Source organism: Luteibacter sp. (assembly GCF_035539195.1).
Lineage (GTDB): Bacteria > Pseudomonadota > Gammaproteobacteria > Xanthomonadales > Rhodanobacteraceae > Luteibacter.
Genome location: NZ_DATLIW010000038.1, coordinates 115,344 through 171,638 on the forward strand (window position 1 = coordinate 115,344; position 56,295 = coordinate 171,638).

54 protein-coding genes and 2 pseudogenes (1 of these 56 cut by a window edge) are annotated in these 56,295 nt (G+C 65.1%); 22 read left to right on the forward strand and 34 right to left on the reverse strand.

Annotated elements, in window-relative coordinates:
* The 4 genes and pseudogenes from VM621_RS15985 to VM621_RS16000 all read left to right on the forward strand — a co-directional run.
* Positions 1–3,724 carry the 3' portion of a hypothetical protein gene (locus tag VM621_RS15985; RefSeq protein ID WP_325469957.1) on the forward strand. 1,562 nt of this gene lie to the left of the window's left edge, so 3,724 of the gene's 5,286 nt are visible here — the last part of the coding sequence; the start codon falls outside the window, past its left edge; it ends in the stop codon at positions 3,722–3,724.
* Between the two features lie 2 nt (positions 3,725–3,726).
* A complete protein-coding gene (locus tag VM621_RS15990) occupies positions 3,727–4,731 on the forward strand; it encodes an RHS repeat-associated core domain-containing protein (RefSeq protein ID WP_325469958.1) in 1,005 nt (334 codons plus the stop codon).
* 20 nt (positions 4,732–4,751) lie between these two features.
* Entirely contained in the window at positions 4,752–5,231 is a 480-nt protein-coding gene (locus VM621_RS15995) for a hypothetical protein (protein WP_325469959.1), read from the forward strand.
* A gap of 315 nt (positions 5,232–5,546) precedes the next feature.
* Positions 5,547–6,836, forward strand: a pseudogene (locus VM621_RS16000) (dicarboxylate/amino acid:cation symporter); the annotation flags it as partial.
* A gap of 15 nt (positions 6,837–6,851) precedes the next feature.
* Here the strand turns inward: VM621_RS16000 and VM621_RS16005 are convergent.
* Positions 6,852–7,592 (reverse strand): SDR family oxidoreductase, encoded by a 741-nt coding sequence (locus tag VM621_RS16005; RefSeq protein WP_325469960.1) that lies wholly within the window; start codon positions 7,590–7,592, stop codon positions 6,852–6,854.
* A 112-nt stretch (positions 7,593–7,704) separates the two neighbouring features.
* Between VM621_RS16005 and VM621_RS16010 the strand changes: the two genes are divergently transcribed.
* On the forward strand, positions 7,705–8,616 hold the full coding sequence (locus tag VM621_RS16010) for a LysR family transcriptional regulator (protein WP_325469961.1): 912 nt from the start codon (positions 7,705–7,707) through the stop codon (positions 8,614–8,616).
* A gap of 22 nt (positions 8,617–8,638) precedes the next feature.
* Here the strand turns inward: VM621_RS16010 and VM621_RS16015 are convergent, their stop codons facing one another.
* The 3 genes and pseudogenes from VM621_RS16015 to VM621_RS16025 form a co-directional block, all read right to left on the reverse strand.
* On the reverse strand, positions 8,639–9,052 hold the full coding sequence (locus tag VM621_RS16015; protein ID WP_325469962.1) for a DUF4156 domain-containing protein: 414 nt from the start codon (positions 9,050–9,052) through the stop codon (positions 8,639–8,641).
* A 187-nt stretch (positions 9,053–9,239) separates the two neighbouring features.
* Positions 9,240–12,080: pseudogene (locus VM621_RS16020) on the reverse strand (M16 family metallopeptidase); the annotation flags it as partial.
* Positions 12,081–12,321: 241 nt separating this feature from the next.
* Positions 12,322–12,477, reverse strand: a complete 156-nt coding sequence (locus VM621_RS16025; RefSeq protein WP_325469963.1) for a hypothetical protein — start codon at positions 12,475–12,477, stop codon at positions 12,322–12,324.
* Between VM621_RS16025 and VM621_RS16030 the strand changes: the two genes are divergently transcribed.
* The 7 genes from VM621_RS16030 (at position 12,476) to VM621_RS16060 (ending at position 17,347) form a co-directional block, all read left to right on the forward strand.
* Positions 12,476–12,670 carry a hypothetical protein gene (locus tag VM621_RS16030; protein ID WP_325469964.1) on the forward strand — a complete coding sequence of 65 codons (195 nt, stop codon included), beginning with the start codon at positions 12,476–12,478 and terminating at the stop codon, positions 12,668–12,670. The genes VM621_RS16025 and VM621_RS16030 overlap by 2 nt on opposite strands.
* Before the next feature lie 7 nt (positions 12,671–12,677).
* Entirely contained in the window at positions 12,678–13,142 is a 465-nt protein-coding gene (locus VM621_RS16035) for a tRNA (cytidine(34)-2'-O)-methyltransferase (RefSeq protein WP_325469965.1), read from the forward strand.
* Between the two features lie 47 nt (positions 13,143–13,189).
* On the forward strand, positions 13,190–13,858 hold the full coding sequence (locus VM621_RS16040; protein ID WP_325469966.1) for a ubiquinone biosynthesis accessory factor UbiJ: 669 nt from the start codon (positions 13,190–13,192) through the stop codon (positions 13,856–13,858).
* A complete protein-coding gene (gene ubiB, locus VM621_RS16045) occupies positions 13,855–15,504 on the forward strand; it encodes a ubiquinone biosynthesis regulatory protein kinase UbiB (protein WP_325469967.1) in 1,650 nt (549 codons plus the stop codon). Before VM621_RS16040 ends, ubiB begins: the two co-directional genes overlap by 4 nt.
* A 4-nt stretch (positions 15,505–15,508) precedes the next feature.
* Positions 15,509–16,240, forward strand: a complete 732-nt coding sequence (locus VM621_RS16050; RefSeq protein ID WP_325469968.1) for a pseudouridine synthase — start codon at positions 15,509–15,511, stop codon at positions 16,238–16,240.
* A gap of 100 nt (positions 16,241–16,340) precedes the next feature.
* Positions 16,341–16,763, forward strand: coding sequence for an alternative ribosome rescue aminoacyl-tRNA hydrolase ArfB (arfB, locus tag VM621_RS16055; protein WP_325469969.1), 423 nt, complete (start codon positions 16,341–16,343; stop codon positions 16,761–16,763).
* Positions 16,760–17,347: a 1-acyl-sn-glycerol-3-phosphate acyltransferase gene (locus VM621_RS16060; protein ID WP_325469970.1), complete on the forward strand. Its 588-nt coding sequence runs from the start codon at positions 16,760–16,762 to the stop codon at positions 17,345–17,347. The genes arfB and VM621_RS16060 overlap by 4 nt, the downstream gene beginning before the upstream one ends.
* Before the next feature lie 13 nt (positions 17,348–17,360).
* Here the strand turns inward: VM621_RS16060 and VM621_RS16065 are convergent, their stop codons facing one another.
* Positions 17,361–17,765 carry a hypothetical protein gene (locus VM621_RS16065; protein WP_325469971.1) on the reverse strand — a complete coding sequence of 135 codons (405 nt, stop codon included), beginning with the start codon at positions 17,763–17,765 and terminating at the stop codon, positions 17,361–17,363.
* Positions 17,766–18,005: 240 nt separating this feature from the next.
* On the opposite strand from VM621_RS16065, the gene VM621_RS16070 reads away from it, so the two are divergent.
* Complete coding sequence (locus tag VM621_RS16070; protein ID WP_325469972.1) at positions 18,006–18,461, forward strand: hypothetical protein; 456 nt, start codon at positions 18,006–18,008, stop codon at positions 18,459–18,461.
* Here the strand turns inward: VM621_RS16070 and VM621_RS16075 are convergent, their stop codons facing one another.
* A complete protein-coding gene (locus tag VM621_RS16075; RefSeq protein ID WP_325469973.1) occupies positions 18,462–19,436 on the reverse strand; it encodes a LysR family transcriptional regulator in 975 nt (324 codons plus the stop codon).
* 194 nt (positions 19,437–19,630) lie between these two features.
* On the opposite strand from VM621_RS16075, the gene aceB reads away from it, so the two are divergent.
* Both aceB and aceA read left to right on the forward strand, forming a co-directional pair.
* On the forward strand, positions 19,631–21,229 hold the full coding sequence (aceB, locus tag VM621_RS16080; RefSeq protein WP_325469974.1) for a malate synthase A: 1,599 nt from the start codon (positions 19,631–19,633) through the stop codon (positions 21,227–21,229).
* A gap of 22 nt (positions 21,230–21,251) precedes the next feature.
* Positions 21,252–22,541, forward strand: coding sequence for an isocitrate lyase (aceA, locus tag VM621_RS16085; RefSeq protein WP_325469975.1), 1,290 nt, complete (start codon positions 21,252–21,254; stop codon positions 22,539–22,541).
* 62 nt (positions 22,542–22,603) lie between these two features.
* Here the strand turns inward: aceA and VM621_RS16090 are convergent, their stop codons facing one another.
* From VM621_RS16090 to VM621_RS16110, 5 genes are all read right to left on the reverse strand, one after another.
* Positions 22,604–24,757 carry a TonB-dependent siderophore receptor gene (locus VM621_RS16090; protein WP_325469976.1) on the reverse strand — a complete coding sequence of 718 codons (2,154 nt, stop codon included), beginning with the start codon at positions 24,755–24,757 and terminating at the stop codon, positions 22,604–22,606.
* Between the two features lie 153 nt (positions 24,758–24,910).
* A complete protein-coding gene (locus VM621_RS16095) occupies positions 24,911–26,698 on the reverse strand; it encodes a sodium:proton antiporter (protein WP_325469977.1) in 1,788 nt (595 codons plus the stop codon).
* A 280-nt stretch (positions 26,699–26,978) separates the two neighbouring features.
* Positions 26,979–27,281: an antibiotic biosynthesis monooxygenase gene (locus tag VM621_RS16100; RefSeq protein WP_325469978.1), complete on the reverse strand. Its 303-nt coding sequence runs from the start codon at positions 27,279–27,281 to the stop codon at positions 26,979–26,981.
* A gap of 278 nt (positions 27,282–27,559) precedes the next feature.
* Positions 27,560–29,062: a YifB family Mg chelatase-like AAA ATPase gene (locus VM621_RS16105; protein ID WP_325469979.1), complete on the reverse strand. Its 1,503-nt coding sequence runs from the start codon at positions 29,060–29,062 to the stop codon at positions 27,560–27,562.
* A gap of 173 nt (positions 29,063–29,235) precedes the next feature.
* Positions 29,236–29,490, reverse strand: coding sequence for an accessory factor UbiK family protein (locus VM621_RS16110; RefSeq protein ID WP_325470122.1), 255 nt, complete (start codon positions 29,488–29,490; stop codon positions 29,236–29,238).
* A gap of 177 nt (positions 29,491–29,667) precedes the next feature.
* Between VM621_RS16110 and glnK the strand changes: the two genes are divergently transcribed.
* Entirely contained in the window at positions 29,668–30,006 is a 339-nt protein-coding gene (gene glnK, locus VM621_RS16115; RefSeq protein ID WP_046981907.1) for a P-II family nitrogen regulator, read from the forward strand.
* Positions 30,007–30,031: 25 nt separating this feature from the next.
* On the opposite strand, the gene VM621_RS16120 is transcribed toward glnK, so the two are convergent.
* Entirely contained in the window at positions 30,032–30,562 is a 531-nt protein-coding gene (locus tag VM621_RS16120) for a DUF1453 domain-containing protein (RefSeq protein ID WP_325469980.1), read from the reverse strand.
* A gap of 189 nt (positions 30,563–30,751) precedes the next feature.
* Entirely contained in the window at positions 30,752–31,486 is a 735-nt protein-coding gene (gpmA, locus tag VM621_RS16125) for a 2,3-diphosphoglycerate-dependent phosphoglycerate mutase (RefSeq protein WP_325469981.1), read from the reverse strand.
* Positions 31,487–31,640: 154 nt separating this feature from the next.
* Between gpmA and VM621_RS16130 the strand changes: the two genes are divergently transcribed.
* Positions 31,641–32,291: a hypothetical protein gene (locus VM621_RS16130; RefSeq protein ID WP_325469982.1), complete on the forward strand. Its 651-nt coding sequence runs from the start codon at positions 31,641–31,643 to the stop codon at positions 32,289–32,291.
* Between the two features lie 91 nt (positions 32,292–32,382).
* Here the strand turns inward: VM621_RS16130 and hemF are convergent, their stop codons facing one another.
* Together hemF and VM621_RS16140 are read right to left on the reverse strand one after the other, a co-directional pair.
* Positions 32,383–33,285, reverse strand: coding sequence for an oxygen-dependent coproporphyrinogen oxidase (gene hemF, locus VM621_RS16135; RefSeq protein WP_325469983.1), 903 nt, complete (start codon positions 33,283–33,285; stop codon positions 32,383–32,385).
* Between the two features lie 90 nt (positions 33,286–33,375).
* Positions 33,376–34,080, reverse strand: a complete 705-nt coding sequence (locus tag VM621_RS16140; protein ID WP_325469984.1) for a YdcF family protein — start codon at positions 34,078–34,080, stop codon at positions 33,376–33,378.
* 120 nt (positions 34,081–34,200) lie between these two features.
* On the opposite strand from VM621_RS16140, the gene VM621_RS16145 reads away from it, so the two are divergent.
* The 4 genes from VM621_RS16145 to VM621_RS16160 are packed head-to-tail and all read left to right on the forward strand — an operon-like array spanning position 34,201 to position 38,587.
* A complete protein-coding gene (locus VM621_RS16145) occupies positions 34,201–35,403 on the forward strand; it encodes a beta-ketoacyl-[acyl-carrier-protein] synthase family protein (RefSeq protein WP_325469985.1) in 1,203 nt (400 codons plus the stop codon).
* Positions 35,400–36,200, forward strand: coding sequence for a beta-ketoacyl synthase chain length factor (locus VM621_RS16150; RefSeq protein ID WP_325469986.1), 801 nt, complete (start codon positions 35,400–35,402; stop codon positions 36,198–36,200). Before VM621_RS16145 ends, VM621_RS16150 begins: the two co-directional genes overlap by 4 nt.
* On the forward strand, positions 36,197–36,973 hold the full coding sequence (locus tag VM621_RS16155) for a glycosyltransferase family 2 protein (RefSeq protein WP_325469987.1): 777 nt from the start codon (positions 36,197–36,199) through the stop codon (positions 36,971–36,973). Before VM621_RS16150 ends, VM621_RS16155 begins: the two co-directional genes overlap by 4 nt.
* A gap of 15 nt (positions 36,974–36,988) precedes the next feature.
* Complete coding sequence (locus tag VM621_RS16160) at positions 36,989–38,587, forward strand: NAD(P)/FAD-dependent oxidoreductase (protein ID WP_325469988.1); 1,599 nt, start codon at positions 36,989–36,991, stop codon at positions 38,585–38,587.
* Positions 38,588–38,777: 190 nt separating this feature from the next.
* Here the strand turns inward: VM621_RS16160 and VM621_RS16165 are convergent, their stop codons facing one another.
* The 6 genes from VM621_RS16165 to VM621_RS16190 all read right to left on the reverse strand — a co-directional run bounded on the left by VM621_RS16165 (position 38,778) and on the right by VM621_RS16190 (position 43,704).
* Positions 38,778–39,224, reverse strand: coding sequence for a phosphotransferase (locus tag VM621_RS16165; RefSeq protein WP_325469989.1), 447 nt, complete (start codon positions 39,222–39,224; stop codon positions 38,778–38,780).
* Positions 39,208–41,460, reverse strand: a complete 2,253-nt coding sequence (locus VM621_RS16170) for an MMPL family transporter (RefSeq protein WP_325470123.1) — start codon at positions 41,458–41,460, stop codon at positions 39,208–39,210. The genes VM621_RS16165 and VM621_RS16170 overlap by 17 nt, the downstream gene beginning before the upstream one ends.
* A gap of 59 nt (positions 41,461–41,519) precedes the next feature.
* Complete coding sequence (locus VM621_RS16175; protein WP_414674554.1) at positions 41,520–42,170, reverse strand: LolA-related protein; 651 nt, start codon at positions 42,168–42,170, stop codon at positions 41,520–41,522.
* Positions 42,088–43,041, reverse strand: coding sequence for an acyltransferase (locus VM621_RS16180; protein WP_325469991.1), 954 nt, complete (start codon positions 43,039–43,041; stop codon positions 42,088–42,090). Before VM621_RS16180 ends, VM621_RS16175 begins: the two co-directional genes overlap by 83 nt.
* Positions 43,038–43,352 (reverse strand): hydroxymyristoyl-ACP dehydratase, encoded by a 315-nt coding sequence (locus tag VM621_RS16185; protein ID WP_325469992.1) that lies wholly within the window; start codon positions 43,350–43,352, stop codon positions 43,038–43,040. Before VM621_RS16185 ends, VM621_RS16180 begins: the two co-directional genes overlap by 4 nt.
* A 79-nt stretch (positions 43,353–43,431) precedes the next feature.
* Positions 43,432–43,704: a phosphopantetheine-binding protein gene (locus VM621_RS16190; RefSeq protein WP_325469993.1), complete on the reverse strand. Its 273-nt coding sequence runs from the start codon at positions 43,702–43,704 to the stop codon at positions 43,432–43,434.
* A 180-nt stretch (positions 43,705–43,884) separates the two neighbouring features.
* Between VM621_RS16190 and VM621_RS16195 the strand changes: the two genes are divergently transcribed.
* Positions 43,885–44,871, forward strand: a complete 987-nt coding sequence (locus VM621_RS16195; protein ID WP_325469994.1) for a pteridine-dependent deoxygenase — start codon at positions 43,885–43,887, stop codon at positions 44,869–44,871.
* Between the two features lie 12 nt (positions 44,872–44,883).
* Here the strand turns inward: VM621_RS16195 and glmU are convergent, their stop codons facing one another.
* The 13 genes from glmU to queD all read right to left on the reverse strand — a co-directional run bounded on the left by glmU (position 44,884) and on the right by queD (position 56,200).
* Positions 44,884–46,266: a bifunctional UDP-N-acetylglucosamine diphosphorylase/glucosamine-1-phosphate N-acetyltransferase GlmU gene (gene glmU / locus VM621_RS16200; RefSeq protein ID WP_325469995.1), complete on the reverse strand. Its 1,383-nt coding sequence runs from the start codon at positions 46,264–46,266 to the stop codon at positions 44,884–44,886.
* A 67-nt stretch (positions 46,267–46,333) separates the two neighbouring features.
* Entirely contained in the window at positions 46,334–47,410 is a 1,077-nt protein-coding gene (locus VM621_RS16205) for a DUF748 domain-containing protein (RefSeq protein ID WP_325469996.1), read from the reverse strand.
* A 641-nt stretch (positions 47,411–48,051) separates the two neighbouring features.
* A complete protein-coding gene (locus VM621_RS16210) occupies positions 48,052–48,477 on the reverse strand; it encodes a F0F1 ATP synthase subunit epsilon (protein WP_325469997.1) in 426 nt (141 codons plus the stop codon).
* Positions 48,478–48,517: 40 nt separating this feature from the next.
* Positions 48,518–49,930: a F0F1 ATP synthase subunit beta gene (gene atpD / locus VM621_RS16215; protein WP_325469998.1), complete on the reverse strand. Its 1,413-nt coding sequence runs from the start codon at positions 49,928–49,930 to the stop codon at positions 48,518–48,520.
* A gap of 76 nt (positions 49,931–50,006) precedes the next feature.
* Positions 50,007–50,915 (reverse strand): F0F1 ATP synthase subunit gamma, encoded by a 909-nt coding sequence (gene atpG, locus VM621_RS16220; RefSeq protein ID WP_325469999.1) that lies wholly within the window; start codon positions 50,913–50,915, stop codon positions 50,007–50,009.
* Between the two features lie 76 nt (positions 50,916–50,991).
* Positions 50,992–52,542 carry a F0F1 ATP synthase subunit alpha gene (gene atpA, locus VM621_RS16225; RefSeq protein WP_325470000.1) on the reverse strand — a complete coding sequence of 517 codons (1,551 nt, stop codon included), beginning with the start codon at positions 52,540–52,542 and terminating at the stop codon, positions 50,992–50,994.
* A gap of 20 nt (positions 52,543–52,562) precedes the next feature.
* Entirely contained in the window at positions 52,563–53,096 is a 534-nt protein-coding gene (locus tag VM621_RS16230) for a F0F1 ATP synthase subunit delta (RefSeq protein ID WP_325470001.1), read from the reverse strand.
* A 2-nt stretch (positions 53,097–53,098) separates the two neighbouring features.
* Positions 53,099–53,569: a F0F1 ATP synthase subunit B gene (locus VM621_RS16235; protein WP_325470002.1), complete on the reverse strand. Its 471-nt coding sequence runs from the start codon at positions 53,567–53,569 to the stop codon at positions 53,099–53,101.
* Between the two features lie 81 nt (positions 53,570–53,650).
* Positions 53,651–53,938, reverse strand: coding sequence for a F0F1 ATP synthase subunit C (atpE, locus tag VM621_RS16240; RefSeq protein WP_325470003.1), 288 nt, complete (start codon positions 53,936–53,938; stop codon positions 53,651–53,653).
* Between the two features lie 83 nt (positions 53,939–54,021).
* Positions 54,022–54,861 (reverse strand): F0F1 ATP synthase subunit A, encoded by an 840-nt coding sequence (gene atpB, locus VM621_RS16245; RefSeq protein ID WP_325470004.1) that lies wholly within the window; start codon positions 54,859–54,861, stop codon positions 54,022–54,024.
* Positions 54,862–54,864: 3 nt separating this feature from the next.
* Entirely contained in the window at positions 54,865–55,230 is a 366-nt protein-coding gene (locus VM621_RS16250) for an ATP synthase subunit I (RefSeq protein WP_325470005.1), read from the reverse strand.
* A 169-nt stretch (positions 55,231–55,399) separates the two neighbouring features.
* Complete coding sequence (locus VM621_RS16255; protein ID WP_325470006.1) at positions 55,400–55,726, reverse strand: phasin family protein; 327 nt, start codon at positions 55,724–55,726, stop codon at positions 55,400–55,402.
* Between the two features lie 111 nt (positions 55,727–55,837).
* Positions 55,838–56,200: a 6-carboxytetrahydropterin synthase QueD gene (queD, locus tag VM621_RS16260; RefSeq protein WP_325470007.1), complete on the reverse strand. Its 363-nt coding sequence runs from the start codon at positions 56,198–56,200 to the stop codon at positions 55,838–55,840.
* Positions 56,201–56,295: the final 95 nt, after the last annotated feature.

A 56,295-nucleotide genomic window follows, 5' to 3' on the forward strand; every position in this document is an offset into this window, starting at 1 on the left:
GCAAGGCCCGTGGCCGGCGAGGTACGGCAGCACGTTCAACTTCAACGGTAACCAGGATCGCGCGCAGAGCGAGATCCCGATGACCGCAAAGCACGTTTACCAGGATGGCGATACCTATAACTGGCAGGCGCTGGACTTCGACGTGTTTGCCCGTCCCAACTCGGTGCGTCGTTCCAGCAGTGCCGGTTACTCGGTCGACGAGAGGACGACTTACCAGGACGACTTCGCGCATTGGGTGATCGGCCTTCCGCTGCAAACCGACAACCTGAGCACCGGCGAGACGGTAAGTCGCAACGTTTACGATCCGAACAGCCTGACGTTGTCCGAGCGCTACCACTTCGGTCGCAAGGTCATGGGCTACACCTTCAATGCCCAGGGTCAGCTGGCCAGCTTCACCGACGGCAACAGCCACACTACATCGCTGGGCAACTACAAGCGTGGCATTCCCCAGTACGTCGGCTATCCTGATGGTACGTCGCAGTCCCTCGTGGTGGATGACTTCGGCCAGATTGCCTCGATCACCAACCAGGCGGGTGCCACGACCTCGTACGGCTACACGGAAATCGGCCGCATCGGCAGCATTACGTATCCGACCGGGGACTCGACGGCGTGGAACAGCACGGTGTTCGGCTATGCCTTGATCGGCGCGAATGAGCGAGGCATTTCCGGTGCCCACTGGCGTCGCTCGACGGCCCGGGGCAACAAGGTGGAGATGACCTATTTCGACGCCATGCTTCGCCCGATCATCCAGGACACCTACCGCTACGACGGCGGCCTGTATACCAGCTCGCGTACGGACTACGACTGGAAGGGTCGCAAGACGTTCCAGTCCTATCCGTACGACGGGGCGCCCGATCTCAATGGAATGGGCTATGGCGTCCTCAACGGCTACGATGCGCTAGGCCGGCAAACCCAGCTGTTCCAGCATTCCGAGCTCGGCGACCTGCTGACGAGGACGGAGTATCTCTCCGGCGCGACCAAGCGGGTGACCGACCCGAAGGGCGTTGCCACGACTACCGCGTTTCAGGTGTTCGACCAACCCTCGTACGACAACGCGGTGTTGGTCCAGGCGCCCGAGGGCGTCGTGCAGACGATCGCGCGCGATATCTACGGCAACCCGTTGTCGATCACGCAGGCCGGTGGTGGGCTGTCGCTTACCAAGACCATGTCGTACGACAACGAGCATCGTCTATGCCGGACCTGGGAGCCCGAATCCGGTAGCGAGATCATGGCGTACGACGGCGCAGACAACCTGGCCTGGAGCGTCGCGGGCGCCTCCTTCAATGGTGGAGGTTGCGGTCAGGACCAGGTGGCCGAGAACAGCAAGACGTCTCGCGGCTACGATGCAATGAACCGCGTGACGGCGGTGGTGTACCCCACGGGAACGCAGCCGAGCACCTTCACCTATGACCCGCTGGGCAATCCCGCAACGGCCACCTCGGGCATGGTCAGCTGGACATACGGTCGCAACAAGCTGGGCCTGATGACAACGGAGACGCTCGGCATCGACGGCTGGAGCTGGTCGCTCGGCTACGACTATGACGGCAATGGTGCGTTGAGCCAGGTGCACTACCCGGATGGCGAGATCGTGCCGTACAACCCGGATGCCTTGGGGCGCCCGACGACGGTCGGCGGTTACGTGGGCGGGATTGCTTACTTTGCTGACAACGACGTGAAGTCGTATGCGCTCGGTAGCGGCGCGCTCTATTCGGCCGAGAAGAATGCGCGCAACCTGATTCTCAACTTCACCTTCGGCAAGAACGGTGTGCCCGGCGTGAGCGAGGACTTTGCTTACGATGCGAATGGCAACGTGAGCGGGATCACCGACCAGTCCGGCAGCCAGCAGCGCAACAAGGTGATGAGTTACGACGGGCTCAATCGCCTGGTTTCGGCGCGAGCGGACAACCTGTGGGGCACGGAGAGCTACACCTACGACACGCTCAACAATCTCCGCTCGATGACCAGCGGTGGCGTCACCCGTTCATACAACTATGACGGTGCCAATCTTCTGGCTTCGATCACCAATGGAGCCACCCCGCTTCATACGTTCGCATACGACCCGCGTGGCAACACCATCGGTAAGGACGGCCAGACGCTCAACTTCGATGTGGCCAACCGGTTGACCTCGATGCCCGGCAAAGGTGACTACACCTACGACGCCGCGGGTCGCCGGGTGAAGAAGGTGACTCCATCAGCCACGACGTACTACGCCTATAACAGTGCGGGTCAGTTGATGTGGGAGTATGACAATGCGACCACGAACGGCACGGACTACATCTACCTCGGTAAGAAGCTTGTAGCCGATAGCAAGGGCGCGACGTCGATAATCGTTGGCAATATCGATGGGGTCAACCTCGGTACCGACGCGACGCTGGTAGGCTGGGCATGCTCGACGGGCTTAGCTACGCCTCTCACCGTGCATCTCTATGCCGGTGGTCCGGCAGGCACCGGCACGATCATAGGCGTCTACCAGGCCAACCTGGCCAGCGAGCCAGCAATCGCGGCCGCATGCCACGCCACGGGTACGGCGTACCGCTTCAGCATTCCGCTGACCGAAGCGAACCGCGTTCAGTTCTCGCGTCAGCCGCTTTATGTCCACGGCATCTCGCCGGTGGGCAACGCGAACCTGACCATCAACGGTTCCGGTGTATACAAGATGCCGCCATCCGCTCTCGTGCCGCCGAATCCGGCATCCGTGAGCGCTTCGGCGTCGGCGGATCTCTCGGTGATTACCGTGTCGTTCGCTCCGTCGGACACGGCGACCAGCTATACGCTCGAGCGCTCGTTCAATGGGCAGGCCTGGGCGACGATCTGGACGGGTACCGCTACCTCGGTGCCGGTCACCCAGATGATCGACGGCCAGTATGTGTTTCGGATTACGGCCTGCAATGCACATGGCTGCAGCGACCCGGTGTCCTCGAACGGGGTGACCATCGCGCATGTGCCAGCGGCACTGCCGAGCATCAGCGTCCCTCCATCTTCGTCCGGTGCGGTTGCTATCAGCTGGCCGGCGACGGCTTATGCGACGCGCTATGAGCTGGAGCACTCGACCGATGGAAACTGGCCGCAGATCTATAGCGGCGCGGCGACGTCGGTGACCATTAACGAGCCGGTGAGCGGCAACTGGTACTACCGGGTGCGTGCCTGCAACGCGAATGGCTGCGGGGGATACGCCACCAGCACGTATGTGCCTGTGACGCTGCCACCCACCGGTGCGACATCGGTCAACGGTGCCGGTACCAGCAACTCGGGTTCTTATGCCATTGGCTGGAACGGCGTGGCTGCTGCGACCTACTACAACGTCTTCGAAAACGTGAATGCGACGACCTGGGGCCTGATAGCGCAGACCAGTAGCGGCATCTGGAGTCTCAGCGGCAAGGCGGACGGCACGTACTACTACGCCGTGCAGGCATGTAATGCGGGCGGTTGTGGTCCCTGGAGCGGAACGATCGTGGTCTCGGTTGCGCACATACCGGATGTGCCGGTCGCCTATATCAGGCTGAGCAACACAGGTAAGCGGGACAATTACACGATGACGTGGACACCTGTTGCGTACGCCACGTCTTACCAGATCATGCGTATGCCCGGCAGCTCCGTCATATACAACTCCAATGGAAGCTCCTGGCTTCTCGAAGGCGGGACTGAACCCTGGGAACGTCACTTCACGTATCAGATTCGCTCATGCAACGCCGTGGGTTGCTCCGCTTGGTCGAGGTCTATGTGAGCATGAATATCAGACGAACTACCGCTATCGTGCTTGCGATCCTCATCGCGCCGCAGGCCATCGACGCGAAAACGGCCACCTATTACTACACTGATCCGCAGGGCTCGACGCTGGCGACCACGGATGCGCAGGGCAATGTCCTTTCATCGACGGAGTTCCGTCCATTCGGTGCGCCCGCGCTCGGTAGTTCCGGCGATGGCCCTTCATACACGGGTCACGTAAGTGACGCAGATTCGAGCATGATCTACATGCAAGCTCGGTACTACGACCCGGACGTCGCCAGATTCATTAGTCCCGATCCCCTGGATCTGGCTGCGGGGTCGGGATTTACGTTCAATCGGTTCAGCTATGTTTCCAACAATCCGACGTCTCTGGTGGATCCGACAGGGCTCTTCGCTGAAGGGATGAGCGCTGACGAAATTAACTGCGAGGTGTATCACTGCGAACAGTTGGGTGCGGGCGACACCGCGAGGGCGCAGAAAGGTATCCGAGCATCAAACCTTGCCAACTCGGCGCTCCAGTCGGCAGGCGTCGCTGGTACCGGATATGGCAATGTACCGTCTCTCTTGAGCGCATGGTCGGACGTAGTCGTTCCGATTGCCACGCGGCTTCAGGTGGAGGTCGGAGCGGATGTTCTTTTCCGCTCGGGGCTTGGATACCTCACGTCTGCGGCGTATAGCTCGGGCGATAGGAATCAGATCGACTTCTCATTTCTTCGCTATTCGAATCCAGCTGGAAAGCTGGGTGAGATCCACACGCATCCGGACAACAATGGCTTCTCGGGCATGACGGCAATGGGGGCGCCGATGAGAGACGACGCGATCGTGGCCGGAACCAACGGCCACGGCGACCTCCAGCGATACTTTAACCAGCATACCAACGGGTATGTGGCGCTTCCCAACGGTGCTATCTATGGCTGGAACTATGCCTCGGTGAAGAATCGCATCGATCGTTCCGGTGCAGAGACGTTAGGTGATAGTGTCACGACTATCCGGCCCGCCCATTAGCCATGTTTGAGGTGCTTTGAATGAAACGGCTCGTGATCTTGCTACTCGCTATGCTGCCGCTGACAGCAGCCGCGCTTGGTCCGGACAAGGCCTGCTTTCACCGAGGAAGCGATGCCGAAGACACGTGCGCCGTGTCGTTGTCGACACTGATTGCCCGTGGTGAAGAATTTGACGGCAAGATAGTGGCGGTCACGGGGTTTTATGCGTATTCAGATCGCCCCATGCTGTTCGCGTCGCGCGACGCCTTTCTTGTATCGGATGCTGCGGACGCCGTAGGCATCCAGGTGCCGAAGCCAGGTCCGCTGGCTCAGGTACTTTCCTCTGCGGATCATCAGTACGTCCGAATCCTGGGGCGGTATCACGCTACGGCCCTTGACGTTTCAGCTCAAGGTGGCCTACGGACAGGAGGCTATATCACCGAGCTGACGGCGGCGGGTGTCAAGGGGAATGAGCCTTGGGGGTATTCGCTTCCGATGCCATACGACGCTCGTAAGAAGTAGAGCGAAGCCCGCGGCAGAAGCATCGGAGTTTCTCATCTGCTCAGGCCGCATCCCCCGGGTCAGTTTCGCGGGATTGCGATTAACGGATCGACCAACGCCCCTCAAAGAACCGACAGCGACTATCGTTTGGCAGGCGTTGCATGAGCACGGACTCGCTGAGCGCACGCTGCTTTGGAATACAGTGCCGTGGCACCCATCCCGCGAAGGTCCGTTCTCGAACCGCGGTCCGACAGCTCAGGAGATCGCTGTCGGAACACGACTCCTCGCCCAGCTCCTAGCCGCCCTTCCTGTGGGCATTGCGACGTTCGCCGTCGGCCGTTCTACCAGCAGACCTATGTGCAGGTGCTGGTGGCCATCGCCCTGGGCGCACTGCTCGGTCACTTCCTGCCGGCATTCGCCGAATCGCTGAAGCCGCTGGGCGATGCCTTCATCAAGCTGGTGAAGATGATCATCGCGCCGGTGATTTTCCTCACCGTGGTGACCGGCATCGCCGGCATGCCGCACCTCAACGCCGTTGGCCGCGTGGTCCTGAAGGCGATGATCTATTTCCTCGTGTTCTCCACGCTCGCGCTCATCGTCGGGATGGTGGTCGCCAACCTCGTGCAGCCGGGAGCCGGGCTGAACATCGATCCGGCGACGTTGTCCACGAAGGAAATCTCGACCTACACCTCGAAGGCGCACGATATCTCGCTCACCGGCTTCTTGCTGGACATCATTCCCGACACCGTCGTCGGCGCGTTCACTTCCGGCAACATCCTGCAGGTCCTGTTGTTCGCGGTGCTCTTCGGCGTATCCCTGAGCCTTGCCGGCGAACGCGCAAGGCCGGTCGTCGATTTCTTCGAAGCGATGACGGCGCCCGTGTTCAAGCTGGTGCACCTATTGATGAAGGCCGCGCCGATCGGCGCGTTCGGAGCCATCGCCTTCACCATCGGCCGCTACGGCATCGGCTCGCTCACGAACCTGCTCTTCCTCGTTGCGACGTTCTACGGCACCGCGATCCTGTTCGTCGTCGTCGTGCTCGGTAGCGTTGCGCGGATGAACGGCTTCTCCATCTTCCGCCTGCTGCGTTACCTGAAAGCCGAACTCCTGCTGGTGCTGGGCACGTCGTCGTCCGAGGCCGCGCTGCCGTCGTTGATGGAGAAGATGGAGCGCGCCGGCTGCGAAAAATCTGTGGTCGGCCTGGTTGTTCCCACCGGTTATTCGTTCAACCTCGACGGCACCAACATCTACATGACGCTGGCTGCGCTGTTCATCGCGCAGGCGACGAATACGCCATTGACGCTGGGCGAGCAGATCGCGCTGTTGCTGGTCGCGATGGTCAGCTCCAAGGGCGCGGCCGGCGTAACCGGCGCGGGTTTCGTCACCCTCGCGGCCACGCTCTCGGTCGTTCCGTCGCTGCCCGTGGCCGGCATGGCGCTGATCCTTGGCGTCGACCGCTTCATGAGCGAGTGTCGCTCGCTGACCAATTTCGTCGGCAACGCCGTCGCCACGATCGTCGTCGCGCGCTGGGAAGGTGCGCTGGACGCGGACGCCCTCGACGACGCCCTCTCGGCTCGTGCCGCACCGGTCGCACGCACCGGCGCTGCGGCGCTGAAGCAACCGTGACGCTGGGCGCAGGCGTCAGATAATGCCGCCGTTGGCACGGAGCACCTGACCGTTGATCCAGCCGCCATCGGCGCCGGCCAGGAAGGCCACGGCCGCGGCGATGTCGTCCGGCGTGCCCAGGCGCTCCAGCGGCGCCAGTTTCGCGAGGCGGTCGACGAGGTCCGCAGACTTGCCGTCGAGGAAGAGGTCGGTCGCGGTCGGACCCGGGGCGATCGCGTTGACGGTCACCTGGCGCCCCCGCAGCTCACGAGCCAGCACCATGGTCGTCGCTTCGATGGCTGCCTTCGTCGCCGCGTAGGCGGCATAGCCGGGCTGCAGAAGGCCGACGACGCTGGACGAGACGTTGACGATGCGACCGCCCTCGCGAATACGGGTCGCCGCCTCGCGCATCGTGTTGTAGCTGCCCTTCACGTTGACTGCGAACAGACGATCGAAGTCCGCGTCCTTGAAGTCGGCGACATGGGCGAGCGCCATGACGCCGGCATTGTTCACGAGCACGTCGACCCCGCCGTAGAGATCGTGCGCCGTGTCGAACAGGCGACGCACGTCCGCCGACTTCGACACGTCGGCCTGCGCGCTGATCGCGGTACCGCCGGCCGCTTCGATCTCGCCGACCACCTCGTCGGCCGTCTTGGCGCCCCCGGCGTAATTGACGACGACGGTGAGGCCGTCGCGGGCAAGGCGCCTGGCCACGGCGGCGCCGATACCGCGCGAGGCTCCGGTGACGATGGCGACCTTCTGGCTGTTCTGGTTCATGTCGGTTCTCCGCTACCGGCGACATTGCCGGACGGGAGAAGGATGGACGTTGTCGGCGCCCGGATAATCCCGCACGATATGACTTCACTATTCCACCTGTCGGAACAACGCCGTGGACCGGTTCGACACCATGCGTCTCTTCGTCCGCATCGTGGAGCGGCGCAGCTTCACCCTGGCCGCGGCGGATCTGGAGCTGCCCCGGTCGACCGTGACCCAGGCGATCAAGCGCCTGGAAACCCGGCTCGGCGTGCGGCTGCTCCAGCGCACCACCCGCCAGGTCAGTCCCACGCTGGACGGCGAGGCGTACCACCGGCGTTGCGTGGCGATCCTTGCCGAGGTGGAAGATGCCGAAAGCGCCTTCCTCGACGCGCGACCGACCGGACTTCTGCGCGTGGACATGCACGGCACGCTCTCCCGTACCTTCGTGCTGCCTGCCCTGCCCGAGTTCCTCGCGAGCTATCCAGGGCTGCGCATACAGTTGGGCGAAGGCGATCGCTGGGTGGATCTGGTGCGGGAGGGAGTCGATTGCGTGCTCCGCGTCGGCGACCTCGCGGACAGTGGCATGGTGGGCCGGCGCATCGCCATGCTCGAGGAAATCACCTGCGCCAGCCCGGCCTACCTGGAACGCCACGGCACGCCGAAGACACCGGACGACCTCGATGGGCACCTTGCGATCGGGTTTCTCTCGACGGCGACGGGAAGCACGCTGCCGCTGGAATTCGTCCAGGATGGGGAAGTTCGGCTGGTCAGCCTGCCGTCCGTCGTGACGGTGACCGGTGCCGACACGAATATCGATCTCGCCCGAATGGGCCTGGGCCTGATCCAGGTGCCGCGCTATCACCTGGTGGACGACCTCGCCACGGGCCGGCTGGTCTCGGTATTGCCCGATTACCCGCCGACGCCCTCACCGGTATCGTTGCTTTATCCGCACAATCGGCAGCTATCGCCACGCGTCCGCGTCTTCATTGACTGGGTCGCGGCAACCTTCGCCGCGCGGGCGCGCGACGGCGTCACGGCGCTCTGAGCGAAATGACGCCCAGGCGGTGTCAGTTGTTCTTCAGGGGAACCGTTTCAAAACCGGCCTTGGGCGTGCTGTCGCCCTGAGCAGCCGGCGGCGGCGGCGCGCTACGCGCAGGACCGACGTTACGGCTGCCGCACGTGTAAGCACCCCAGGGCTGCGAGCCTTCGCTCGGATCGGCCAGCGGCTTCACCGTGTCGGCACCCATCTTGGCCGCCTCGTTGCGCGCGAGCACTTCCAGTTCGTCGCGAACCTTCAGGTCGTTGCGATCCACCGGGCCGACACGGTTCATGACGGAGACCGTGACCTTGCCCTGCTCCTTGCAACTGGAGACGTCGCCGTTCCAGGCGGTACGAACGTTTCGCGCACCGTCGTCGAGCTTGATGCCCCACGTGCAGGCGGAGAGGGCGAGGGGAACGAGGAGGACGAGAGCCTTGCGCATGTGGAACTCCAGGGGTTCGATCGATGCTTATGCTAGCCGGACTACCGTGAGGGCGCGATCTTCTTCGAGCGCGCCCTCACCTGGGTCACTTGCCGGGAGCGGGAGCGGCGCCATCCTGGGCGGGCTTGGTCGGCTTGGTCGGCTTGGTCGACTTCGTCGCCTTGCCGGGTTTCGCGTGCGGAACATCCTTCGCCGGGTTGCCGTCGGCATCGATCACATGCACCTCGCCAAGGTTCAGGGCGCGCACGGGCGCCTCGATCTTGCGGAGATCGCCGACGATGACCCAGGTCAGCGCATCCGGATGGATCACGGCGGTCAGCGCGTCTTCCGCGGCCTTGCGGTCGACGCCTTCGATGCGGCCCTTGAGCGTCTGCACGTAGTCGTCCGGGCGGTCGTAAATGACGATACCCGTCATCGCACCGAGCACAGCGGAGGTGGTTTCGAAACTGCCCGGCAATGCGCGGATCTTCTGCGCACGGATCTTGGCGATCTCGTCGTCGCTCAGTGGCTTCGGCCCGATCACCGCACGCGCTTCCTTGAGGATTTCCGCAGCGGAATCGGCCGTCTTATCGGTCTGCACCGGCGCATAGAACAACATGGGCCGCTGCCCCTGGGCATCGGACAGCATGCTGCCCGCACCGTAGGCCCAACGCTTTTCCTCGCGCAGGTTCATGTTGAGGCGCGAGGTGAACGTGCCGCCGAAGGCACCGTTGGCGATGCCGAGATCCAGGGCGTTCTTTGCCTTGGTCGACGGCGCGAGCAGTCCGGCCAGGATCAGCGACTGCGACGCGTCGGTGCGGTTGATCAGGAAAACGCGCGGCTTGGGCTGTTCGGCCACCTGGCCGATGTTCTTCTTCGGCACGGCGGACGCAGGCGCGGCCCAGTTGCCAAACGCGGCATCCAGTTGCGGCAGGATCTGCGCCAGCGTGGTGTCGCCCGCGACGAGGATGCGGACATTGTCCGGGCGCAGGAAGTCGTTCTGGAAGGTGGCGAGGTCGGCCGCCGTAAGCGAAGCGATCGCCTTCTCGGTGCCGCTTCCGGTGAACGGAATGCCGTACGCGTGATCCTTGCCGTACAGCAGGGGCGGCAAGCTGCGCAGGGCGAGGCCGGTCGGCTCGGTTTTCTCCTGGGCGATGCCGGCCATCCACTGGCCACGCACCCGCTCGATGTCATCCGACTTGAAAGCGGGGTTGCGGACGATGTCCGCGAACAGGGTCAGCGACGGCGCCAGTTCGGAGTTCAGCGCGTTGAGGCCGACCGAGCAGGTATCGAGCGAGCAGCCCGAGCCGATGATCGCGCCAAGGCGCTCCTTGCGACGGGCGACTTCGACCGAGTCCAGCGTTTTCGTACTTTCGTCGAGCAGTGCCGAGGTGAAGCTGGCGGTGCCCAGCTTGCGACCCTGGTCCGCGGCGTAGCCGGCGTTGAAAAGCAGGCTGATCTGGGTGACCGGCACGGTGTGACGCTCGGCCAGGACGACTTCGATACCGTTCTTCAACGTGCCACGCTGGAGCTTCGGGAAGGACAGGTCGGGGAAGCTGTCGACCGAGGGCACACCCGTGCTGCGATCCACGTCCGACTTGGCCACGGTGTAGGTCTTCGCGGCCGGCAATACGGCGGCCGGACGACCGGCGGCTTCCTTCAATCCAACCACGGCCTTGTCCTCGGCCGTGGGGTCGAAACCCGGTGCGGCCGGGAGCACGGTGAGCGTGTAGTCGCCCTTGGCCAGCCAGGTCTTCGACGACGCGAGCACCGAAGCGATGCTGGCGTTCTGCGCGCGCTCGAGGTCCTTTTTGTAGGCCTCCGGATCGTTGCGATAGACCTGACCCTCGGCGAGGATCACGGCCTTGCCGCCGGTACCGCCGACCTTTTCCAGCCCGCGGACAAAGCCGGCACGATTGCTGACCTTGGCACGTGCCAGCTCGTCTTCCGTCGGGCCGGTCGCCATGTAGTCTTTCCAGACATCGGCGATGGCGGCTTCGACCTTCGCCGGATCGACGCCGTTCTTGACGTCGACGCTGAGCTGGACCTGGCTGGCCAGCGCGAACGGCGCGATACCGAGGCTCACGTCGTCGGCGAGCTTGTCCTGGTAGACGAGGCGCTGGTAGAGACGCGATGTCTTGCCGCCACCGAGTACCGTGGTCGCGAGGTCGAGCTGGATGGCGTCGTCGCTGCCCAGCTGCGGCACGACCCAGGTGCGTACGATGCGCGTCTGCGCGACCTGGTCGTGCTGCGTGCCACGCGTGGAGGTCGCGACAGGCGTGATCCACGGCTGCTGACGCGGCACGGGCGGACCAGCGGGAATATCGCCGAAGTATTTCGCGGCCTTGGCCTTGGCCTGGGCCACCGTGATGTCGCCGGCGAGCACCAGGGTGGTGTTCGCTGCGCCGTAATAGCTGTTGAACCAATGCTTCACGTCGGCGAGCGACGCCGCGTCCAGGTCGTCCATCGAACCGATGGTGTCGTGGTGATACGGATGATTGGCCGGGTACGTGTTGACCAGGATATTTTCGTCGACGCGGCCATAGGGGCGATTTTCGTCCTGACGCTTTTCGTTCTGGACGACGCCACGCTGCGTGTCGAGCTCTTTCTGCCCGATGGCGCCCAGGAGGTGACCCATGCGATCGGATTCCATCCACAGGGCCATGTCCAGCGCCGTGGTCGGCACCGTCTCGAAATAGTTGGTCCGGTCGAACCATGTGGTGCCGTTCATGTCGGTGGCACCGGCCAGTTCGAACGGCTGGAAGTAGGTGCCCTTGCGGTTCTCCGAGCCCGAGAACATGAGGTGCTCGAAGAGATGCGCGAAGCCGGTCTTGCCGGCCGGCTCGTCGGCCGAGCCGACGTGATACCAGATGCTGACGGCGACGACGGGCGCCTTGTGGTCCTCATGGACGACGACGGTCAGGCCATTGGGAAGCTGGAACCGCGTGAAGGGGATGTCCGGAATGGCATCGGCGGACGGGGTGGCCGCTCCGGCGGCTCCGACCAGGGACATCAGCCCCGCAGCGAGCAGGGCGAATCGAAGCTTCATGGCGGCTCTCTGGTTTGGGCCTCGATGGCCCGATCCCACCGAGGCTAGCCCGCGCGGTCCATCGGACGCAATCAGCCGTCATGCAGGGGCCGGACGGTGTCCGCTTACGCGTGGTCACTGTCCGCGGACAGCCACGTACCCGACAGCCACCTGACAAACCTCATGCGAATCAGCTGATTGCATGCCATTAAAAGCTGGCACGGCGTTTGCGTTACTAGTCCTGCCAAGCCGGGAGGCCTTCTTACCCGGCAATCGAATCGGAGAACGCCATGAAGTACGAAATGCTGATGCTGCGCGGCCTGCTCGTGACCTCGATGCTGATCTGCGGCATGACCCTCGGCCAGATGTTCTGACCACCCGCCTCCTGCTTACCCATGAACCACGGAACCCACGCCATGAACCACGAACTCCTGATGCTCCGCAGTCTCCTGGTCGCCTCGCTCGTCGTCTGCGGCCTGATCTTCGGCAACATGCTGACCTATAGCGGTAGCCCCATCCAGCTGGCCGCGGTGGGCACGGCGGCCGGTGCCGTCGTCAATGGCTGCGGCGTACCGCCGGATGGCATCGTCTGCCCGCGCATCGCTTCATAATGGGGGCATGCCCCATGTCATCCTCTTCCGTCCCAAGATACCGCCCAACACGGGCAACGTGATCCGCCTCTGCGCCAATACGGGCGCGACGCTGCATCTGGTGCGACCGCTCGGCTTCGAGCTGGACGACGCCCGTCTCCGCCGCGCCGGCCTGGATTACCACGAGTTCGCCAGCGTCGCCGTCCACGACGACCTGAGCGCCTGCCTTGCCGCGATCGGCCATCCGCGCGTCTTCGCCTTTTCGACCCGAGGCCGGCGTCTGCATACCGAAGTCTCGTTCGCCGAGGGCGATGCGCTCCTTTTCGGCTGCGAGACTGCGGGCCTGCCCGACGATGTCCTCGACGCGATCGCCGAAGACCATCGTGTCCGCCTGCCCATGCGGCCGGGCAACCGCAGCCTGAACTTGTCCAACGCCGTTGCCGTGGCCGTGTTCGAGGTGTGGCGACAATCGGGCTTCGACGGCGCGACGTGAACCGCTCGGATGCCGCCCCGGCCCGGCCGGCGGGCTACAATCGCGGCATGACTTCCGATCGTCCCTCGGCTGACAACGGCCCCAATCGATTCCTGCCCCGCCCGCTTCGCGTCCTTGCCGGACGCGCCATGGAAGCGGCGCTCAACCGTGCCGTCGACCTGGATCCCGACACCCGGTCCCGCCTGGACGTGCTCGATGGCCGCAGTGTGCAGGTGCACCTGAGCGGCCCCGATCTCGCCCTGCGCATCTCGGTGGAGAAGGGGCGGCTTCGCGTCGGCCCGCCGGAAGAGGGCGGCAGCCTGCGCGTCACGGCATCGCCGGCAAGCCTGCTGGCCATGGCCATGCGCCGCGACGACGACGGTGTGGCGCCAGGCAAGGTGGACATCGCCGGCGACGCCGAACTCGCCCGGCGTCTGGAGAAGCTCACGCGCCAATACGCACCGGACGTGGAAGAGGCTTTCGCGAAAACCTTCGGCGACACCATCGGCGTGCCACTGGCCAAGGCGCTGCGCGACGGCCTCGCTCATGCCCGCCAGACGGCGGCGCATCTGACCGAGGACGGCGCCGACTGGCTTCGTGACGAGGGGCGCGTCGCCGTCGCCCCGGGCGAAGCGGATGCCTTCCTGGATGGCGTGGACGAGGTGCGCGAGCGCACCGAGCGCGCGGAAGCCCGGCTGGCCCGGCTGGAGCGCGCGCTGAAGGGGCGTCACGCATGACGCCGCTGCGTCTGTTGCCGCGCCTGATGCGCGTTGCCGCGATCCTGCTCAAGTACGACCTCGACGACCTCGTCGACGGGGCGCACCTGTTCCGGCCCCTGAAGCTCGTCCGTCCGCTGTTTCCCAGCGCACCCGCCGAGGTTCGCGCCCTGCCGCGAGGGGCGCGCCTGCGGCTGGCGTTGACCGACCTCGGACCGATCTTCGTCAAGGCCGGCCAGGTTCTTTCGACGCGGCGCGATCTCGTGCCCGCCGATATCGCCGACGAACTGGCGCTCCTGCAGGACCAGGTACCGCCCTTCCCCGGCACCGAGGCCCGCGCGATCGTCGAGCGCGAGCTGAAGGCATCGGTGACGACGCTGTATGCGAGCTTCGACGAGACCGCCCTGGCCTCGGCTTCGATCGCCCAGGTGCATGCGGCGACCCTGCACGACGGACGCGCTGTCGTGGTCAAGGTGCTGCGCCCCGGCATCGACAAGCGGATCGCCCGGGACATCGACCTCCTGCATACATTGGGCGAACTCGCCCAGCGCTGGCATCCGAACGCCGACAAGATTCGTCCGCTCGAGGTGGTGGCCGAGGTCGAGAAAATGCTCTCGAACGAACTCGACCTGCAGCGCGAAGGCGCCAGTGCGAGCCTGCTCCGTCGCAACTTCGCCAGCGGCGTCGACCTCTACGTGCCGGAGGTGTACTGGGACCTGAGCACCGAAGGCGTGCTCACGCTCGAACGGGTGTACGGCGTCAGTGCCGACGACATCGCCGCGATCGATGCGGCGGGCCTGGACCGCAAGCACCTCGCCGAGAAGGGCGTGCGTCTCTTCTATGAACAGGTGTTCCGCGACAACTTCTTCCATGCCGACGCGCATCCCGGAAACATCTGGGTGGATCTCGCACGCGTCGACGAACCGCGCTTCATCGCCCTCGACTTCGGCATCATGGGCTCGTTGCCCGAGGCCGATCAGTTCTGGCTGGCCGAGAATTTCATTGCGCTGTTCGAGCGTGACTACGCGCGTATCGCTCAGTTGCACGTCGCCGCGGGCTGGATGCCCTCCACCGTGCGACTCGACGAACTCGAAGCCGCCGTGCGCACGGTCTGCGAACCCTACTTCACCCGTCCGCTGGCGCAGATCTCCATCGCCGAACTCGTGGTGAAGCTGTTCCAGACGGCACGAAAATTCGAACTCACACTGCAGCCCCAGCTGATCCTCCTGCAGAAAACCCTGCTGAACATCGAAGGCGTCGGCCGCATGCTCGACCCCGAGATCGACATCTGGGCGGTCGCACATCCTGTACTGCGCCGCATTCTCCGCGAGCGTTACAGCTTGCGCGCCACGCTGCGCGACGTGCGCCGCCGCCTGCCGCAATGGATTCAAACGGCGCCGCAGGTTCCGGAGCTCGTGCGTGACGCGCTGCGCCAGGTCGGCAGCGGCCAGTTGCGCCAGGTGGCCGATCCGATCGCGCTCGCGGTCGCCCGCGACGATGCACGGCGCATGCGCCGCCTCGTGGCCTGCTGCCTGCTAGGCGCGTCGCTGCTCGTCTGCGCGGCCCTGGTCGGCACCCTCGCCGCGCATGGCATGTGGCCGGCGATCGTCGCCGCGGTGGCGGGCGTGCTCGCCTTCGCCGCCGGCTGGCCGCGTCGCGTCGCCTGAGCCCATGCTCGAGATCCTTTATCAGGACGACGACCTCGTCGCCGTCAACAAGCCGGCCAACCTCGCGGTGCACCGATCCAAGTTCGTCGGACCGGACGATGCCTTCCTGATCGACCTGCTTCGCGAGCAGGTCGAGGGAAAGCTGCACCTCGCCCACCGCCTGGACCGCGCCACATCCGGTGTACTGCTGGTCGCGAAATCGCCCGAAGCCGCCAGCCAGCTTGGCGAACAGTTCATGGGGCGCAGCGTGCGCAAGCGATACCTCGCCGTCGTTCGCGGCTGGCCCGATCCCGATGCGGGTACGATCGACTACCCCCTGCCGGGCTCGCGCGACACCGGCCCGCGACGTGACGCGACAACGGATTACAAGCGGCTCGGTACGACGGAAGTCGATATCGCACTCGGTCGTTATGACAAGCAGCGCTACGCCTTCGCCGTCGCGGAACCCCACACCGGGCGCTTCCGTCAGATCCGCAAACACTTCGCGCACATCCATCACCCCATCGTCGGCGACAGCCAGCATGGGCGCGGCGATCACAATCGGCTGTTCAAGCAGTACTTCGCATCGCACCGCCTGCTGCTGCACGCGGCGCGGCTGGAGTTCGAGCATCCCGCGGACGGCCGGCCGATGGCCATCGATGCGGGGCTGGATGAGACATGGCTCAAGCTGCTGGAGCGCTTTGCCTGGGTGGAAGCTTATGACGCCCAGATCGAAGCATGGCGTACTGCGACCTAGCGGGGTCGCTCCGTGCGACGCCGATGCACGGTCAAGGCGGCCGCGCCTTTCTCGCGCCGCACCATGTCTCCGAGGATGGCGCTGCTAGAATCCCCCGGCCATGCTTATCGTCACCGCCAACATCGCGATCCCGGACGCCGAACTGATCGAACGCTTCATGCGTGCCGACGGTCCCGGCGGCCAGCACGTCAACCGGACCGAGAGTGCCGTGGAGCTGCGCTTTGACGTTGCCTCCTCGCCGTCCTTGCCGGACGAGGTGCGCGAACGACTCCTCGCACGCCGCGACCGGCGCATGACCGATGCGGGCGTGATGGTGATCCAGGCGCGGCGCTTTCGCGACCAGGGCCGTAACCGCGAAGACGCGCGCGACCGTCTCGTCGAGGTGATCCGCGAGGCCACGGTGGTCGCGAAGAAGCGCGTCGCAACGAAGCCGACGCGTGCCTCGAAGGAACGGCGTCTTGTCGGCAAGACGCAGCGCGGCCAGACCAAACGCGGGCGCTCGCGCGACTGGAGCAACGATTGAGCCCGTATCCGGAGCACCTCGCGCGGAACATCCCCTCGCTGCCGGACTCCTGGTGGATGAGGCTGAGCCGCTGGGCCATTCGTCGAAGCGGCTGGCGCCTCGTCGGCGAGCTGCCGAACCTGCCCAAGGCCGTCGTTATCGGCGCTCCGCATTCGTCTTACTGGGATGGCGTGTGGGGCCTGCTGATGAAGTCCGCAATGGGCCTGGATCTCGGCGTGATGATCAAGCGCGAGGTCCTGAACGGACCGTTCGGCCCGGTCGTGCGTCGCCTCGGCATGGTGCCGATCGACCGCAAGGCGGCCACCGATGTCGTCGGCCAGATGGTCGAACGATTCGCAACGCGCGAGAAGATGTGGCTGGGCATCGCACCCGAGGGTACGCGCAAACCGGTGAAGCAGTGGAAGTCCGGCTTCCTGCGCATTGCCCGCGCAGCCAACGTGCCGATCATTCCCATCTTCATCGACTACCCCACAAAGACCTTCACCGTCGGCCCACTGGTCGAAGCGACAACCGACACGGAAGCGGACATGACACGCATTCGCGCCATGTTCGCTGGTTATCAGGGAAAGCATCGGGGAGTTTGAGCCCCGCCACACTTCAACCGAGGGCGTGGCCGTGGCGTATCGTGTAGAAGACACGTGCCTGCGACGTGTTCTTCACGAGAACCCGGTAGGTACCAGGTCCAATGTTGGCGAAAAGATAGGACCCGCTCGCGAGCGTTCGCCATTGTCCATCGACAAGTTTCTGCAACGACGATTCCATCCATGTGCTCCCCGTCACCGACGTGGAGGTCGGACTCGTGCAGTTCGTCGTCCAGTTGAAGAATTCATACTCCTGGCCGGGCAGGAGATGCCCCTGCAGCGTCTGATCCTTCGGATACGCGAAGCAGCGACCTCGTGTGGGTTGTGCCTTCCCTGCCGATGAAGCTGCCTGAATTGTCGAACCGAATGCGAGCGATGCGAACGCTCCGAGAAAAAGTGCGCATTTCAAAATGGCGTTCATGATTGATCCCGAGATTGCGCGTCATTGCGCGTGCCCACGTTAGTGACGACCACGTCGGGCAACTGCCGGACGAGTTCGCCGCTACGCGTAGGATTGAACCAAAGGATTGGGCCATGACATCGGATACGCACACCGTATCGGGGCAGCCCTTTCGATCGCAAGGCTCATCGCTGGCTTCACATGCGGATGCACTCAGCCACTCTCGTTCGACTGATGAGCGCGGGAGGTCACACAGTGAACATGACGAGCGTCCTCAAGGCTTTCCCGCAGTCCGGCAATCCATGGCAACTTCAGACGCGTCGCGCCAGTCATTGCGTTCTGCGAGATATGGCGATCACGAGCGGCAGCGTCGCCGAGATCGCACTGACGCTGAGCGATACCACGAAGGAGAGACTTCGTCATGTGAATATCCGTTCCATCGACCCTCTGGAACTCAGCCAGCTCACTCTCATGCTGCACCACGAGGGCTATCTCGCTCATGAGGCCTGCTCGGAGCTCGGCCACTATCAAGTCGACTACACCGGGCTGATCGACCCACTCAGGCAAGCGTGGAGCGGACTCGAGTCCATCCGCGGTGTCGATGACGTCAAGTACGCACTGGCGATACGCCACTATGAGACAGCCATCGACGCCGTCTTAGGCATCGAACGACTGACCGGCTATTTGAATGGCCGGGTCGTCGATGTCTACGCCTGATCAACGCTCCGAGTGTCCCGACTCGTCATAGTCGCGGTGGGTGAGTAACCCGGGCTTGATGAGGTCGATGAACGCCCTCGCCTCCGGACTCAAGAACTTGCCCTTGCGCATCACCACGCCATAGCTTCGCTGCGGAAAATACTGCCGCACGTTGCGGACGACGAGTCGCTCGCGGTCCGCCTCCGTAATGCAGATGCCGGTGACGATCGATATTCCGAGTCCCATGGCCACGTATTGCTTGATCACATCCCATCCACCGACTTCGATCGCGACCGTATAGGGCACGTGCCGTTGCTGGAAGACCATGTCGACGAGACGATACGTGGTGAGCCGCTTCGGTGGCAGGATCAGGCCGTATGGCGAGAGGTCCTCGAGACGGATGTCGGTTTTCGATGCCAGCGGATGATCCGGCGGCATGATGAGCATCGGGTCGTAGTGATACACAGGCGCCCAGGCGATGTCGTGAGGCACGTCGATCATCGAGCCGACGGCGATGTCCACCTCGTCGCTACGCAGTAGCGCGAGCCCATCGCGGTTGGTGACGTTGGACAAGGCCAGGTGCACATGGGGGAAGCGCTCGCGGTAGGTCTTGACCAACTCCGGCAGCAGGTACTGAATGGTCGACGAGCCGGCGGCAACCGTCAGCTTCCCCGCCTGTGCACCCTTGGTCTTGGTCTGGAACTCGCGATCGAGGCTCTCGAAACCCTCGACCAAAGGGCGGGCCAACTCGTACAGGGCCTCGCCTGCATCGGTCAGGGTGATGCGACGGCGGGTGCGCTCCAGCAGATGCGCCCCCAGTTCCCGCTCCAGGGCTTTTAGCTGGAGGCTCACAGAGGGCTGAGACAGGAAGAGCGCCTCGGCGGCGCGACTCAGCGTGCCAAGCCGGGTCGTATAGACGAAGGCCCGCAACTGCTTGAGTCGATTGCCCTTGTAGTAGAACCGCCCCCCTTCCTCATCGGCGGGACGATCGGCCATACGCGGTTTGGGACGCTTCGCCACCGCTTTTTTCGTCGAATTCAGCTTGCGGACCATCGGATTTAGTCCATCGGATTAGGGATTTACAACTAACATTAGCGCTGTTAATAGAAAGCTTTGAAACATTTGTTTTGTCAAAAGCGTACTTCCGGACCTAGGGTGGACACCAGACCCGCACTCCGAGGCACGATCCCATGGCAGTTCCCAAGAGCGTGATCGACCCCCTGGCCGGCGTCCGCTTCGGCGATGGCAGCCAGGCATACGAGGACGTCCTGACTCCGGCGGCGGTAGCCTTCGTGGCCGACCTCCACCGCCGGTTCGACAGCCGTCGCCTGTCCCTCCTCGCCGAGCGCACCGCCCGCCAGTTGCGCTACGACGCCGGCGAACTGCCCGACTTCAGGACGGACACCACGGCGATCCGTGAAGGTGACTGGTCGGTGGCGGCCATCCCCGACGCCCTGAAGGACCGTCGCGTCGAGATCACCGGTCCTGTCGAACGAAAGATGATCATCAACGCGCTCAACTCCGGCGCGAAGGTGTTCATGGCCGACTTCGAGGATTCGAGCGCACCGACCTGGGCTAACCAGATCGAGGGCCAGCGCCATCTGCGCGACGCCGTGGACGGCACGATCGAATTCACCAACGCCGAGGGCAAGGTTTACCGCGTGGGCGAGCGGCCCGCCGTTCTCGTCGTTCGCCCACGCGGCTGGCATCTGCCGGAGCGGCACGCCGAAGTCGATGGCGACGTGGTCGCCGGCGCCCTCGTTGACTTCGGCCTCTTTGCGTTCCACAACGCCAAGACGCTGCATGGGCGCGATCGCGGCCCTTATTTCTACCTGCCCAAGTTGCAGAGCATGGAAGAGGCGGCGCTGTGGGAATCGGTCATGGCGCATGCCGAGACCGTGCTTGGCCTGCCGCACGGCACGATGAAGGCGACCGTGCTCATCGAGACGCTGCCGGCCGTGTTCCAGATGGACGAGATCCTGCACGCGCTGCGCGCTCGTGTCGTCGGCCTCAACTGCGGTCGTTGGGATTACATCTTCTCCTACCTCAAGACGTTCCGCGCGCACGCCGATCGCCTGCTGCCCGAGCGTGGCCAGGTCGGCATGACGGCACCGTTCCTCAAAGCCTATTCGGAGCTACTCATCCGCACCTGCCATCGTCGCGGCGCTTTCGCGATGGGCGGCATGGCCGCGCAGATACCGATTCGGGGCGACGAAGCAGCGAACGAAGAAGCCATGGCCAAAGTCCGCGCCGACAAGCTGCGCGAGGTGACCGCCGGACACGACGGCACCTGGGTGGCGCATCCGGCCCTCGTGCCGATCGCCCAGGCGATCTTCGACGAACACATGCGCACGCCGAACCAGCTACACGTGCGACGCGACGATGTCGTCGCATCGCGCGATGCGCTCATCGCGCCGGCGATCGGGACGATCACCCGACCAGGCTTCGACAACAACGTGGAAGTCTGCCTTCGCTACACCGCCGCCTGGCTCGATGGGCTCGGCTGCGTACCGATCCACAACCTCATGGAAGACGCCGCCACCGCCGAGATAGCGCGTGCACAGCTGTGGCAATGGCTACACCACGGACCGCTGGAATTCAGCGATCACGCCGCCATCGATTTCGCGTTGTTCGACCACGCGCTTGCCACGCATTGCCACCGGTTGCGGGAGAGTTCGCATCCCGGCGCATCGCGCGCCGACCAGGCGGCGGCACTGATCTCGGCGTTGACGCACGCCGATGAACTGCGCGACTTCCTCACCCTGCCCGCCTACGAACACCTGTCCTGAGCATCCTCCGAGGAGCCACACCATGAAGACGCATACCGCCGAACAGATCACGCTGGACTGGAAGAACAACGACCGTTGGAACGGCGTCGAGCGTCCGTATGCCGCCGAGGACGTGATTCGTCTTCGCGGCACGGTGCAGGTCGAGCATACGCTCGCCCGTCGCGGCGCCGAGCGCCTGTGGCGCTCGATCCACGACAAGCCCTACGTCAATGCTCTCGGCGCGCTGACCGGCAACCAGGCCATGCAGCAGGTCAAGGCCGGGCTGCAGGCGATCTACCTGTCGGGCTGGCAGGTTGCCGCCGATGCGAATACCGCCGGCGCCATGTACCCCGACCAGTCGCTGTACCCGGTCGACTCGGTGCCCAACGTCGTGCGCAAGATCAACAAGACCTTGCTCCGCGCGGACCAGATCCATCACGCCGAAGGCAAGGACAACATCGACTGGCTGGTGCCGATCGTGGCCGACGCCGAAGCGGGCTTTGGCGGCGTGCTCAATGCCTACGAACTGATGACCCACATGATCGAGGCCGGCGCCGCCGGCGTGCACTTCGAAGACCAGCTGGCCAGTGCCAAGAAGTGCGGGCACATGGGCGGCAAGGTGCTCGTCCCGACCCAGGAAGCCGTGCAGAAGCTGATCGCCGCACGCCTGGCCGCCGACGTCGCCGGCGTGCCGACACTGATCGTTGCGCGTACGGATGCGATGGGTGCCGGCCTGGTCACGACCGACATCGACGAGAACGACAAGCCCTTTCTCACCGGCAAGCGCACGGTGGAAGGCTTTTACGAGTCGAAGCAAGGCATCGAGCAGGCGATCAGTCGTGGCCTCTCGTATGCGCCCTACGCCGACCTGATCTGGTGCGAGACCGCCACGCCCGATATGGACCAGGCACGTCGCTTCGCCGAGGCGATTCACGCCAAGTACCCGGGCAAGAAGCTGGCCTACAACTGCTCGCCGAGCTTCAACTGGAAGAAGAACCTCGACGAGAAGACCATCGCCACCTTCCAGAAGCAACTGGGCGAGATGGGTTATGCCTTCCAGTTCATCACGCTGGCCGGCTTCCACGCGCTGAACTACTCCATGTTCCAGCTGGCCCGCGGCTACCGCGATCGCCAGATGGCGGCCTACGTGGAATTGCAGGAGGCGGAGTTCGCCGCGGAAAAAGACGGCTATACCGCGGCGAAGCACCAGCGCGAGGTCGGCACGGGCTACTTCGATACGGTGAACCAGGTGATCTCGGGCTCGTTCAGTTCGCTGTCGGCGCTGAGTGGCTCCACGGAAGAGGAGCAGTTCCACCCCGCTTCCGCGGCCTGATCGGCAGGGTCCGGCCGGCTGCGCCCGCTGCCCGCGGTCGCAGCCGGATGCCACGGCAGGGCTTACCAGCGATACGTCGCACTGGCCATCGCCGTGCGGCGGTTACCCCATGAGCAACCCAGCTCGCCGTAGCACACCGACACGAAATGCTTGTCGAGCAGATTGTTGACGTTGAGGGCCAGCGACACGCTCGGTAGTTCATAGCGAACGACGGCATCGAGCAGGGTGTACGCCGGCACGTTGAAGTCCCGGGTCGCCGCGGTCGAGACGTCCGGGTGATAGGTCCCGCCGTAAGTCTCGCCGACACGGCGCACGCCACCGCCAAAGCCAAGCCCACGCGCCACGCCTTCGCGCACGGCATAGTCGACCCACAACGACGCCATGTGCATCGGTACGGTACCCGGCGGCTTGCCGATGTCCGTCACGACACTGGACTTGGTCGTCTTGGCATCGGTGTACGTATACGCAGCGCGCAGCGTCAGACCCTCGTCGAGGTGGGCCACACCTTCCAGCTCGGCGCCCCGCGAACGCACTTCGCCTGCGGCGCGCGAGAAGCCGGGATGCGATGCGTCGGTGACGAGTACGTTGCCCTGATGGATCTCAAAGGCCGATACCGTTACGAACGCATCCACGTTCACTGGCTGGTACTTCACGCCGGCCTCGACCTGGCGACCGGTGGTCGGCAGGAAGCCACGGCCCAGGTAGTCGAAGCCGCTGTTGGGCAGGAACGATGTCGACCAGCTGAGATAAGGCGCAAGGCCCCACGACGTCTGGTAGACCAGACCGATGCGACCGGTCGTCTTGCTGTCGACCTGCCGGGTCGCGGTGTCCGCGATCTGGTCGAGGCCACCCATCGACGTCCAGTCGCGACGCACACCCAGTAGCGCCACCCAGCCGGCGCCGAATTTCAGCTGGTCCTGTGCATAGACGCCGGTCTGCTTCAGGCTCTGCCGATTGCGGGTGCCCGGGGCGCCCAACGGCGCCATGGGCAAGTTGTACTCGGGCGCATAGGCGCTCAAGGGATTTCCCAGGCCGTCGCTTTCGCTCTGGCTGCTGTGCGTCTGGGAAACATCCAGGCCCATGAGCAGCGCATGCTGCACCGGACCGGTCGCAACGTCGGCCGTCACGCGATTGTCCATGAGATAGCTGTTCGTCTGCGAATCGTTGTCCATCGCATAACGATTGAACGTACTGTTGTCCGGAAACAGGGGACCGCTGCCATAAAGCTGGCGCCAGCGGGTCGTCTGCCGCGCGACGCGACCGTTGAGATGGAAGCTCCATACGTCGTCCATGCGGTGGTCGATCCGGTAGCCGACGGCCGATTGCGTCCGGCGATAACTGTCCCAGTCGGGGTCGCCCGTGTAGAGCGACGTGGGCAGCTTGCCGTTCGGATTGAACAACACGGTTCCTTGCGCTGGCAGGAAGGGGTAGAGGCTGTTGGTCAGATCGCGCTGATAGTTCGTCAGCAGCGTGACGGTGGTGTCATCGTCTGGCGCGTACGTGACGGCAGGCGCGATGGCGAGACGACGGTTATACGTGTGGTCGATCTGGGTATTGTCATCGAAGCCGATCGCCGTGAGGCGATAGCGCCAGTGGCCGGCCTCGTCGAGGGTGCCACCGTGATCGGTGCGCAGTTGGCGCTGTGCATAGTTACCGAGCTGGACGCCTACCTCGTGCAGCGACTCCGTGGTGGGCATCTTGCTGGTGACATCGATCAGGCCGCCCGGCGTGCTCTGCCCGTAGAGCACCGAACTGGGGCCCTTGAGTACGGCAACGGATTGGATCAGGTAAGGCTCGATACGGAGGCTGAGGCCACCGGGCTGGGATCTCAGGCCGTCCTGGTAGATGCCGAAGGACCCCGCATCGAAGCCGCGGATGTACGGCCAGTCATAGCGTTGATCGGTGCCCGTGGCATTGGTCGCCGCGCCCGCCGTGTAGTTCAGCGCGTCGGACAGGTTCTGCACGTTGCGCACCGTCAGGTCTTCACGAGTCACCACCGATACGGACTGCGGCACCTCGATCAGCGGCGCATCGGTCTTCGTGGCGACGGTGGCCTGTGTCGCGGTGGACGCACGGACCTTGACCCCCTGCAGCTCGGTGACCTTTTCCTTGTCCTTTTCGGACACGTCATCGGCGGCATGGGCCATCGGCGCGGCTAGCAGCGCGACGATGCAGAACGGCAGGGTACGAGAGCACAGCGTATCGATGGGACGCACGGCAAGCTTCCTTGAAGTAAACGGAGGGCTTGCTGGCTGGGTCGCAAAAGCGAGCGTGGCTGGCTGGTCCGGAGGGAGACCGCGCTCGCGGCATGACACGCGAGCGCGGCTGGCATTCTCAAGGCGAAGGCCTGGTCGCGTCAAGGAATCCCGTCAGTGCTCGGCCGGTACCAGCGCGATGACGGTCCAGCCCGGACGTGGCTCCAGCTCGTGGCGACTGGAGGCGATGCGCAGGGTACCCTTCTCTTCCACGCCGAACAGCAGGACCGTGCGCGAGCCGTATTGCTCGATGAAGTGCGGCCAGTCGAAGGTCTCGGTCAGGCGTGTCGACTTGATCCGCCATCCGTCCTGCAACATCTCGGCAAAGCGCGCATGCGTCATGTCATCGGCGAACAACGCGGTGGCAAGCAGGCTTCCCGCCAGCGACGCCCGGCCGTGACTCTCTTCCGGTGAGAGGTTGCGCAGGCGGTACACTTTGTCGCGCCCGAATTCTTCGCGGTAATGAACGCTGGCCAGCGAATTGAGCTCGCGGTGCGTAGACATCGCCAACAGGTGGCCGATGCCCGCCAGGTCGAGATTGCGGTCCGCGGCCTGCGACTGCGGATTGCCGAAGAAGGTGGTCAACCCCGCCATGCGGGCGACACGGATACCGTTCCAGTCGTCGTCGGCCACGACCACGCGAAGGCCGTCGATCGCTGCGAGCGAACCCGCCACTTCGAGCGCGACGGCGTCGGAACCGTAGATGAGCACGCCACGCGGTTCCGGTTCTGCGACCTTCAGCCAGCGCGCGAGCGGACGCGCCGTGGCGCTCTGGAACACCACGGTGCCGATGATCATGAGGAAGACGAGCGGCACCATCTTGTCCGCACCCGACATGCCGATTTTCTCGAGACGAAGGGCGAACAGCGCGGAAACCGATGCCGCGACGATACCGCGCGGGGCAACCCATGCGATCAAGGCGCGCTCTCGCCACGACAATCCACTTCGCGCACTCGAGATCAATACGGAAAGCGGCCGGATAAGCAACTGCGCCACGACGAAGATCAGCAGGCCGGCAAGCAACGCGCCATCGGGAAGGGGCCAGTCCAGTCGCGCGGCGAGCAGGATGAACAACGTCGAGACCAGCAGCGTCGTCAGGTGCTCCTTGAAGTCCATGATGTCGTCCATGTGGACATCGCGCATGTTGCCCAGGGCGATACCCATCACGGTGACGGCGAGCAGTCCCGATTCGTGCGCGAACGCATTCGAGACACTGAAGGCCGCGAGCACGGCGGCCAGCGTGCCGTAGTTCTGCAGGTATTCGGGGATGATCTGCCGACGCAGCAGCCGGCCCAGTACGAAGGCCGCGATCGCGCCGACGATCGCGCCGCAGGCCACGGTGCCGAGGAACACCTGAATCGAATGTCCCTCGCGGTGCGACACGATCGCTTCATAGACCAGTACCGCCAACAGCGCACCGATCGGATCGATGACGATACCCTCCCAGCGCAATACGTTGGCGATGCGGGCGTTCGGCCGGACCGTCCGTAGCATCGGCGCGATCACGGTGGGACCCGTGACGCAGGTAAGCGCGCCGAACAGGAACGAAAGCTCCCAACTCAATCCGCCGATCCAGTGCGCGGCTCCTGCCAGCATCAGCAGTGCGAGGACCGCACCGTAGGTCACCAGCCCGCGCACCGCATGCCCAATACCCTTCAGCTCATGGAAGCGCAGCGTCAGGCTCCCCTCGAAGAGGATGACGGCCACGGCCAGCGAGACGATAGGAAAGAGCAGGTCTCCCAACACCTTGTCCGGATGGAGCAGCCCGGACACAGGGCCGGCGAGGATGCCGGCGAGCAGGAGGAAGAGAATGGCGGGGAGCCGTACCCGCCAGGCGATCCACTGGCAGAGAAACCCGATACCAAGCATCAGGGTCAGCAGCATTCCGAGTTCGATACCCATGTGATCCCTTGGCCCATAAAAGAAAATCGGCCAACACCGTGAGGCGGGCCGAGATAGGGACAGCTTAAGGATCGTTAGGTGAAGAAAAGGCCGGGCCCCGGTGCTGGAGCGGGGGGAGGGAGGGGTATCCAGCACCGGAGCGGGGCGGGCAGCCCATTAGAGAACCGCCTGGTACAGAATTATCCGCTCGCCTCCGGGATTCGTCAACTACTCAGTACATGAAATAAGTATTAACTCTTTCGAGCCATCTTGGCCCGGGGATTGCTGGACCGTGGAGTAGTCAGCCCGGCAGCTTGTCGGCCAGCACGTCGGCCTTGCGGATCTGCGGCGCGCTGGCGAGCAACTCGCTCGCGTTAGCCATCAACGCCGCAGCGACCTTGCCGTTCAGATGGGCGTCGCGGCCCGCGTCGTCGACGAATGCATCGAAAATCGCGAACGTACTCTTGTCGAAACGAACGGCGAACCAAGCGGTGGTGCCCGGTTCGGCATCGACAAGACCCCTGGCACTTTCGAGGAAGGCGGCGACGTCTTCTTCGCGGCCGGGCTTCGCGTGCAGTTCGACGTAAAGGCTCTTAGTGGTCATGGCTATCTCCGATAGTGGGTGCGGAACGATCGGATACTGCGCCGACGAGCGGCACGGTACTGTCAAGGCGGACTTTGAGCACCTCGTTCGCATCGTCAGTCATTGTGCGTGCCCCGATCTATGCCACCTTGCGATCAGATCCTTGCCCGTCAGATGACGCAACGGGCAAGGTCATCAGTCGCAGCGACTATGGTTAAGTCGCAACGGCTTTGGGAAATGACAATGTCGGACAAGAACGCAGCTGAAGCACCGACGCGCGAATGGCGCCAACGCGCTAATCAGAAACGCCGGTAATGCAGCGCCTCGGCAAGATGGTGCTGCTCCACGCACCCTGCCCCGCCTTCGAGATCGGCGATGGTGCGCGCGACGCGTAGCACGCGGTGATAAGCGCGCGCGGAAGCACCGAGCTTCTCGACCGCGCTCTCGAGCCATTCACGCTCTGCCTGTGGTAGCGCACAGTCGCGCTCGAGGTTGACCACGCTCAGTTCGGCGTTTGGCTGGCCGGCACGCAGTAGCGCCTTCTCGCGCGCATTGATGACGCGCTGACGGACGGTTGCGCTGTCGTCGTCGTGCGGACCGCGCGGCGCGGTGAGGTCGGCGATGGGTACGCGCGGAACTTCGACACAGAGATCGATGCGATCGAGCAGCGGCCCGGAGATCCGTGCACGGTAGCGTTGCACCTGGTCGGGCGTGCAGCGGCAATCGTGGGTCGGGTCGCCGGCGTAACCGCAGGGACAGGGGTTCATCGCGGCGACCAGCTGGAACTCCGCGGGAAAGGTGGATTGCCGCGCGGCGCGCGAGATGACGATCTGGCCGGACTCGAGCGGCTCGCGGAGCACTTCGAGCACGTGGCGACTGAACTCGGGAAGCTCGTCGAGAAAGAGCACGCCGTTGTGCGCCAGCGAGATTTCGCCCGGGCGCGGCGACGAACCGCCACCGACCAGCGCGACGCCGGAAGCGGTGTGATGCGGCGCGCGAAACGGACGACGGCGCCAGCAGTCCGGATCGATGGCCTCGCTGGAGAGGGAGCGGATGGCGCAGCTCTCCAGGGCCTCGGACTCGGTCATGGGCGGCAGGATGCCCGGCAGGCGCTCCGCAAGCATGGTCTTGCCGGTGCCCGGCGGGCCGATCATCAGCAGGTGGTGACCGCCCGCCGCGGCGATTTCCATCGCGCGACGCGCCTGGTACTGGCCGCGCACGTCGCGCATGTCCGGTCCGCAGGTGGGCAGGTCGTAGAAGTCGGTGGCGGCTTCCGGCACGCCCAGGGTGGCGTGACCGCCTAGCCACGCACAGACCTCGGCCAGGCTGTCGGCAAGCAGGACGTCCGCCTCGCCGACGAGGGCGGCTTCCGCCGCGTTGGCCCGGGGAACGACGATACGCCGGCCGGAACGGCGGGCGCGGATCAGGGCGGGAAGAATGCCGGGCACGGCGCGCAGTTCGCCGGACAGGGCCAGCTCGCCGAGGAATTCACAGTCGTCGAGGCGTTCGCGCGGCACCTGCGAGCCGGCGGCGAGAATGCCCAGGGCGATGGCGAGGTCGAAGCGGCCGCCGTCCTTCGGCAGCTCGGCTGGCGCAAGGTTCACGGTGACGCGGCGGTTGGGATATTCGAAGGCGGTGTTCTGGATGGCGACGCGGACGCGGTCACGCGCTTCGCGCACTGCCGAATCGGGCAGGCCAACGATGGAGGTGGAAGGCAGTCCGCCGGACAGATGCACCTCGACGACGACCTGCGGCGCGGTGACACCTTCCTGCGCCCGCGATAGGGTGACGGCGAGGCTCATGACGGTGAATATCGTAACCGGTTACGCATCCCAATCGGTGGCGAACTACCGAGATCCTGTAGGGATCGGGCTCGCATACGCACTCCTTGCGTCGACTGGGAAAATAACCGCCCCCGACCGCTCTCGGGGTGAGGGTGACGGATCGGGGGCGGTCCCGGGACGATTGGCCGTCCTTATTGGCCAGGAGCCACAGCGCTGACTTCCAGGTCGGCAATGCGCTTTTCCAAAACTTCGAGCCGTTCGCGCGTCCGCGCAAGAACCTGGCTCTGGACATCGAATTCTTCTCGAGTTACGAGATCGAGGCGGCGTAGTCCCTGCGCCAGAATATCTTTGAAGTTGGCGTGTATATCCTCACGTGCCTGTGCCAACCCTGGCGGAACCAACGATGCCAACCGCTGTGCGAGTTGATCGATACCCTGCACATCCATCTTGCGCACCCCGATGTCGTGTATGAAGTTTAGGTGATTCGTTTGTAGGCGCTATAGGCCTACGCCTACACGTAGTGTAGGGTTTTTCCTACAAACGTCCCATGAAGACGCCCCGGAACGCGGATGGCACAATGGTCGTCCGCGCGCCGGCAAGCGGTTGCGCCCGAGGAGTGATACATGAAGCTGGTGGTCGCCATCATCAAGCCTTTCAAGCTGGACGACGTCCGCGAGGCCCTCGCCGAGGTCGGCGTGCAAGGCGTTACCGTGACCGAAGTGAAAGGCTTTGGCCGACAGAAGGGCCACACCGAGCTCTATCGCGGGGCCGAGTACGTGGTCGACTTCCTGCCCAAGATCAAGCTGGAGGTGGCCGTGGCCGACGATCAGATCGAGCGCGTCGTCGAGGCCATCCAGGCGGCGGCCCGCACGGGCAAGATCGGCGACGGCAAGATCTTCGTCAGCTCGCTCGAGCAGGTGGTGCGTATCCGCACCGGCGAGCTGGACAACGACGCCCTCTGAGCGAGGGCACCATGGCCCGGGCCGCTCAGGCAGCCTGGGCCAGCCGCTTGTGGCGGCGGTGATGGAACAGGACACCCGCGTAGTAGGCCATGTAGTAGCCGATGGTCAGGCCGATCACGAGCATGGTCAGCGGGCTGTTGCCCGGTGCCGGCGTGTGGGCGGGCACCGCCGCCGCGTCCCCGCCGAACATCGGCGCCAGGATCAGGAATCGCCAGGCCATGCGGCCGAGCAGCAGGGCGGTCAGTGCGGCACCGATCCAGGGGTTCGGCACGTAGAAGTCGGCGCCGTCGGCGTTCGACTCGAAGCGGGTCAGGCGCAGGCCGACCATGGCCAGCGCGGCTCCGACGATCAACCCACCGAGCGCGCCCTCGGCCAGACGGATGTCCTGAAGACCGGAGGTGAGCGTGAGGCAGGCGATGAGCGCGAAGATCCCCACGCGAAAGCTCATGCGTTTTGTGCGGATCGGCTGACGGCCGAAGCTTCCGCGGACACGGCGGTAGACGGCGAAGGCCATCAGCGGAGCGACGATGAACGGGACGACGGTCGGAGCCAGCATGGCGTAGGTCTCGGTAGTGAGGCGATGTGGGGCTAGATTAGCTCGCGAGACCGGCGCATCCGAGGGTGGGCTGTGAGGTATCGGGGGTGACGGGTGTCACTCCCGCCTTTCCCCCATCGACGCTCTTTCGCCGATGAATCGGCTCCCACATGAGGGCGTCGTGGGGGGTGAGGGCGTCCCAGGCCGCCGTTACCTGGCCTTGCCCTGGTTCGCCACTGCGGCCATCTTGGCCTCGATTTCGGCCTGGTCGCCCAGGTAGTAGTGCTTGACCGGCTTCATGTCGGCATCGAACTCGTACACCAGCGGGATACCGTTGGGGATATTGAGTTCGGCGATGTCGTCGTCCGAAATGCCGTCGAAGTATTTCACCAGCGCACGCATGGAATTGCCGTGGGCGGCCATGAGCACGTTGTTGCCGGCCCGGATGGCCGGGGCCAGGACCTCGTGCCAGTACGGCAGCACGCGGGCGACGGTGTCCTTGAGGCACTCGGTCAGGGGCACGTCGATGCCCTTGTAACGGTCGTCGTCGGCGAAGGACGTGGTGCCTGCTTCCAGTGCCGGCGGCGGCGTGTCGTAGCTGCGGCGCCAGACATGTACCTGCTCGTTGCCGTACTTCGCCGCCGTCTCGGCCTTGTTGAGGCCGGTCAGGGCGCCATAGTGGCGCTCGTTGAGGCGCCAGTCGGTGACGACCGGTACCCACATCAGGTTCATTTCGTCCTGCACGTGCCACAGGGTGCGCACGGCGCGCTTGAGGTAGGAGGTGTGGGCCAGGTTGAAGGTGAAGCCGGCTTCCTTGAGCAGGCGGCCGGCTTCGCGGGCCTCGGCCACGCCCTGCTCGCTGAGGTCGACATCGGCCCAGCCGCTGAAGCGATTTTCGAGGTTCCAGGCCGACTGGCCGTGGCGGATCATGACGAGCTTGTACATGGCGTCCAACGATGGGGAGGAAGAAAGCCATGGTGAAACCTGCTCGCGGGGCCGTCAACTTGGCGATTCAGATCCCTGTGTCATCAGTCACGCTAAACCTTGCGGCCCGCGGGTGCATCCTAGGAGTCCTAGTCCACCCGTGGAGCAGCACACCATGCGCCGTACCCTGATCTCGCTTCTCATCGCCCTTTCCGTCTCCGGCGCCGCGCTGGCCGACGACGACATCAGCAAGGTCAATGGCACCGCCCAGGTCGAGGCCGGCCAGCACGCCGGCGACGTCCATACCGTCAATGGCTCGGTGCGCATCGGCGACAACGCGGTGGTGCAGAAGGCCAGCACGGTCAACGGCGCCGTCGAACTCGGCAAGGGCGCCACGGCGACCATCGTCAAGTCGGTCAATGGCGGCCTGACCCTGCACGACAACGCCCGCGTTTCCGACGAAGTGGAAACCGTGAACGGCAGGGTCCTGCTGGAGCGCGGCGCCGACGTCAAGGGACCGCTTTCCAACGTCAACGGCGAGATCTCGCTGCAGGGCGCGCATGTCGGCGGCGGTATCGAAACCACCAACGCGGACGTCACCATCGGCGAAGGCTCGAAGGTCGAAGGCGGCCTGCTGGTCAAGAAGCCCTCGATGAGCTTCTTCAGCAGCAACGATCGCGTCCCGAAGATCGTGATCGGGCCCCACGCCGTGGTGCAGGGCAACCTCACCTTCCAGCGCGAGGTGGAGCTCTACGTCAGCGATTCGGCTACGGTCGGCAAGATCGAAGGCGCGACGGCGAAGAAGTTCTCCGGCAGCGCCCCGTAACGACACAGAAGCCATGTAGGAGACGATTCATCGGCGATGGGGGCTTGCCGCATGCTGGCCCGCTGCCGCGGATTCGTCGATGAATCGGCTCCTACACCCAGTCGCGAGGCTTGAGGTATTCGGCGAGCCGCGCCTCCGGGCTGTCCGGTTCGGGCGTGAAGCCGTATTCGAAGCGCACCCGCGGCGGCAGGCTCATCAGGATCGACTCGGTGCGGCCACCCGACTGCAGGCCGAACAGCGTGCCGCGGTCGTAGACTAGGTTGAACTCCACGTAACGTCCGCGCCGGTACAGCTGGAACTCGCGCTCGCGCTCGCCATACGGCGTATCGCGACGACGCTCGACGATCGGCAGGTAGGCATCGAGGAAACCCTCGCCGACGTCGCGCATGAAGTTCATGCAACGGTCGAAGCCGCCTTCGTTCTGGTCGTCGTAGAAGAGACCGCCCACGCCGCGGGTTTCGCCACGGTGCTTCAGGTAGAAGTACTCGTCGCACCAGCGCTTGTAGCGATCGTAGACATCGTCGCCGTAAGGCCCGCAGAGGTCCTTGGCCACGGTATGCCAGTGCCGAACGTCTTCGTCGAAGGGATAGTAAGGCGTGAGGTCGAACCCGCCGCCGAACCACCAGACCGGTTCGGCGCCCTCCTTCGATGCCTCGAAGTAACGCACGTTCGCGTGCGTGGTCGGGATGTACGGGTTACGTGGATGCAGGACCAGCGAAACACCGGTGGCGATGAAACTTCCGCCGACCAGATCGGGGCGATGCGCGGTCGCGCTGGGTGGCAGGGGCGAACCCGATACGCGCGAGAAATTGACACCCGCCTGTTCGAAGACGGCTCCCTCGCGAAGGACGCGCGTGCGCCCCCCGCCGCCGGCCGGGCGCGTCCAGGCGTCTTCTTCGAACCTCGCCTTGCCGTCGATCTTTTCGACGGCGGTGCAGATGCGATCCTGCAGGCCTCGCAGGAACGACTCGGCAAGGTTGGCTTGTTCGGACATGCGCGGCATCCTTTCGGGGTTCGATGAGGGGAAGCTTAGCAAGACACGCGGGGCGGCCTCTGCGGCACGCCGCCGCGCGCCGCTGACGACTCAGGAGATGCGAGCCGCCATGCGATGGTTGCCGATCAGCGCGGCCCAGCGCATGCCCGTGTCGATCCACATCAGGTACCCGGCTTCCATCAGCATGCGCAGCACGTAACGACGATCGAGCGGCAGCCGCGCCTCGGCCCCGATCGGCGAGGCATCGAAGCCGAGGCGCCGGGCGAGGTACATGCAACGCGCCAGGTGGTAGCGACTGGTCACGAGGTTGACCGCCGGAAGGTCGGGGCCGGCGTCATGGCGGAGCAGCTCGCGGGCATGGCGCAGGTTCTCGAGCGAGTCGATGGATATCTGCTCGAGCAGCAGGGGCACGTCGTCGGGCCAACCCTTTTCGACGAGCCAGCGACGTCCCGCTTCGGCCTCGCTGATCGAGCCGCCACTCATGCCGCCGAGGAGAAGAACGCGATCGGCGTGGCCGGACCGCGCGTTGTTGCCGGCGCGGGTGAGCCGGCCGATGAAGTCGTGCTCGGGACGGTCGTCGACGAGCCGACGGCCGAACACCAGCATGGTGCCCCGGCGCGGCGGCGTCACCGGGCTATGTCGCGCCAGTCGCCAGACGCCGACCGCATGCGCGACATAGATCAAGCCCAGGCTGCCGACGAACACGATCGTCGTCACCAGGGCGGCGAGCAGGATGTCGCGATCGCTGAGGTATCTCCAGACGCCTCGGCGCAGGGGTTTGAGCAAGCCGGACATAAAGACGCGGGTCGCGGGGAGACCCGCAGTCTGGTCCATTCGATCGTGGGCGTGCAATCGGCTGAACCGGGGTCTGGCATTCACGAGACGCTACCAGGCAAAAAGGATAGGCTCGCGCGTATGCCCCATCCCATGCCTCCCCTGTCCATTCGCGCGTATACCGCCACCTCCGCCCTCGGCCGCGGGCTCGATGCCCACGCGGACGCGCTACTCGCCTCTCGCGGCGGCCTCAGCCCGAACGATTTCAGTTCGGCGCCCCTGGACTGCTGGATCGGCCGCGTGACCGGCCTGGAAGACGAGGCACTGCCGGCCGAACTCGCCGAATGGGAGTGCCGCAACAACCGGCTCGCCTGGCTGGCCCTGCGCCAGGATGGTTTCATGGACGCGGTGCGCGACGCGCGCGAGCGCTACGGCGCCTCGCGCGTGGCCGTCCTGCTGGGAACATCGACCTCGAGCATCGGCGCCACCGAGGAAGGCTATCGCCGCCTCGACCACGGCCGCATGCCGAAAGACCTGCACCGTCCGGTCCTGCACACCCCGCATTCGCTGGCCGGCTTCGTCGCCGCCGCGTTCGATCTGGAGGGGCCCTGCCTGACGGTGGCCACGGCCTGTTCGTCGAGCGCCAAGGTCTTCGGCAATGCCGAACGCATGATCCGCCTCGGCCTGATCGATGCCGCCATCGTCGGCGGCACCGACACCCTTTGCGACAGCGTGCTGTTCGGCTTCAATTCGCTCGAGCTGGTTTCCAGCGAGCCCTGCCGCCCGTTCGATGCGAACCGCGGCGGCATCTCGATCGGCGAAGCCGCCGGCTTCGCCTTGCTCGAGCGTGCAACCGACGGCAGCGCCGGGCCCATGCTGATCGGCTACGGCGAAGCCAGCGACGCGCACCATATGTCCACGCCGCATCCGCAGGGCCTGGGTGCGGAGCTTGCGCTGCGCGATGCCCTCACCCGCGCCGGCATCGAACCGGGCGACGTGGATTACATCAATCTCCACGGTACGGCCAGCCAGAAGAACGACGAGGTCGAAGCCGCCCTTGTCGCCCGCAGCTTCCCGGCCAGCACGCGTGCCAGTTCGACCAAGGGCTTCACCGGCCACACGCTCGGTGCCGCAGGCATCCTCGAAGCCGCGATCACCTTGCTCGCGATGCGCGACGGGCGCATCCCGGCCAACCTCGGTGCGATCACGCCGGATCCGTTGTGCGGGCCACAGATGGCCTGGACCGCGGAACAGCACGATGTGCGTATCGCCCTGAGCAATTCGTTCGGCTTCGGCGGCAACAACGCCTGCCTCGCGTTCGCCCAGGTGAGGGAGGCCGCATGAGCGCCGCCTTGAGGGTCTGGGTGAAGGGCGTCGGACTGTGGGCGCCGGGCGCCGGCAGTTGGCTCGCGTTCCGGGAGATCGTCGCCGGCCGTCAGGAGCCGGGCACCGAGGGCCGGCCCGTGGCCGAGGTACTTCCGCCCAACGAACGCCGGCGTGCGCCGGAGAGCGTGCTGCTGGCCGCCGCGGCGGCAGGTGAAGCGGTACGCATGAGCGGGCTCGATGCGGCAACGTTGCCGTGCGTTTTTGCTTCCGCGCACGGCGACCAGACCATCACCGACTACATGTGCGCGACGCTCGCGGATACCCCGACCGAATTGTCCCCGACGAAGTTCCACAACTCGGTGCACAACGCGCCCGTCGGCTACTGGACGATCGCCACGGACTGTCACGCGAGTTCCAGCGCCGTGTCGGGAGGGGAAACCTCGTTCGGCGCGGGATTGCTCGAAGCGGCGACGCTTGCCGTCGCCGACGACCACGACGTACTGCTCGCCAGTTACGACATCGCAGGCGCGGGGCCGCTGGGTGAGATGACCGCGACCACCGGACCGTTCGCCGTCGCGCTCCTGTTGTCACCTCAGGCCGATGCGAACGCCATGAGGCTCGACATCACGCCTTCGCCGGGGAACAGCGGCAGCGCGCCGACCGGGGACGCCTGGTTGGATAGCATCGCTGCCAGCAACCCGTCGGCGCACGCGATTCCACTGCTGCACGCCCTCGCGATGGCTCATTCCACGGCGCTGCGGATCGCGGCGGCGCGTGAGCTGGATATCCATGTCGATGTGGGGGTCGGTCCGTGAGCGCGAATATCGAACGCTGTTGCATCCTGATTCCCTGCCTCAACGAGGAAAGCGCGATCGGGCGCGTGATAGGCGAAGCGCTCGCGCTCGGGCTTCCCGTCATCGTCGTCGACGATGGCTCGGACGACCGCACACCGGACATCGTTCGTGCCCTTCCCGTCACCCTGCTTCGCCACGAGACACGGCGGGGCAAAGGCGAGGCTCTGCGCACCGGCTTTCGAGAAGTGCTCCGCCAGGGCTTCGATGCCGTGGTCACGATGGATGGCGACGGACAGCACCTCGCTTCGGATATTCCGGCCATCCTCGCCGCGAGCCGGCAGTACCCCGGCAGCATTGTCATCGGCGCGCGGATCCTCGACCGCCATCAACAGCCGCCTGGGCGGCGGCGGGCCAATGCCGTCGCCGACTGGGGCATTTCCGTCGCTTGCGCACAACCCATCGCGGACACGCAGAGCGGCCAGCGCCTGTATCCACGCGCCGTGCTCGATCTGGTCGACATCCCTGCCGAGCACTTCGTGTTCGAAGCCGCGTTGCTGATCACCGCCTGCCGCGAGCGCGGCACGCGCGTCATTTCGGTACCGATCGCCTCGCGCTACGAGGGCGAATTCAGGCTCAGCCACTTCAATCCCGTGCGCGACGTCACCCGAATCACGGTCTATACCGTTGGCCGCGTGTTCCATTACGGCAACTTCCTGGCGAGCTATCGACGCTCACGTTCGGCGCCGACCATCGTCGGCGCCACCGAATCGACCGAACCACGCACCGCACACTGACACCCGAGGTGGCACATGGATCGTAAACCGCACGACGCCGTCATCCTGGGGGGAGGCCTTGCCGGGCTCTCGCTGGCCATGCAGCTCAAGGGTGAATACCCGGATATGGACATCGTGGTCCTCGAAAGGCAGGCGCGACCGCTGCCCGAGGCGGCGCACAAGGTCGGCGAATCGACCGTCGAGATCGCGGCGCATTATTTCGCCGACACGCTCGGCCTGCGCGACCACCTTGAAAGCGCCCACATCCGCAAGTTCGGCTTTCGCTTTTTCTTCTCCGAAGGTCGGGACGATCTCGCCGACGTGACCGAGCTGGGCGTCAGCGCGGTCCTGCCGACACCCAGTTACCAGATCGATCGCGGCATCCTCGAGAACTTCCTCGGCGACGAAGCCCGCCGCCGCGGCATCGACTTCCGCGACGGGGTGACCGTCCGTGGCTTCGACATCGGTGCCGGCGATGCGCCGCATACCGTTCGCGCGACGGCGGCGGACGGCGATCCGATCGAGTTGCACGCGCGCTGGTTGCTGGATGCATCCGGCCGGGCGGGCATGATCCGCCGCAAGTTCGACTTCACGCGAGACAATGGCCACCACGCCAATGCCGTCTGGTTCCGTATCGACGATCGCCTGGAGATCGACGACTGGTGCGACGACGCGGAATGGAAGGAGCGCTGCCGCCCACCGGAGCGCTGGCGTTCGACGAACCACCTGTGCGGACCCGGATACTGGGTGTGGTTGATTCCCCTTTCCTCTGGCGCTCACTCCGTGGGTATCGTCTGCGATGCGGCCATGCACCCGATCGAAGGCATGAAGACCTTCGATCTCACCGTGGCGTGGCTCGAGAAGCACCAGCCGCTGGTCGCTCGCCAGGTGGTCAAGCGTCGCGAGAAGCTGCTGGATTTCGCCTTCTTCCGCCATTTCTCGTACAGCTGCTCGCGGATGTTCTCGTCCGACCGCTGGGCGATGACCGGCGAGGCCGGGGCTTTTCTCGATCCCTTCTACTCGCCCGGCAGCGACTTCATCGCCATCGCGAACACCTACATCACGTTGCTGATCGGGCACGACCGTCGCGGCGAGAACGTGGCGCCACATGCCCGCCTCTACGAGCGGCTGTTCTTTTCGTTCTACGAAGGCACGCTGAAAATGTATCGCGGCCAGTACAACCTCTTCGGCGATGCGGAAGTCCTGCCGATCAAGGTGATCTGGGACTATGCGTACTACTGGGGCGTCCTTTGCCAGATCGTCTTCCAGAAGCGGCTCGGCGACAGCGCGTTCATCGCCAGGATGAGCGATGAACTGATCGCCGCCACCGATTTGAACACCAAGGTGCAGGCGTTTTTCCAGCCCTGGCACCAGGTGTCGGATGGACGGAACCGCCGGGTCATGCTCGACCAGCGCGATCTGGCCTGGTTTGCCGATATGAACAGCAGTCTGCACGATGTCATGGACGACGATGCACTGGCGGAACGACTGCGCGAGAACGTCCGGATGATGCGCCTGCTCGCGGCGGGCATTGTCGAGCGGGCAGTCGCCGATCATGCGTCCCTGCGCGAGGTGGCCGGCGACCTGCTCGACGTCGAAGGCGACCGCACCGAGCTATTCGCGCGGGTCGCCTGAGTCGCGGGTTATGAGACGGGACGGGGGCAGACTGCTCCGGTCGGCCCGGAGGGAGCGGTCAGGCTCCTCATCAGTCCCCTTTCGAAGGCCCTCCGGGCCGGCGGCTGCTCCATCAACGATCGGAGAGCGCTCCATCGGCCGCCGTCGTGTCTCTCTCGGCGAAAATTCCGGCGAAGACCACGTACGAACACTAACTCGCTATCGGCGAGGGGGGATGGATGACTGCTGCGCGTCCCGATGCGATCTCTTCGCCGTCATGCAAGATGCGAAACTGATACTGCGCACCGTTCTCGTCCGCGATCAGGCAATCGGCGTACACGTCGATCGGCCCCTCGAGCGTATCGATACGTTGCACCGACATCTTCACCCCCCGAAGGCTCACCAACATGCCCGGCCGAGGTGCCGTTGCACCCTGGCCGCGGGCACGCAACGCACCATGCACCGCCATGGCCTGCGCACCGTATTCGGCCAGGTGTACGGCATGCAGGCCACGCGGGCCACGCAGCGGGTGCGTATCGAGCACGTGGCTGACGCTTGCGGCATGGATCGAGGTTTCATCCCATGCCACGACGCTGTCGAGCAGGCACATATCGCCGGCATGCGGAATCAGATCGATGAAGTCATTCTTGGCGAGCATGCGGAGCCATGAGGATCGAGAGACAGAAATGGAAGGCGACGCCGAGCGCCACGGTGAGTCCGATGGCACGCAACACGGGAATCGAAGACCAGGCCAGCATACCGAAGACCAGCAGCGCCGAGATCACGCAAACCACCGTGGCGTGCAGCGTGCGACGTTGCTCGGCGGGATCGCCGGTATCACGCTCGAAGAACAGCGCGTAATGCAGACCCAGACCCGCGGCCAGGATCAAGGCCACCAGATGGAACAACGAGATGGGAATGCCGGCGATCCGTTCCACCGCGAGGACGAGGAAGGTCGCCAGCGTCATCGGTGCGAGTACGTGCCAGGCACGCCGTACGCTGCGCAGCGCAAGCGTGATGGTGACGAGCAGGAGGGCGGCGGCGGCCAGTACGGCGTGGAGGATGCGAGTCCGGTACGCGGCCACCAGCGATTCGGACGACACCTTGAGGTCGAGCAACCGCGCATCGACACCCACGGCGCCCACGGCATGATCGATGGCGGCGGGATCATGCACACCGCTCAGCGTCGACAGGCCCACCCAGTGATCGCCGCGCCTGGCCAGCATCGCGGCAAGCCGCTGTCCCAGTGGCGACCGGGCGAAGACATCCGGCGTCAACAGCGGCGCAGCACGTGCGGCCTGGACGTCGGCGACGAACGGTGCGAACAGATCCTTGCGGAAAGGCATGCCCTGCAAGGCGCCATCGAGCGCGGTGTCGAGTGCCAGGCGATCGGGAAGGCGGGCCTGCCTGGCCCGTTGCGTCGCGAGGTCCGGCAGATACATCGACGGCAGGTCGAAGCCGTCCAGCGCCTTCTTTGCGACCAGGTTACTCATCACCGGCTCCAGCGCCGTCGACGCAGCGAGTACGCCATCCGCCGTGGGCGCCTGCACGATCAACAGGTACCGCACGTCCGGCGCGCCCAGCTCGCCGCGCAATCGCGCATCCGTGGCCAGCAGATCGCGCGGCAACGGGGTGAGCGCGGAAAGATCGTTCTGCCAGAAGGGCCCCGGCGCCAAGGCGAGCATGGCGGCCACCGCCAGGATCACGGGCAGCGGTAGCCAGCGTGGCCGCGGGAGGCTGTCCAGCCACTGGCGGAAGGGGCCGAGTCCGGGCGTGTCCGCCACGTCGCGCGCGGTGGCGGGCAGAAGGTAAGGCAGGACATAGCGAGTGCTGAAACCTGCCGCGAGCAGCCCGGTAATGGTGAACACCGCCAGTTGCTTCAGGCCACCGACGCCCGAGGCGTAGAACGCGAGGTAGGCGATACAGGCCGAGGCGATCGCCGTGAGCAACAGCGGCCACAGGCCCCGCACGCTCGCCACGGCGGATTCTCCCGCGCGACGGTGGCTGAGCAGGCGGATGGGGTATTCCTGCGCGACGCCGAGCAGGGTGAAGCCAAATGCCAGGGTGATTCCGTGCACCTCGGTGAAGAACAGCAGCATCACGGTGACGCCAGCCAGGGCTCCGGTGGCGACAGGCAGCGCGCCGAAGATCAGGCTGGCGAAACTTCGGTACGCCGCCAGCATCAGCACGACGAAGCCGACCGTGGAAATGGCGCCGATCCAGTCGGCTTCATGACGCGTCTGCGCGTTGACCGTGACGGTGAAAAAGCCTGGCCCGCTCAAGGTGAGGTGCGACGCGGCGTTATGCGGCAGAGCCGAGAACGCCGTGCGGAGGCGGTCGATGGCGTCGCCCTGCGCGCCCGGATCGAAACCGGCGCCGCGCGTCTGTACCAGCAGCAACGCTTCGCCGCGCGAAGAGAACCACACGCCATCGCGCACCTCCGGCGAATGCGCCGGTGTCCAGCGTTCGACGAGCTTCAACACTTCGAGCGTGGGGTCGCGCGGAAGCCATCCCTTGAGCAGGGTCGCGGCGGGCGAGCCAAGATCGTCGAGGCGCTGCTGCAGCTGGTCGGCCAGGAAGGCCTCGTCCATGGCCGTGTCGTCGAGCGTCGGCGACAGGAGATAGCGGTAAGGAAGCAGGCCCGCGTCCAGCATGCCCATGTCGAAATCGCCGTTCACCACCTGGGTGAACGCGGGATCCTTGCGCAGCGATGCGGCGAGACCGCGGCTCAGGGCCGCTTTGTCGGTGTCGTTGCCACCGTCGATGGCAACCAGGAGCAGGCGCGATCCTGGACCTTCGCCCACCTGGTCCATCAACAGCTGTTGGTCCGGCGTGGTCGGTGCCGGCATGAAGCTGCGCAGGTCCGTACTGATCTTGAGCTGCGCGGCGACCATCCAGCCCAGCAGTACCAGCGAGCCCAGCCAGACAACGAGGATGCCGACGCGGACCTTCGTCACATCGCGCCGCCGCACTGCGCGACGAGACCTTCGCGGGTGGGCGTGGCGGGCATCGCCGTGGCGAGTTCGCCGAGCAGGTCGATCGACGTATCGCCATCGCCTTCGTCCATGCGCAGGCAGCGCGGCCGGTCGCCCCGGCCGTAAACGTGGATCGTGGCGATCTGCTTCGCGATGCCCGGGTCGCGCGGCGTCAACGTCAGTTGCCAGCGGTCCGCGTCACGACCGAGCGCCACGGTGAACGACTCAGCCAGACGCGAGGGATCGCCGGCAAGCAGGGCGACAAAGCTGTCCAGCAGCACCTTGAGCTGCGGCGCGCGCTTCAACGAAAAGCTGCGCGGCTTCTTCCCTTCGCGTTCCTGCGTCACCTCGCCGTCGGCAATCGTCGATGTTTCCTTCGCCGGCCGGTCCACGCGCCTTTCGAGGCGATCGCCGCCGAGCCACGCCAGTTCGCCGGCGACGACAAGGGGCTTGTCTAGCATGCGCATGAAGCGTGCTTCGGCGAATGGCGTTCGCGCCGGCGCCGGACGGTGGAGACTGGCGATCAACGCGTTCGCGTCGTCGGGATCAGACGTCGGAGTGGCCGGAGACGTGAGCGGCAGCAGCGCCAGCAGGCTCGTCAGCAGGAACCGTTTCTTGCCAGAAGTCATAGAAATTGAACCAGTTGAAGGGGTAGACGCGTGCGTAATGCTCCAGCCGCGCGGCGTACCGCCCGATCACGGCATCGAGCTCCGGCTTGCGATTTGCTCGCGGGATGTCGATGCCGTCGGAGAACGCCTCGAAGATCAGCTTGTAGCGATTGCCGCCGAGATAGATGCCCATGCAAAGCACCACGGGAATCTTCAGCGCCGACGCGAGCAGCCAGGGGCCCGCGGGAAACGGCGCGGGCGTGCCGAGGAAAGGAACCATGCGCATGGTTTCGTTCTGGTGGCCGCGGTCGGCGAGCAAGGCCACCATGCCTCCCTGCGCGGCACTCTCGGCCATCGCCAACGCGACCGATGTGCCACCGTGCGCCGCATCGATGACGGCGGCGCCGACGTCGGGCGCCAGCGCCTCGAGCACAGCGGTGAGCGCGGGGGTCTTCTGCTTGTCGAGCACGACGCGCAGGGGTACGTCGGGGCGACGTGCGCTGAGTGCGCGTAGCGCCTCGAAGCTACCCTGGTGCGATCCGATCAGGAGGACGCCCTGGCGTACGTCGAGGTGACGGTCGAGGACGGCCAGGCCCTCGACGTCGACCACGAAGTCGCGTTCGCCGCGGGCGAGGAAGAACAGGCGATCGAGCAGCGTCGCCGCGAACATGTGGATGAGGTGGAACACGTCCCACGACGTAACCGGACGCTTGAGCACACGGGCGAGGTACCGACGCGACGCAGCGCGTTCGTCCGCCCGACGCAGGAAGAAATAAAACGCGATGGGGTAAAGAAGCAGCCGCGCGACGGGACGCCCGAGCCGTAGGGCGATCGTCCGGATTACCCAGATGGCGAACATGCCGCCGCCTTCGCGCTGCTTCCAGTGGCTCATGCGGTGGCTTCCAGGTTACCGCGCAGCAGCGTGTCGCCACCACGACGGACGGTGAAGCGATAGCGCCTGTCGGCCAGGGCAACGAGCTCAAGCTCGGCGCTTTCACCGGGAAGCAGGGGCGCAAGAAACTTCGCGTCGACCACCTGGCTCACACCCACACCGCGCCATTCGCGCAGCGCCTCGGCCGCCTGTTCGATCAGGAGCACGCCGGCGACGATGGGCTGCCCCGGAAAATGGCCGGCGAAGCTCGGGTGCGCGGCGTCGAACCGCAGCGGGCGTACGTAGGGCGCGATGTCGGCGGTGTCGGTCAACGGCTGGCTCCGGGCCTTGCGTAGAAACGGCTCTGCGCGAAGCAGAACATGCCGAAGGCGAGTGCGACCTGAACGACCGTCAGGCCGCGGCGCGATGCTCTTCGATGTGCTCGGAGAGCGACCGGAGGTTGGTGAAGATCGTGCGATTGTCCGGGTTGTCGGACTTCAGCTGGAAACCGTAGCGCTTGGAGACCGCGAGCGCGATTTCCAGGGCGTCGATCGAATCCAGACCCAGGTCGCCACCGAACAGGGGCGCCTCCGGATCGATGTCGGCCGGCTTGACCGCCTCGAGGTTGAGGCTCGTGACGATCAGTTCGGCGAGTTCTTTCTGTGCTGCGGTTTGCGTTGCCATGTAGTCGTTCCAGGTCCTGGATTTACCTGCCTCCCCCCGGATGGCAGCGGCCGCGGAGTTTAACACAGGGCCTTCTCGCCGGCCGTCGGAGCCGTTCAGCGTCGTGAAGTACGGCTGTCCGACACGCCGCGCTGACAATCGAACGATATGATGGCGCGAACGAAAGCTATCGGAATTGCGATGCCCCCAGGCCGTGAAATGCGCGAGCGCTCGCCGCTTGCCGCCCCTCCCGCTCCGACGGTCACTTACCGGCCGAGCCATGGCGCGTTCTCGTCCCACACGTTGGCCGCGTTTGGCTTCGGCCATGACGCTGCCCACCATGACGACCCGCGCTGGCTGCGGGTGGCACTCGAGCCGCTGGGACCAGGGCTCGAGGAGGTCTGGGAGGTGGACGCGGAGGTGCTTTCAGGACGCGACGGCGACTTGCGCTGGTCACGAGGCGGCGGCTGGCTGTTCGCCGCGGTGGAGTGTGGCGAGGGCGACCACGGCGGTACGGAGGCCGCGGCCGACTATGCGTACGGGTTGCTGTCGCGCTTCGTGGCCAGCGGCGACGAGCGTCATGTGCAGCGCATCTGGAATTACCTGGGTGGCATCAACGACGGCAACGGCGACGACGAGCGCTACAAGCACTTCTGCACGGGTCGCATCCGTGGCATGGGCGATGTCTTCGCCCAAGGCTACCCCGCGGCGACGGCGATCGGGCACCACGCGGATCCGGGCCTGCTGCAGGTGTACCTGCTCGCCACCGATCGGCCCGGAACACCGGTGGAGAATCCGCGCCAGGTCAGCGCCTGGCGTTACCCGCGCCAGTACGGGCGCACCCCGCCGAGTTTCGCGCGGGCCACCCTGCTGCCGGCCGACGACGTGCTGGCGATTTCAGGCACGGCGGCGGTCGTCGGCCATGCGTCCGCCCATGCGGGCGATATCGCGGCCCAGCTTGGCGAGACGTTGCGGAATCTCGACACCCTGCTCGCGACCGGCGGCCTTCCCGCCGGCTTCGATCACCGCGCACCGCTGAAGGCCTACGTGCGACACCCCAGCGACGAGGCGATCGTTCGCGCCTTCGCCGCCCGGCATCTTCCGGATGCGCCCCTGCTGCTGGTGCACGGCGACATCTGCCGTGCCGAGTTGCTCGTCGAAATCGATGGCTGGCGCTATCGGGGCTGAGCGGAGCCGCCGTTACGGCGACTTCCTGGTCGGGCGAAGCCAGCCGTCGATGACGGTCTGCCGGGCACGCGAAAGGGTCAGCGTGTCCGCCGGCGCGTCCTTGGTGATGACCGACCCGGCGCCGATCGTCGCGCCGTCGTGCAGGGTGACCGGCGCGACCAGCGAGCTGTTCGAGCCGACGAAAACGCGGTCGCCGATCGTGGTTCGGCTCTTGTTGACGCCGTCGTAGTTGCAGGTGATCGTGCCGGCACCGATGTTCACCTGGCTGCCGATCACGGTATCGCCCAGGTAGCTCAGGTGGTTGGCTTTCGAGCCTTCGGCGATCACGGCGTTCTTCGTTTCGACGAAATTACCGATGTGTACCCCGGCCGCAAGATCGGTGCCCGGGCGCAGTCGCGCGAACGGACCGATCGTGCAGGGACCATGCGTGACCACGCCATCGATATCGCAGTGGGCCAGAACGACGGTACCGGCCGCGAGCGTCGCGTTACGAAGGCGCGTAAAGGGCCCGATGCGCACTTCGTCGCCCAGGGACACGTCGCCTTCGAGGATCACGTTGACGTCGATCTCGACATCGCGTCCCGCCGCGACCTTGCCACGCACGTCCAGACGGGAGGGGTCGGCCAGACGAACGCCGGCCAGCGCAAGTTCGCGTGCGGCGCGCTCGCGATAGATGGCTTCGAGGCCGGCGAGCTGCCAGGGATCGTTCGCACCCGACGCTTCGACGGGGTCACAGTCCACGCAGGCGGCCGGCATGCCTTCGCCCGCGGCCATCTCGAATACGTCGGTGAGGTAATACTCGCCCTGCGCGTTGCTGTTGCCGAGTGCCTGCGTCCACGCCAGCAGCCGTACCGCGTCGCCGGCGACGATACCGGTGTTGACCAGATCGATCGCTCGTTGCGCCGCGCTGGCATCCTTCTCCTCGACGATGTGGCGCACGTGGCCGGACGCGTCGAGCACCACGCGTCCGTATCCGCGTGGATCCGCCAGTCGCGTCGCGAGCATGGCAAGACCCTTGCCTGCCTGCGTGAGCGCCGCCAGCGTCTCGTCACGAATCAGCGGCACGTCACCGTAGAGAATCAGCACGCGCCCTTCCAGTTTGCCGTCTGCCTGCAGGGCTTCCAGCGCCGTGCGAACGGCGTGCCCCGTGCCCAGACGTTCGCGCTGCTCGATCCAGCCGAGCGAGGTGTCCGCCGCATACGCCGCGCGCACCTGTTCGCCGTTGTGTCCATAGACGACATGAATGCCCGCCGGCGCGAGCGAACGCGCCGCGTCGATCACATGGGAAAGCAACGGGCGGCCCGCCAGCGGCATGAGCACCTTGGCGGACGCGGACTTCATCCGCTTGCCTTCACCCGCGGCGAGGATCAGGACATGAAGGGGCGCTGCGGTCATCGGGCTCTGGCCTGGACGGAAGGTGAGGGCCGCACTTTCGCGCGTTTCGACGCCCCTGCCAAGTCGGTTACGTGTCGCTGGGCCGATGGGTCAGGTGTTCGAGGTTGGGCTTGTACGCCTCGACGAAGGCATTGCGAAGGATGCCGATGATCGCGTCGGCCGTGGAGACGTTCTTGTCGCCGATGGTGCCGGAGATGGGCACGCGCGTGGCGAACTGGTCTTTCGACTGGTTCTTGAATACCTTGGTGACGCCCTCGGCGAGGGCCTCATAGGCCAGCTTGATCGGGCCCTTGTGATCCTGTTCGACGTCCTGCTTCCAGCTGAAGATCTGCAGGCCATGAAAGAGGGGCTTGGCATAGCCATTGAGCTTGCGATCCTTCGCCTGCAACTCCATCACGAAGTCGCCTTCGCCGCCGGCGAAATCGAGACCCGAATAGGCCCGCGCCAGATCGTTCGCCTTGACCAGCTTGATGTTGCGGACGCTCAGTTCGTAGTGGAAATCGCCCAGCCGTTCGAGCGGATCGAATTCCGCGGTGGTCTCCAGTGGCGCATCGCCCAATACCTTGGCGGTGGCGTGCATATGGGCCACACGCGATCCACCGACACCCTGCACGTTGGTCAGGTTGGTGGCCGTGCCGTTGACTTCGGTCATCTTGAGATCGACTTTCGGGCTCGAGACGAAGTTGTGGAAGGTCACCGTGCCGTTGTAGACGTTGACCTCCTCCAGGCGCGTGGGCACGAGCGCCTTCAGCGGTGTACGCCAGTCGACGCCCTTACCCGTCTGCGTGTCGCCTTCGCCCTTGCCGTCGACGAAGTTCACCACGGGGTCGAAGAAGTCGATCTTGCCGCGAAGCCGCCCTTTGACCAGCGCGGTATAGCTCAGTGAGATTTCCGCGCGCGCCGTCTCGAACAGCGGCACGGGCAACTTGCCGTCGGTCTTGGTCACGGTCATGCGGTTGATCGTGTAAGCGCCGCGCCACAGGTGGATATCGATATCGACGATGTGGCCCGAGTAGTTACCCATCTTCGCCAGGCGGCCGTTGAGGTAGTTGAGCACCACGTGCGGCAGGGCGAGCCGCGCCACGATCAGCACGACGGCGATGACGCCGATGATCCAAAGGCTGCGGCGATAGCGGATGTGCATGGGGGCCGGGTACTGTGGGACGACCGGGGGAGTGTGGCGTGTTCAGGATCACAGGCACATGAAGGCCGACATAAAGGCGCGTCGCGGGGTTCTTGGGCGCGGCTCTTGGGGGGGGCTCGCCTTTGGCCTCGCGTTCGTTTGGCTCGCGTTGCGTCGCAAGAGCCGGCGGGTCTCACCCTCGGGGCACCGTCTACGGCGACCCGCGTCGGAAGGGCCGCGTGCCGCGGCCGTTTACCTAATTGCCCTGCGGGCCGGGTCGGGCTTCGACCGGGGGTTTTCGACGCGACTCCTGTCGCGCGAAAACGGCCGGCCATCCATGGCCGGCCCCCTTCGGGCCTTGTCCGGCCGGAGCCCTCGCCTACGCTAATCGCCCCGAGGGTGAGACCCGCCGGCTCTTCCGGGCACTGAGGTTTCGTGGGGGCGAGCGAATGCTTGCTAGCTGGTGGGTCTTCGTTCGACGCGATAGGGACTGCCCCTCGGCGTTACGACGACGATGTTGTGGGAGCCGATTCATCGGCGATCCCGCGGCAGCGGGCCAGGGTGCGGCAAGCACCCATCGCCGCTGAAGCGGCTCCCACAAGAGTCGGCTCCTACAAGAAGCGGCTCCTACAAGAAGCGGCTCCTCCTACGGGGGCTCGCGGTTAGTGCTTCAGGGTCCTGCGCAGGCGCTCGAGCGCCTGGAGCTGGGCCAGGGCCTCGGCCAGCTTGGCCTGCGCCTCGGCGACGTCCAGCGTCTCGCCGCGGTTGGCCAGGGCGGCTTCCGCCTCTTCCTTTGCCTTCAGGGCGGCCGCCTCGTCGAGGTCGGCCGCGCGCGCGGCCGTGTCGGCGAGGATCGTCACGACCTGCGGCTGCACCTCGAGGATGCCGCCGGAGACGTAGAACTGCTGGCGCTCGCCATTGGCGGCTACCACGTCCACGTGGCCCGGCTTGAGGCGGGTAATCAGCGGCGCGTGACGCGGCGCGATGCCCAGCTCGCCGAGTTCACCGGTGGCGACCACGAGCGTGGCTTCGCCGGAGTAGATCTCGGCTTCGGCGCTGACGATGTCGACGCGAATGGTGTGGGTCATGGGCTTGTCTTCCTAGGTCAGGAGTGGGGAAAGAAGGCGCTTACGCAGCCTTCTTCGCACCCATTTCCTCACCCTTCTTGATGGCTTCGTCGATACCGCCGACCATGTAGAAGGCCTGTTCCGGCAGGTAGTCGAGCTCGCCGTCGAGGATCATCTTGAAGCCGCGGATCGTTTCCTTGAGGGCGACGTACTTGCCCGGCGAACCGGTGAAGACTTCGGCCACGTGGAACGGCTGGGAGAAGAAGCGCTCGATCTTACGGGCGCGCGACACCGAAGCCTTGTCTTCCGGCGACAGCTCGTCCATGCCGAGGATGGCGATGATGTCCTTCAGCTCCTTGTAGCGCTGCAGGGTGCCCTGCACGCGACGGGCGATGTCGTAGTGCTCCTGACCGATCACCGCGGCATCGAGCTGACGGCTGCTGGAGGCCAGCGGATCGACCGCCGGGTAGATGCCCAGCGAGGCGATATCGCGGCTCAGCGTGACGGTCGCATCGAGATGCGCGAACGTGGTCGCCGGCGACGGATCGGTAAGGTCGTCCGCGGGCACGTAGACGGCCTGGATCGACGTGATCGAACCGGTCTTGGTCGAGGTGATGCGCTCCTGGAGCACGCCCATTTCCTCGGCCAGCGTCGGCTGGTAACCCACCGCCGACGGCATGCGGCCGAGCAGTGCCGACACTTCGGTACCGGCCAGCGTATAGCGGTAGATGTTGTCGACGAAGAGCAGGACGTCCTTGCCCTTGCCGGTCTCGTCCTTCTCGTCGCGGAAGTACTCGGCCATGGTCAGGCCGGTCAGCGCGACGCGCAGGCGGTTGCCCGGCGGCTCGTTCATCTGGCCGTAGACCATCGCGACCTTGTCGAGGACGTTGGAGTCCTTCATCTCGTGATAGAAGTCGTTACCTTCACGAGTACGCTCACCCACGCCGGCGAACACGGACAGACCCGAGTGCGCCTTGGCGATGTTGTTGATGAGCTCCATCATGTTGACCGTCTTGCCCACGCCGGCGCCGCCGAACAGGCCGACCTTGCCGCCCTTGGCGAACGGGCACATCAGGTCGATGACCTTGATGCCGGTTTCCAGCAGTTCGTTGCCGGCGGCCTGCTCGTCGTAGGCCGGGGCTTCGCGGTGGATGACCCACTGCTCGTTCTCGCCGATCGGGCCGGCTTCGTCGATCGGGCGACCGAGCACGTCCATGATGCGGCCGAGCGTGGCCTTGCCGACCGGCACCTTGATGCCTTCGCCGGTGTTGCGAGCGATCAGGTTGCGGCGCAGGCCGTCGGTGGAACCGAGCGCGATGGTGCGCACGATGCCGTCACCGAGCTGCTGCTGCACTTCGAGGGTGATCTCCGTGCCGTCGACCTTCAGTGCGTCGTAAATCTCCGGCACCTGGTCGCGCGCGAATTCGACGTCGACGACCGCGCCGATGATCTGAACAACTTTGCCCTGGCTCATGGAATGCTCCGGATGAATCTTCGTAAGGTTCTGTTTCGGCGCCGCATGCTGCGTCGCCATCGCTTTGGGGTTTCGGTCAGACCGCGGCGGCGCCGCCGACGATTTCCGAGATTTCCTGGGTAATCGCCGCCTGACGTGCCTTGTTGTAGACCAGCGTGAGTTCGCCGATGACCTTGTTGGCGTTGTCCGACGCGGCCTTCATGGCCACCATGCGCGCAGCGTGCTCGCTGGCCAGGTTCTCAAGCGCAGCCTGGTACACGACGGACTCGATATAGCGCGTCATCAGGTGCTCGAGCACCGTGCGCGCATCGGGTTCGTAGATGTAATCCCAGTCGTGGGTCTGCTCGACCTTGACGCCTTCGGATGCCTTGCCGTCGGCGTTCTCGAGCTCCTTCGCCACCAGCGACACCGGCAACAGGGCCTCGATGGTCGGCTTCTGCACGATGGTGTTCACGAAGTCGTTGTAGACCAGGAACACGCGGTCGAGCTTGTTATCGGAGTACGCGTCGAGGACGACCTTGATCACGCCGATGAGGTCTTCGAGCTTCGGCTTCTCACCCAGGTGCGTCGCGGTGCCGATCAGGTTCACGCCCTTGATGCGACGGAAGAACTGCACGGCCTTCTGGCCGACGGCGACCACGTCGATCTCGGCGCCCTTGCCCTGCCATTCGCGGATGGCGGTGAGCGTGCGACGGAACAGGTTGGAGTTGAGGCCGCCGGCAAGGCCGCGGTCCGTCGACACCACGATGAAGCCGACGCGCGCGACGTTCTCGCGCTCGGTGAGGAACGGGTGCACGAAGTCCGTGCTGGCCTGGGCGACGTGCGCGATCACCTTGCGCATGAGGCGCGCATAGGGTCGCGAGGCCTTCATCAGGTCCTGCGCCTTGCGGATCTTCGACGCCGAGACCATTTCGAGCGCACGCGTCACCTTGCGCATGTTCTGCGTGCTCTTGATCTTGGTTTTGATTTCGCGGCCGCTTGCCATGGCTTACTCGTCTGTAAAGGGTGACGCCAGGTGTTCCACGAGACGGGCGATGTCGCCCGCCTCGCGTGTCTCGCTATTACCAGCTACCGGTCTTCTTGAACTCGTCCGTGGCCGACTTGAAGGTCGCCTCGATGTCCTTGTCCCAGTCGCCGGTCTCGTCGATCTTGGTCATCAGGTCGGCGTGGTTCTGGCGGAAGAAGGCATGCAGGCCCTTCTCGAACGGCAGCACCTTGTTGACCGGCAGGTCGTCGAGGTAGCCCTTCTCCGCCGCGAACACCGACACACCCAGCTCGGCGATCGACAGCGGCGAGTACTGCGGCTGCTTCATCAGTTCCGTGACGCGCTGGCCGCGGTCCAGCTGCGCGCGCGTGGCGGCATCCAGGTCCGAGGCGAACTGCGCGAACGCAGCCAGCTCGCGGTACTGGGCGAGGGCGAGCTTCACGCCACCGCTGAGCTTCTTGATGATCTTGGTCTGGGCGGCACCACCGACGCGCGACACCGAGATACCGGCATTGACGGGCGGACGGATACCGGCGTTGAACAGGTCGGTCTCGAGGAAGATCTGGCCGTCGGTGATCGAGATCACGTTGGTCGGGACGAACGCGGAAACGTCGCCCGCCTGGGTCTCGATGATCGGCAGGGCGGTGAGCGAGCCCGTCTTGCCCTTCACTTCGCCGTTGGTCATCTTCTCGACGTAGTCGGCGCTGACGCGCGAGGCGCGCTCGAGCAGACGCGAGTGGAGATAGAAGACGTCGCCCGGGTAGGCTTCGCGGCCCGGCGGACGCTTGAGCAGGAGCGAGATCTGGCGGTAGGCGACGGCCTGCTTGGAGAGGTCGTCGTACACGATCAGCGCGTCTTCGCCGCGGTCACGGAAGTACTCGCCCATGGCGCAGCCGGAATACGGCGCGACGTACTGCAGGGCGGCGGCTTCGGAGGCCGAAGCGACGACGACGATGGTGTTGGCCAGCGCGCCGTTCTCTTCGAGCTTGCGCACGACGTTGGCGATCGAGCTGCGCTTCTGGCCGATGGCCACGTAGATGCACTTAATGCCCGAGTGCTTCTGGTTGATGATCGCGTCGATCGCGACGGCGGTCTTGCCCGTCTGGCGGTCGCCAATGATCAGCTCGCGCTGGCCACGGCCGATCGGGATCATCGAATCGATGGACTTGTAACCGGTCTGCATCGGCTGGTCGACCGACTGGCGCCAGATGACGCCCGGCGCGACCTTCTCGACCGGGCTGGTGCCCACGGCGTCGATCGGACCCTTGCCGTCGATCGGATTGCCCAGTGCGTCGACGACGCGGCCGAGCAGGCCCGGGCCGACCGGCACTTCGAGGATGCGGCCGGTGGTCTTGGCGGCATCGCCTTCGCGCAGGTGCTGGTATTCACCGAGGACCACGGCGCCCACCGAGTCGCGCTCGAGGTTCAGCGCGAGGGCGAACGTGTTGTTCGGCAGTTCGATCATTTCGCCCTGCATCACGTCGGCCAGACCGTGGATGCGAACGATGCCGTCGGACACGCTGATGATCGTGCCTTCGTTGCGTGCCTCGGCGCCGAGCTTGAACTGCTCGATGCGGGTCTTGATCAGCTCGCTGATCTCGGACGGATTCAGTGTGGTGCTGGACATGGTCAGTTCCTTATCTCGTATCAGTGCGTCAGCGCGCTGGCGAGCCGCTGCAGGCGGCCGCGCGCGGAACCGTCGATGACCTGCTCACCGGTGTCGATGACGACACCCCCGAGCAAGGCCGGATCGACGTGCGTATCCAGTTCGATCTCGCGCTTGAAGCGGCGCTTCAGCGAGGTGCGCAGCAGGTCTGCCTGCGCGGTATCGAGATCCAGCGCGCTCGTGACCTTGACCTTGAGGGTCTGTTCCGACTCACGCTTGTAGTCGTCGTAGAGCGCCGCGATTTCCGGCAGCAGCACCATGCGGCCGTTCTCGGCCAGTTCCGCGAGGAAGTTGGCGAACGGCGCATCGGTGGCCATGCCCTGCGGCAGGTGCAGGGCAACCAGCTGGGCCGGGAGCACACGCGGGTCGTTGTAAAGCTCGGCAACGCGCGGATCGGCCGCAACCACGGCCGCGAAGTTCAGCGCATGGGACCAGTCGGCGAGCGAACCCGACGCATGCGCCACTTCGAAAGCGGCGCGTGCGTAGGGACGGGCGAGGGTGAGCGCCTGGGCCATGATCAGATCTCGGCGGCGAGTTGATCGAGCAGCGCCTTGTGGGCCGCCGGATCGATTTCACGCTGCACGATCTTCTCCGCGCCACGCACGGCGAGGGCGCCGACCTGTTCGCGAAGCTGTTCACGGGCACGCTGGGCCATCGACGCGATCTCGTCCTCGGCTTGGGCCTTCAAACGGTTGATCTCGCCGGTCGCTTCGGCGCGGGCCTTCTCGAGAAGCTGGTTGGCCTGCTGCTGGGCCTTGTCGATGATCTCGGTCGCCTGGAGGCGAGCCTGCTTGATCTCGACAGCGACCTTGGCGTCGGCATCCTTCAGCTCGGCACGAGCACGCTCTGCCGCGGCGAGCCCTTCGGCCACCTTCTTCTGGCGTTCTTCGATGGCACCGTTGAGCTGGGGCCAGATGAACTTGGTGGTGAACCAGACCAGGATCGCAAAAGAGATCATCTGGCCCAGGAAGGTCATGTTAATTTCCATGATCTCTCCAAAGACTCCGAACGCTGGGGTACTGACGGTCGCCGTGGCGGGTTACGCCACGACGACAAGACGAACACGTGCTCAGCCGCCGGAAGCGGTGCGCAGAACGCCGATCAGCGGGTTCGAGAAAGCGAGCAGCAGGGCGATCGCCAGGCCGATGATGAACGCCGCGTCGATCAGGCCGGCGAGCAGGAACATGCGACCCTGCAGCAGCGGAACCAGTTCCGGCTGGCGGGCGGCCGACTCGAGGAACTTCGAGCCCATGATGGCGATACCGAGACACGCACCGAGCGCGCCGAGGCCGATGATGACGCCGATGGCGATGGCGGTCATGCCCTGCACGTGTGCGAAGAGTGCGGTGAGTTCCATGGTGTTCTCCTGGGATTTCTTAAAGTCGAAAGGGTGGTGTGAAACGAAACAGAATGGACTGGGTCTAACGTCGGTGCGGTGAGTTAGTGGTGTTCACGCGCCGTGGCGATATAGACGATCGTCAGCATCATGAAGATGAACGCCTGGAGGGCGATGATCAGGATGTGGAAGATCGCCCAGGCCGTGTTGAACACGACGCCAGGCACGAAGCCGATCCAGCTCACCATCAGGCCGGCGATCAGCATGAACACCAATTCGCCACCGTACATGTTGCCGAACAGTCGCATCGCGAGCGACACGGGTTTCGACAGCGTTTCGACGACGTTGAGAAGCAGGTTGGGAATCAGCAGGACGATCTTGGCGACCGTGCTTTCGGCGTGGAACGGCGCGGTCAGCATTTCCTTGCCGTAGCCGAAGCCGCCCTTGGCCTTGATACCGTGGCCGATCACGATGAGGATGACGGCCAGCGACAGACCGATCGTGGTGTTGATGTCCGCGGTCGGCACCATGCGGAAGTACGTGTGGTGCGCGGTCTCGGCGCCGGCGAACGTATGCACCAGCCAGCCGGCGAGATCCACCGGGAGCAGGTCCATCGCGTTCATGAAGAACACCCACATGAAGATGGACAACGCCAGCGGGGTGACCGTGCGACGGTCGCCGTGGAAGGTGTCCTTGACCTGGGTGTCGACGAATTCGATCGCCAGCTCGACCAGTGCCTGACCCTTCGAGGGCACGCCGGAGGTCGCCTTGCGGGCGAACAGCCAGAACCACAGGCAGAACGCGGCACCGAGCACGAACGACACCACCAGGGAGTCGACGCGCAGGTTCCAGAACGCCCCATGGTCGGTGCTGAAATTCACCGTCATGTGGTTCAGGTGGTGCTGGATGTATTCGGTCAGACCGCCTTGCGGTTCGCTCGCCATGCCTCAACCCTTGAATCTGAATGCAAATACATTGACCGCGAAGGCCGCCACCAGTCCCGCCAACGCGGGCAAGGGTGGCAGCTTCCACTGAACCAGAACGAGCGCCAGTCCACCGATGAGGACGATCCAGCGAAGGATCATGCCCACGAGAAAGCGGACGAACGTTGCTCCCGCACCTCCCAGCGCACTGAACGCCCGCGCAGCGAGCAGCGCGGTGGCGATAGCGACGATCAGGGCACCGGCAAAGGCGGCCAGACCGGCCGGACGCCCCTGCAGGAGAAATGCAAGCCCGGCGATGACGGCCACCACCAGCTGCGCGAAAACGACGCGCATGGCGAGATGACGACCGGCTGCAAGACTGTTGAGCAACGCGAGGCTCCCGTGGTTTCGCTCGAAGGCGGCACCAGATGGTTCAACGGGCCACGGTTTAATCTGGAAAAGTATACCAGTGCCGTAAACAACGGGACAAGCGAAGAAAGGCCATAACCACCCGCCGGCGCGACATCCGTCGCGTCGTTGGCGAGGGAGCCGCGGTAGGTCAGGCCCGGGCGGGCTGACCTGCCAGTGCGCCGAGGGATGTGGCCGTCTCTACAGCCACATCGAAGATGTCGCCGGCGGCGGATGCCGCACGCTCCACGCCTTGACGCTGGAGGTCGCCGCCGCGAGCCATCCATGCACGCATCGCCGTGGCATCCGTCGCGGACATGGCATCCGCCATTAGGCCCGTGGCGGCACGTGCATGCCCTTCGAGCGCCTGGAGGTGCAGATCGGCGACCCGCTCCATACCGCGCCAGGCAAGCGCCTGTGCGGCGGCAGCCTGTTCGACGAAACGGGCGAAATCGGCATAACCGTTTGCGTGGGACATCGGGCAACCGTCGGGGAACGGGGAGGTGCCGGAGTGTAGACCCGTCTGCTGCAACGCGGCAACCGCGAATTCCTGCGCAGGCAGCTTTTGCCTCTCGAACCTAATGCGCGATCAGAGCATGTCGGCCGAAAACTCGGCACCGGACGTGCAGGTTTCATGCACGACGACCCTGGCCAGGCCGGGCACATCGACACGGAGACGCTCGAAGATCCAACGCGCGAGGTTTTCGCTGGTGGGATTATCCAGGCCGTCGATGTCGTTGAGGTAATGATGATCGAGGCGATCGTAGAGCGGCTGGAATCGCGCCTTCAGGTCGCCGAAGTCCATCACCCAGCCGAACACGGGGTCGGTCGGCCCTTCGACGTGCAGCTCTACGCGAAAGGAATGCCCGTGCAGCCGCGCGCACTTGTGTCCCTGGGGCACATTCGGCAGCCGGTGGGCCGCCTCGATGTTGAAGGTCTTGAAGATGCGCATGGAAGCCGGATCGATGAAGTGATTGCCCATTGTAACGGACAGTTACGTAAACGATTTCCGTTAACCGCGTCTTCACGACGGGGTTCGCATTTTCA

Excerpts from the sequence above, each read along its gene's own strand:
- hemF (WP_325469983.1), bottom strand. The coding sequence starts at position 33,285 with ATGTCCGAACAAGCCAACCTTGCCGAGTCGTTCCTGCGAGGCCTGCAG.
- VM621_RS16075 (WP_325469973.1), bottom strand. The coding sequence starts at position 19,436 with ATGGCCGATCGTCCCGCCGATGAGGAAGGGGGGCGGTTCTACTACAAG.
- aceA (WP_325469975.1), top strand. The coding sequence starts at position 21,252 with ATGAAGACGCATACCGCCGAACAGATCACGCTGGACTGGAAGAACAAC.
- gpmA (WP_325469981.1), bottom strand. The coding sequence starts at position 31,486 with ATGTACAAGCTCGTCATGATCCGCCACGGCCAGTCGGCCTGGAACCTC.
- VM621_RS16120 (WP_325469980.1), bottom strand. The coding sequence starts at position 30,562 with ATGCTGGCTCCGACCGTCGTCCCGTTCATCGTCGCTCCGCTGATGGCC.
- VM621_RS16195 (WP_325469994.1), top strand. The coding sequence starts at position 43,885 with ATGCCCCCAGGCCGTGAAATGCGCGAGCGCTCGCCGCTTGCCGCCCCT.
- VM621_RS16255 (WP_325470006.1), bottom strand. The coding sequence starts at position 55,726 with ATGTCCCACGCAAACGGTTATGCCGATTTCGCCCGTTTCGTCGAACAG.
- atpG (WP_325469999.1), bottom strand. The coding sequence starts at position 50,915 with ATGGCAAGCGGCCGCGAAATCAAAACCAAGATCAAGAGCACGCAGAAC.
- atpA (WP_325470000.1), bottom strand. The coding sequence starts at position 52,542 with ATGTCCAGCACCACACTGAATCCGTCCGAGATCAGCGAGCTGATCAAG.
- VM621_RS16165 (WP_325469989.1), bottom strand. The coding sequence starts at position 39,224 with ATGCTCGCCAAGAATGACTTCATCGATCTGATTCCGCATGCCGGCGAT.
- VM621_RS16145 (WP_325469985.1), top strand. The coding sequence starts at position 34,201 with ATGCCCCATCCCATGCCTCCCCTGTCCATTCGCGCGTATACCGCCACC.
- VM621_RS16160 (WP_325469988.1), top strand. The coding sequence starts at position 36,989 with ATGGATCGTAAACCGCACGACGCCGTCATCCTGGGGGGAGGCCTTGCC.
- arfB (WP_325469969.1), top strand. The coding sequence starts at position 16,341 with ATGCTTATCGTCACCGCCAACATCGCGATCCCGGACGCCGAACTGATC.
- VM621_RS16180 (WP_325469991.1), bottom strand. The coding sequence starts at position 43,041 with ATGAGCCACTGGAAGCAGCGCGAAGGCGGCGGCATGTTCGCCATCTGG.
- VM621_RS16175 (WP_414674554.1), bottom strand. The coding sequence starts at position 42,170 with ATGACTTCTGGCAAGAAACGGTTCCTGCTGACGAGCCTGCTGGCGCTG.
- VM621_RS16130 (WP_325469982.1), top strand. The coding sequence starts at position 31,641 with ATGCGCCGTACCCTGATCTCGCTTCTCATCGCCCTTTCCGTCTCCGGC.
- VM621_RS16030 (WP_325469964.1), top strand. The coding sequence starts at position 12,476 with ATGAACCACGAACTCCTGATGCTCCGCAGTCTCCTGGTCGCCTCGCTC.
- glnK (WP_046981907.1), top strand. The coding sequence starts at position 29,668 with ATGAAGCTGGTGGTCGCCATCATCAAGCCTTTCAAGCTGGACGACGTC.
- glmU (WP_325469995.1), bottom strand. The coding sequence starts at position 46,266 with ATGACCGCAGCGCCCCTTCATGTCCTGATCCTCGCCGCGGGTGAAGGC.
- VM621_RS16100 (WP_325469978.1), bottom strand. The coding sequence starts at position 27,281 with ATGACCACTAAGAGCCTTTACGTCGAACTGCACGCGAAGCCCGGCCGC.
- ubiB (WP_325469967.1), top strand. The coding sequence starts at position 13,855 with ATGACGCCGCTGCGTCTGTTGCCGCGCCTGATGCGCGTTGCCGCGATC.
- queD (WP_325470007.1), bottom strand. The coding sequence starts at position 56,200 with ATGCGCATCTTCAAGACCTTCAACATCGAGGCGGCCCACCGGCTGCCG.
- VM621_RS16070 (WP_325469972.1), top strand. The coding sequence starts at position 18,006 with ATGACGAGCGTCCTCAAGGCTTTCCCGCAGTCCGGCAATCCATGGCAA.
- atpD (WP_325469998.1), bottom strand. The coding sequence starts at position 49,930 with ATGAGCCAGGGCAAAGTTGTTCAGATCATCGGCGCGGTCGTCGACGTC.
- VM621_RS16110 (WP_325470122.1), bottom strand. The coding sequence starts at position 29,490 with ATGGATGTGCAGGGTATCGATCAACTCGCACAGCGGTTGGCATCGTTG.
- VM621_RS16140 (WP_325469984.1), bottom strand. The coding sequence starts at position 34,080 with ATGTCCGGCTTGCTCAAACCCCTGCGCCGAGGCGTCTGGAGATACCTC.
- aceB (WP_325469974.1), top strand. The coding sequence starts at position 19,631 with ATGGCAGTTCCCAAGAGCGTGATCGACCCCCTGGCCGGCGTCCGCTTC.
- VM621_RS16015 (WP_325469962.1), bottom strand. The coding sequence starts at position 9,052 with ATGCGCAAGGCTCTCGTCCTCCTCGTTCCCCTCGCCCTCTCCGCCTGC.
- VM621_RS16040 (WP_325469966.1), top strand. The coding sequence starts at position 13,190 with ATGACTTCCGATCGTCCCTCGGCTGACAACGGCCCCAATCGATTCCTG.
- VM621_RS16210 (WP_325469997.1), bottom strand. The coding sequence starts at position 48,477 with ATGACCCACACCATTCGCGTCGACATCGTCAGCGCCGAAGCCGAGATC.
- VM621_RS16095 (WP_325469977.1), bottom strand. The coding sequence starts at position 26,698 with ATGGGTATCGAACTCGGAATGCTGCTGACCCTGATGCTTGGTATCGGG.
- VM621_RS16205 (WP_325469996.1), bottom strand. The coding sequence starts at position 47,410 with ATGCACATCCGCTATCGCCGCAGCCTTTGGATCATCGGCGTCATCGCC.
- atpE (WP_325470003.1), bottom strand. The coding sequence starts at position 53,938 with ATGGAACTCACCGCACTCTTCGCACACGTGCAGGGCATGACCGCCATC.
- atpB (WP_325470004.1), bottom strand. The coding sequence starts at position 54,861 with ATGGCGAGCGAACCGCAAGGCGGTCTGACCGAATACATCCAGCACCAC.
- VM621_RS16065 (WP_325469971.1), bottom strand. The coding sequence starts at position 17,765 with ATGAACGCCATTTTGAAATGCGCACTTTTTCTCGGAGCGTTCGCATCG.
- VM621_RS16230 (WP_325470001.1), bottom strand. The coding sequence starts at position 53,096 with ATGGCCCAGGCGCTCACCCTCGCCCGTCCCTACGCACGCGCCGCTTTC.
- VM621_RS16005 (WP_325469960.1), bottom strand. The coding sequence starts at position 7,592 with ATGAACCAGAACAGCCAGAAGGTCGCCATCGTCACCGGAGCCTCGCGC.
- VM621_RS15990 (WP_325469958.1), top strand. The coding sequence starts at position 3,727 with ATGAATATCAGACGAACTACCGCTATCGTGCTTGCGATCCTCATCGCG.
- VM621_RS16235 (WP_325470002.1), bottom strand. The coding sequence starts at position 53,569 with ATGGAAATTAACATGACCTTCCTGGGCCAGATGATCTCTTTTGCGATC.
- VM621_RS16050 (WP_325469968.1), top strand. The coding sequence starts at position 15,509 with ATGCTCGAGATCCTTTATCAGGACGACGACCTCGTCGCCGTCAACAAG.
- VM621_RS16170 (WP_325470123.1), bottom strand. The coding sequence starts at position 41,460 with ATGGTCGCCGCGCAGCTCAAGATCAGTACGGACCTGCGCAGCTTCATG.
- VM621_RS16025 (WP_325469963.1), bottom strand. The coding sequence starts at position 12,477 with ATGGCGTGGGTTCCGTGGTTCATGGGTAAGCAGGAGGCGGGTGGTCAG.
- VM621_RS16190 (WP_325469993.1), bottom strand. The coding sequence starts at position 43,704 with ATGGCAACGCAAACCGCAGCACAGAAAGAACTCGCCGAACTGATCGTC.
- VM621_RS16150 (WP_325469986.1), top strand. The coding sequence starts at position 35,400 with ATGAGCGCCGCCTTGAGGGTCTGGGTGAAGGGCGTCGGACTGTGGGCG.
- VM621_RS16035 (WP_325469965.1), top strand. The coding sequence starts at position 12,678 with ATGCCCCATGTCATCCTCTTCCGTCCCAAGATACCGCCCAACACGGGC.
- VM621_RS16105 (WP_325469979.1), bottom strand. The coding sequence starts at position 29,062 with ATGAGCCTCGCCGTCACCCTATCGCGGGCGCAGGAAGGTGTCACCGCG.
- VM621_RS15995 (WP_325469959.1), top strand. The coding sequence starts at position 4,752 with ATGAAACGGCTCGTGATCTTGCTACTCGCTATGCTGCCGCTGACAGCA.